The sequence below is a fragment of the Brevundimonas sp. NIBR11 genome (assembly GCF_027912535.1).
Lineage (GTDB): Bacteria > Pseudomonadota > Alphaproteobacteria > Caulobacterales > Caulobacteraceae > Brevundimonas.
Window position 1 is genome coordinate 2435033 of record NZ_CP115465.1, and the last position, 55977, is coordinate 2491009.

The 55977-nt window shown below is 67.3% G+C and carries 53 protein-coding genes (2 of these 53 only partly in view); 26 read left to right on the forward strand and 27 right to left on the reverse strand.

What is annotated here, in order from left to right:
• Positions 1-1547, reverse strand: partial view of a translation elongation factor 4 gene (gene lepA, locus O5O43_RS12345; RefSeq protein ID WP_271084189.1) — the 5' portion only. 262 nt of this gene lie to the left of the window's left edge; the window shows 1547 of its 1809 coding nt (coding positions 1-1547); the start codon lies at positions 1545-1547; its stop codon lies beyond the left edge, outside the window.
• A gap of 224 nt (positions 1548-1771) precedes the next feature.
• Here lepA and O5O43_RS12350 point away from each other — a divergent pair, with 224 nt between their 5' ends.
• Both O5O43_RS12350 and O5O43_RS12355 read left to right on the forward strand, forming a co-directional pair.
• The gene (locus tag O5O43_RS12350) at positions 1772-2929 is read left to right on the forward strand and encodes an efflux RND transporter periplasmic adaptor subunit (RefSeq protein ID WP_271084190.1); all 1158 of its coding nucleotides are present in this window, start codon (positions 1772-1774) and stop codon (positions 2927-2929) included.
• Positions 2930-2940: 11 nt separating this feature from the next.
• Positions 2941-6024: an efflux RND transporter permease subunit gene (locus tag O5O43_RS12355; RefSeq protein ID WP_271084191.1), complete on the forward strand. Its 3084-nt coding sequence runs from the start codon at positions 2941-2943 to the stop codon at positions 6022-6024.
• Positions 6025-6152: 128 nt separating this feature from the next.
• Here the strand turns inward: O5O43_RS12355 and O5O43_RS12360 are convergent, their stop codons facing one another.
• The 3 genes from O5O43_RS12360 to nhaA form a co-directional block, all read right to left on the reverse strand.
• Positions 6153-6554, reverse strand: coding sequence for a hypothetical protein (locus O5O43_RS12360; RefSeq protein ID WP_271084192.1), 402 nt, complete (start codon positions 6552-6554; stop codon positions 6153-6155).
• Between the two features lie 457 nt (positions 6555-7011).
• Positions 7012-9675, reverse strand: coding sequence for a TonB-dependent receptor (locus O5O43_RS12365; RefSeq protein ID WP_271084193.1), 2664 nt, complete (start codon positions 9673-9675; stop codon positions 7012-7014).
• A 258-nt stretch (positions 9676-9933) separates the two neighbouring features.
• Positions 9934-11121 (reverse strand): Na+/H+ antiporter NhaA, encoded by a 1188-nt coding sequence (nhaA, locus tag O5O43_RS12370; RefSeq protein WP_271084194.1) that lies wholly within the window; start codon positions 11119-11121, stop codon positions 9934-9936.
• A 314-nt stretch (positions 11122-11435) separates the two neighbouring features.
• Between nhaA and O5O43_RS12375 the strand changes: the two genes are divergently transcribed.
• The 4 genes from O5O43_RS12375 to O5O43_RS12390 all read left to right on the forward strand — a co-directional run bounded on the left by O5O43_RS12375 (position 11436) and on the right by O5O43_RS12390 (position 14475).
• Complete coding sequence (locus tag O5O43_RS12375) at positions 11436-12839, forward strand: protein adenylyltransferase SelO (RefSeq protein WP_271084195.1); 1404 nt, start codon at positions 11436-11438, stop codon at positions 12837-12839.
• Positions 12840-12948: 109 nt separating this feature from the next.
• Positions 12949-13467 (forward strand): DUF2975 domain-containing protein, encoded by a 519-nt coding sequence (locus tag O5O43_RS12380; protein ID WP_271084196.1) that lies wholly within the window; start codon positions 12949-12951, stop codon positions 13465-13467.
• Positions 13468-13475: 8 nt separating this feature from the next.
• Entirely contained in the window at positions 13476-13712 is a 237-nt protein-coding gene (locus tag O5O43_RS12385; RefSeq protein ID WP_271084197.1) for a helix-turn-helix transcriptional regulator, read from the forward strand.
• Between the two features lie 319 nt (positions 13713-14031).
• On the forward strand, positions 14032-14475 hold the full coding sequence (locus O5O43_RS12390) for a DoxX family protein (RefSeq protein ID WP_271084198.1): 444 nt from the start codon (positions 14032-14034) through the stop codon (positions 14473-14475).
• Here the strand turns inward: O5O43_RS12390 and O5O43_RS12395 are convergent.
• Positions 14444-14632 carry a DUF2256 domain-containing protein gene (locus tag O5O43_RS12395; protein ID WP_271084199.1) on the reverse strand — a complete coding sequence of 63 codons (189 nt, stop codon included), beginning with the start codon at positions 14630-14632 and terminating at the stop codon, positions 14444-14446. The two genes, O5O43_RS12390 and O5O43_RS12395, sit on opposite strands and share 32 nt — an antisense overlap.
• Before the next feature lie 54 nt (positions 14633-14686).
• Here O5O43_RS12395 and O5O43_RS12400 point away from each other — a divergent pair, with 54 nt between their 5' ends.
• The 6 genes from O5O43_RS12400 to O5O43_RS12425 all read left to right on the forward strand — a co-directional run bounded on the left by O5O43_RS12400 (position 14687) and on the right by O5O43_RS12425 (position 20113).
• Complete coding sequence (locus tag O5O43_RS12400; RefSeq protein WP_271084200.1) at positions 14687-15169, forward strand: MerR family DNA-binding transcriptional regulator; 483 nt, start codon at positions 14687-14689, stop codon at positions 15167-15169.
• A 3-nt stretch (positions 15170-15172) separates the two neighbouring features.
• A complete protein-coding gene (locus O5O43_RS12405; protein ID WP_271084201.1) occupies positions 15173-16957 on the forward strand; it encodes an acyl-CoA dehydrogenase C-terminal domain-containing protein in 1785 nt (594 codons plus the stop codon).
• Between the two features lie 176 nt (positions 16958-17133).
• Positions 17134-18297: an acyl-CoA dehydrogenase family protein gene (locus tag O5O43_RS12410; protein WP_271084202.1), complete on the forward strand. Its 1164-nt coding sequence runs from the start codon at positions 17134-17136 to the stop codon at positions 18295-18297.
• A 9-nt stretch (positions 18298-18306) separates the two neighbouring features.
• Complete coding sequence (locus O5O43_RS12415; protein ID WP_271084203.1) at positions 18307-18690, forward strand: hypothetical protein; 384 nt, start codon at positions 18307-18309, stop codon at positions 18688-18690.
• A gap of 81 nt (positions 18691-18771) precedes the next feature.
• The gene (locus O5O43_RS12420; protein ID WP_271084204.1) at positions 18772-19380 is read left to right on the forward strand and encodes a C39 family peptidase; all 609 of its coding nucleotides are present in this window, start codon (positions 18772-18774) and stop codon (positions 19378-19380) included.
• Positions 19381-19399: 19 nt separating this feature from the next.
• Positions 19400-20113 (forward strand): 16S rRNA (uracil(1498)-N(3))-methyltransferase, encoded by a 714-nt coding sequence (locus O5O43_RS12425; protein ID WP_271084205.1) that lies wholly within the window; start codon positions 19400-19402, stop codon positions 20111-20113.
• 367 nt (positions 20114-20480) lie between these two features.
• Here O5O43_RS12425 and O5O43_RS12430 read toward each other — a convergent pair whose 3' ends face one another.
• On the reverse strand, positions 20481-20687 hold the full coding sequence (locus O5O43_RS12430; RefSeq protein WP_271084206.1) for a hypothetical protein: 207 nt from the start codon (positions 20685-20687) through the stop codon (positions 20481-20483).
• A gap of 73 nt (positions 20688-20760) precedes the next feature.
• Between O5O43_RS12430 and O5O43_RS12435 the strand changes: the two genes are divergently transcribed.
• Positions 20761-22122, forward strand: a complete 1362-nt coding sequence (locus tag O5O43_RS12435; RefSeq protein ID WP_271084207.1) for a glutamate--cysteine ligase — start codon at positions 20761-20763, stop codon at positions 22120-22122.
• Between the two features lie 56 nt (positions 22123-22178).
• On the opposite strand, the gene O5O43_RS12440 is transcribed toward O5O43_RS12435, so the two are convergent.
• On the reverse strand, positions 22179-22316 hold the full coding sequence (locus O5O43_RS12440) for an entericidin A/B family lipoprotein (RefSeq protein WP_271084208.1): 138 nt from the start codon (positions 22314-22316) through the stop codon (positions 22179-22181).
• Between the two features lie 90 nt (positions 22317-22406).
• Here O5O43_RS12440 and O5O43_RS12445 point away from each other — a divergent pair, with 90 nt between their 5' ends.
• On the forward strand, positions 22407-24068 hold the full coding sequence (locus O5O43_RS12445) for a thiamine pyrophosphate-binding protein (RefSeq protein WP_271084209.1): 1662 nt from the start codon (positions 22407-22409) through the stop codon (positions 24066-24068).
• Position 24069: 1 nt separating this feature from the next.
• Here the strand turns inward: O5O43_RS12445 and O5O43_RS12450 are convergent, their stop codons facing one another.
• Positions 24070-25347: a folylpolyglutamate synthase/dihydrofolate synthase family protein gene (locus O5O43_RS12450; protein WP_271084210.1), complete on the reverse strand. Its 1278-nt coding sequence runs from the start codon at positions 25345-25347 to the stop codon at positions 24070-24072.
• Between the two features lie 51 nt (positions 25348-25398).
• Between O5O43_RS12450 and O5O43_RS12455 the strand changes: the two genes are divergently transcribed.
• Positions 25399-25794 carry a DoxX family protein gene (locus O5O43_RS12455; RefSeq protein ID WP_271084211.1) on the forward strand — a complete coding sequence of 132 codons (396 nt, stop codon included), beginning with the start codon at positions 25399-25401 and terminating at the stop codon, positions 25792-25794.
• Here O5O43_RS12455 and accD read toward each other — a convergent pair.
• The 8 genes from accD to O5O43_RS12495 are packed head-to-tail and all read right to left on the reverse strand — an operon-like array spanning position 25791 to position 32655.
• Entirely contained in the window at positions 25791-26690 is a 900-nt protein-coding gene (gene accD / locus O5O43_RS12460) for an acetyl-CoA carboxylase, carboxyltransferase subunit beta (protein WP_271084212.1), read from the reverse strand. The two genes, O5O43_RS12455 and accD, sit on opposite strands and share 4 nt — an antisense overlap.
• A 10-nt stretch (positions 26691-26700) precedes the next feature.
• Positions 26701-27531 carry a tryptophan synthase subunit alpha gene (gene trpA, locus O5O43_RS12465; protein WP_271084213.1) on the reverse strand — a complete coding sequence of 277 codons (831 nt, stop codon included), beginning with the start codon at positions 27529-27531 and terminating at the stop codon, positions 26701-26703.
• Complete coding sequence (locus O5O43_RS12470; protein WP_271084214.1) at positions 27528-27959, reverse strand: hypothetical protein; 432 nt, start codon at positions 27957-27959, stop codon at positions 27528-27530. The genes trpA and O5O43_RS12470 overlap by 4 nt, the downstream gene beginning before the upstream one ends.
• 2 nt (positions 27960-27961) lie before the next feature.
• Entirely contained in the window at positions 27962-29176 is a 1215-nt protein-coding gene (trpB, locus tag O5O43_RS12475; RefSeq protein ID WP_271084215.1) for a tryptophan synthase subunit beta, read from the reverse strand.
• 50 nt (positions 29177-29226) lie between these two features.
• Positions 29227-29859 carry a phosphoribosylanthranilate isomerase gene (locus O5O43_RS12480; protein WP_271084216.1) on the reverse strand — a complete coding sequence of 211 codons (633 nt, stop codon included), beginning with the start codon at positions 29857-29859 and terminating at the stop codon, positions 29227-29229.
• Complete coding sequence (locus O5O43_RS12485) at positions 29856-30545, reverse strand: pseudouridine synthase (RefSeq protein ID WP_271086434.1); 690 nt, start codon at positions 30543-30545, stop codon at positions 29856-29858. Before O5O43_RS12485 ends, O5O43_RS12480 begins: the two co-directional genes overlap by 4 nt.
• Before the next feature lie 38 nt (positions 30546-30583).
• The gene (locus O5O43_RS12490; protein WP_271084217.1) at positions 30584-31483 is read right to left on the reverse strand and encodes a class I SAM-dependent methyltransferase; all 900 of its coding nucleotides are present in this window, start codon (positions 31481-31483) and stop codon (positions 30584-30586) included.
• Positions 31480-32655 (reverse strand): acetyl-CoA C-acetyltransferase, encoded by a 1176-nt coding sequence (locus O5O43_RS12495; RefSeq protein ID WP_271084218.1) that lies wholly within the window; start codon positions 32653-32655, stop codon positions 31480-31482. Before O5O43_RS12495 ends, O5O43_RS12490 begins: the two co-directional genes overlap by 4 nt.
• 181 nt (positions 32656-32836) lie before the next feature.
• Between O5O43_RS12495 and O5O43_RS12500 the strand changes: the two genes are divergently transcribed.
• The 3 genes from O5O43_RS12500 (at position 32837) to O5O43_RS12510 (ending at position 34628) form a co-directional block, all read left to right on the forward strand.
• The gene (locus tag O5O43_RS12500) at positions 32837-33547 is read left to right on the forward strand and encodes a hemolysin III family protein (protein ID WP_271084219.1); all 711 of its coding nucleotides are present in this window, start codon (positions 32837-32839) and stop codon (positions 33545-33547) included.
• A 74-nt stretch (positions 33548-33621) separates the two neighbouring features.
• Positions 33622-34275 carry a polyhydroxyalkanoate synthesis repressor PhaR gene (gene phaR / locus O5O43_RS12505; protein WP_271084220.1) on the forward strand — a complete coding sequence of 218 codons (654 nt, stop codon included), beginning with the start codon at positions 33622-33624 and terminating at the stop codon, positions 34273-34275.
• A complete protein-coding gene (locus O5O43_RS12510) occupies positions 34272-34628 on the forward strand; it encodes a hypothetical protein (RefSeq protein WP_271084221.1) in 357 nt (118 codons plus the stop codon). The genes phaR and O5O43_RS12510 overlap by 4 nt, the downstream gene beginning before the upstream one ends.
• A 190-nt stretch (positions 34629-34818) precedes the next feature.
• On the opposite strand, the gene O5O43_RS12515 is transcribed toward O5O43_RS12510, so the two are convergent.
• Positions 34819-35244: a hypothetical protein gene (locus O5O43_RS12515; protein WP_271084222.1), complete on the reverse strand. Its 426-nt coding sequence runs from the start codon at positions 35242-35244 to the stop codon at positions 34819-34821.
• A 145-nt stretch (positions 35245-35389) separates the two neighbouring features.
• Positions 35390-36121 carry a glycosyltransferase family 2 protein gene (locus tag O5O43_RS12520; protein ID WP_271084223.1) on the reverse strand — a complete coding sequence of 244 codons (732 nt, stop codon included), beginning with the start codon at positions 36119-36121 and terminating at the stop codon, positions 35390-35392.
• 65 nt (positions 36122-36186) lie between these two features.
• On the opposite strand from O5O43_RS12520, the gene O5O43_RS12525 reads away from it, so the two are divergent.
• Positions 36187-37887 (forward strand): glycosyltransferase family 39 protein, encoded by a 1701-nt coding sequence (locus tag O5O43_RS12525; protein ID WP_271084224.1) that lies wholly within the window; start codon positions 36187-36189, stop codon positions 37885-37887.
• The gene (locus tag O5O43_RS12530; protein WP_271084225.1) at positions 37884-38801 is read left to right on the forward strand and encodes a hydroxymethylglutaryl-CoA lyase; all 918 of its coding nucleotides are present in this window, start codon (positions 37884-37886) and stop codon (positions 38799-38801) included. The genes O5O43_RS12525 and O5O43_RS12530 overlap by 4 nt, the downstream gene beginning before the upstream one ends.
• Positions 38802-38804: 3 nt before the next feature.
• On the opposite strand, the gene O5O43_RS12535 is transcribed toward O5O43_RS12530, so the two are convergent.
• Both O5O43_RS12535 and putA read right to left on the reverse strand, forming a co-directional pair.
• Positions 38805-39659: an FkbM family methyltransferase gene (locus tag O5O43_RS12535; protein WP_271084226.1), complete on the reverse strand. Its 855-nt coding sequence runs from the start codon at positions 39657-39659 to the stop codon at positions 38805-38807.
• Between the two features lie 50 nt (positions 39660-39709).
• Positions 39710-42838 (reverse strand): bifunctional proline dehydrogenase/L-glutamate gamma-semialdehyde dehydrogenase PutA, encoded by a 3129-nt coding sequence (gene putA, locus O5O43_RS12540; protein ID WP_271084227.1) that lies wholly within the window; start codon positions 42836-42838, stop codon positions 39710-39712.
• A gap of 116 nt (positions 42839-42954) precedes the next feature.
• On the opposite strand from putA, the gene O5O43_RS12545 reads away from it, so the two are divergent.
• Together O5O43_RS12545 and O5O43_RS12550 are read left to right on the forward strand one after the other, a co-directional pair.
• The gene (locus O5O43_RS12545) at positions 42955-44040 is read left to right on the forward strand and encodes a glycosyltransferase family 1 protein (RefSeq protein WP_271084228.1); all 1086 of its coding nucleotides are present in this window, start codon (positions 42955-42957) and stop codon (positions 44038-44040) included.
• Positions 44037-44720: a class I SAM-dependent methyltransferase gene (locus O5O43_RS12550; RefSeq protein WP_271084229.1), complete on the forward strand. Its 684-nt coding sequence runs from the start codon at positions 44037-44039 to the stop codon at positions 44718-44720. The genes O5O43_RS12545 and O5O43_RS12550 overlap by 4 nt, the downstream gene beginning before the upstream one ends.
• Before the next feature lie 269 nt (positions 44721-44989).
• Here the strand turns inward: O5O43_RS12550 and O5O43_RS12555 are convergent, their stop codons facing one another.
• The 4 genes from O5O43_RS12555 to phnC are packed head-to-tail and all read right to left on the reverse strand — an operon-like array spanning position 44990 to position 48715.
• The gene (locus tag O5O43_RS12555; RefSeq protein WP_271084230.1) at positions 44990-46051 is read right to left on the reverse strand and encodes a substrate-binding domain-containing protein; all 1062 of its coding nucleotides are present in this window, start codon (positions 46049-46051) and stop codon (positions 44990-44992) included.
• Positions 46052-46086: 35 nt separating this feature from the next.
• Positions 46087-46845, reverse strand: coding sequence for a phosphonate ABC transporter, permease protein PhnE (gene phnE / locus O5O43_RS12560; protein ID WP_271086435.1), 759 nt, complete (start codon positions 46843-46845; stop codon positions 46087-46089).
• Between the two features lie 50 nt (positions 46846-46895).
• Positions 46896-47900: a phosphate/phosphite/phosphonate ABC transporter substrate-binding protein gene (gene phnD / locus O5O43_RS12565; protein WP_271084231.1), complete on the reverse strand. Its 1005-nt coding sequence runs from the start codon at positions 47898-47900 to the stop codon at positions 46896-46898.
• Positions 47897-48715, reverse strand: coding sequence for a phosphonate ABC transporter ATP-binding protein (gene phnC, locus O5O43_RS12570; RefSeq protein ID WP_271084232.1), 819 nt, complete (start codon positions 48713-48715; stop codon positions 47897-47899). Before phnC ends, phnD begins: the two co-directional genes overlap by 4 nt.
• A 303-nt stretch (positions 48716-49018) precedes the next feature.
• Here phnC and O5O43_RS12575 point away from each other — a divergent pair, with 303 nt between their 5' ends.
• A complete protein-coding gene (locus O5O43_RS12575) occupies positions 49019-50284 on the forward strand; it encodes a type III PLP-dependent enzyme (RefSeq protein WP_271084233.1) in 1266 nt (421 codons plus the stop codon).
• Between the two features lie 41 nt (positions 50285-50325).
• On the opposite strand, the gene O5O43_RS12580 is transcribed toward O5O43_RS12575, so the two are convergent.
• From O5O43_RS12580 to O5O43_RS12590, 3 genes are all read right to left on the reverse strand, one after another.
• Positions 50326-52824, reverse strand: a complete 2499-nt coding sequence (locus O5O43_RS12580) for a hypothetical protein (RefSeq protein WP_271084234.1) — start codon at positions 52822-52824, stop codon at positions 50326-50328.
• Positions 52752-53657 carry a hypothetical protein gene (locus O5O43_RS12585; RefSeq protein WP_271084235.1) on the reverse strand — a complete coding sequence of 302 codons (906 nt, stop codon included), beginning with the start codon at positions 53655-53657 and terminating at the stop codon, positions 52752-52754. The genes O5O43_RS12580 and O5O43_RS12585 overlap by 73 nt, the downstream gene beginning before the upstream one ends.
• Positions 53658-53734: 77 nt before the next feature.
• Entirely contained in the window at positions 53735-54232 is a 498-nt protein-coding gene (locus tag O5O43_RS12590; RefSeq protein ID WP_271084236.1) for a PadR family transcriptional regulator, read from the reverse strand.
• A 253-nt stretch (positions 54233-54485) separates the two neighbouring features.
• On the opposite strand from O5O43_RS12590, the gene O5O43_RS12595 reads away from it, so the two are divergent.
• From O5O43_RS12595 to O5O43_RS12605, 3 genes are all read left to right on the forward strand, one after another.
• The gene (locus tag O5O43_RS12595; RefSeq protein WP_271084237.1) at positions 54486-54722 is read left to right on the forward strand and encodes a ribonuclease; all 237 of its coding nucleotides are present in this window, start codon (positions 54486-54488) and stop codon (positions 54720-54722) included.
• 84 nt (positions 54723-54806) lie between these two features.
• A complete protein-coding gene (locus O5O43_RS12600) occupies positions 54807-55304 on the forward strand; it encodes a hypothetical protein (protein WP_271084238.1) in 498 nt (165 codons plus the stop codon).
• On the forward strand, positions 55301-55977 hold the 5' portion of the coding sequence (locus tag O5O43_RS12605; RefSeq protein WP_271084239.1) for a phosphatase PAP2 family protein. The gene runs 100 nt beyond the window's last position; only the first 677 of its 777 coding nucleotides appear in the window; its start codon is at positions 55301-55303; its stop codon lies beyond the right edge, outside the window. The genes O5O43_RS12600 and O5O43_RS12605 overlap by 4 nt, the downstream gene beginning before the upstream one ends.

A 55977-nucleotide genomic window follows, 5' to 3' on the forward strand; every position in this document is an offset into this window, starting at 1 on the left:
ATGCCCCGGCCGCGCGTCTCGGCGCGGGCGCGGTGGACCAGCATGCTGAGGGCGTCGACCGGTTCGGCGTTGACCAGGATCGACATCTTCACCAGGTCGCCGACCTTGTAGCCGGTGATCTCGTAGTCGAACGAGGCGTAGCCCTTTGAGATCGATTTCAGGCGGTCGTAGAAGTCGAACACCACCTCGTTCAGCGGCAGCTCATAGACCACCAGGGCCCGGGTGCCGACGTAGGACAGTTCGATCTGCGAGCCGCGACGGTCCTGGCACAGCTTGATGACGGCGCCGAGGTATTCGTCGGGCGTCAGGATGGTGGCCTTGATCCACGGCTCGGAGATCGTCTCGATCTGCATCACGTCGGGCAGGTCCGCCGGGTTGTGCAGGTCGATCTCTTCGCCGTCGCGCTTCTGGATCTTGTAGACGACCGACGGGGCCGTCGCGATCAGGTCGAGGTTGAACTCGCGGCTCAGCCGCTCCTGGATGATCTCCAGATGCAGCAGGCCCAGGAAGCCGCAGCGGAAGCCGAAGCCCAGGGCGGCGCTGGATTCCATCTCATAGGTGAACGACGCATCGTTCAGCCGCAGCTTGGCGATGGCGGCGCGCAGGTCCTCGAAATCGGCGGCGTCGACCGGGAACAGGCCGCAGAAGACGACCGACTGGACGTCCTTGAACCCCTTCAGCGGTTCGGCGGTCGGCTTCTTTTCATCCGTGATGGTGTCGCCGACGGCGGCGTTGGCGACTTCCTTGATCTGGGCGGTGATGAAGCCGACCTCGCCCGGGCCGAGCTGGTCGACGGGGGTGTTCTTGGGCAGGAAGACGCCGACGCGGTCGACCAGATGGGTCGAGCCGGCCTGCATCATCTTGACCCGCATGCCGGCCTTCAGCACCCCGTCGAAGACGCGGACCAGCAGCACGACGCCCAGGTAGGGGTCGTACCAGGCGTCGACCAGCATGGCTTTCAGCGGCGCGTCGACGTCGCCCTTGGGCGCCGGCAGGCGGGTGACGATGGCCTCCAGCACATCCTCGATGCCGATGCCGGACTTGGCCGAGGCCATGACCGCATCCGACGCATCGATGCCGATCACATCCTCGATCTGCTCGCGCACCCGCTCGGGCTCCGCCGCCGGCAGGTCGATCTTATTCAGGACCGGTACAATTTCATGATTATTGTCAATGGCTTGATAAACGTTCGCCAGGGTCTGCGCTTCCACCCCTTGCGATGCATCCACCACCAGCAGACTGCCTTCGCACGCTGCGAGGCTGCGCGAGACTTCGTAGGCGAAGTCCACGTGCCCCGGCGTGTCCATCAGATTAAGAATATAATCCTTGCCATCCTTCGCCCGATAGTTCAGCCGCACGGTCTGCGCCTTGATCGTGATCCCCCGCTCCTTCTCGATCTCCATGTTGTCCAGCACCTGGGCGGACATCTCCCGCGCGGACAGGCCTCCGGTGAATTGAATCAACCGGTCCGACAGAGTCGATTTGCCGTGGTCGATGTGGGCAACCACACTGAAGTTTCTGATGCGTTCGATGGGGGGCGTCGTCATGGTGCGGCGCGGTTAGCATGGGTCGGGCGATAGCGCCAACGCGGCGGCTTCGAACCTCGATTTCGCAACCGCATTCGGCACGGATTACATCGCAGTAATGGCGACGCTTCACGTTTGAGGGCGGGCCTGGAACGCGGTATGAGGCCCCGCTCGCCGGACAAGTCATCGCCGGTTGACCTCCATGCCGGCTGCGTTGCGCCGGCCCAGACATACAGGATCGCTCCGTGGCCCCCACGCCCTCGACCCGTCTTCTACGCGCCTCGACTCTCGCGCTCTCCCTCGCCCTCGGCCTGAGCGTCGCCGCCTGCGGCGGCGGCGAGGAAAAGAAAGCGGCCGAGAAGTCCGATGCGCCGGGGGCCTCCGGTCCGACGGTCACCGTGGCCGCCGCCGCTATGACCAACCTGCCCCGCATCATTACGGCCTCCGGCAGCGTAACCGCTTGGGAAGAAGTGCCGGTCGGCGCCGAGACTGGCGGCCTGGTCGCCACGGCCGTCTATGTCGATGAAGGAACCTACGTGCGTCAGGGCCAGCCGCTGGTGCAGCTGAACGACGCCCTTCTCCGCGCCCAGCTTCGCCAGCAGCAGGCCGGCGTGCAGACCGCCGAGGCCAACCTCGCCCGCGACGATGCGGCCCTGGCGCGTGCGCAGGAGTTGAAGGAGCGAGGATTCCTCAGCCAGGCCTCGCTCGACACCGCCCTGGCCAACCAGCGCGCGGCGTCCGCCAACCTCGCCTCGGCCCGCGCCGCTCTGTCCGAGACCCAGACTCGCCTGTCGCAGGCCACCCTGCGCGCGCCCGTCTCCGGCCTGATCATCAGCCGCAGCGTCACGCGTGGCCAGATCGTCCAGGCCGGGGCCGAGATGTTCCGCATGGTCCGCGACGGCCGCCTCGAGCTCGACGCCCAGGTGCCCGAGACCGAGCTGGCCTTGATCCGAGCGGGCCAGTCGGCGACCGTCTCGTCCGACGAGGTCGGTCAGACGACCGGCCGCGTTCGCATCGTGACGCCGGAAGTGAACGCCGACACCCGGCTGGGCGTGGCCCGTATCGCGCTGGCCGGCAGTGGCGGTTTCCGTCCCGGCATGTTCGCCAAGGCCCAGATCGACGTCGGCGCCCAGCCGACCATCACCGTGCCGACCGCCTCGGTTCTGTACCGCGAAAACCGGGCGGGCGTGTACGTCCTGATGACCAACAACCATGTCCGCTTCCAGCCCGTGACCGTGCTGTCGCGCGCCGAGGACCGCACCTCGGTGGCGGGCGTCAACGCCGGGACCCAGGTCGTCGTCGAGGGCGCCGGCTTCCTCGGCGACGGCGATCGCGTCAACGTCGTCGCCGCCCGCCCCCCTGCCGCCGCAGCCGCCGCCTCGACCGCTCCGGCCGCCCGCTAGGAGCCGGTCAGATGAAGAACATCTCCTCCTGGTCGATCAAGAATCCGATCCCGATCATCCTGCTGTTCACGCTGCTGACCATTGCCGGTCTGCTCAGCTTCAACAGCATGCGGATCAACAATAATCCGGACATCGATTTCCCGCTGGTGTCCGTCGTCGCCGCGCGGCCGGGCGCCGCCCCCTCGGAGATGGAAGTCCAGGTCACCCGACTGATCGAGGACAGCCTCGCCGGCCTGTCGGGCGTGCGCCACATCAACTCCCAAGTCATGGACGGGGTCTCCCAGACGACCATCGAGTTCGAGCTGGGCACCGACACCGAACGCGCCACCAACGATGTCCGCAACGCCATGAGCGGCCTTCGCGCCGACCTGCCGCAGGACATGCAGGAGCCCAGTGTCCAGCGCATCGACATCACCGGCGACGCCCTGATCACCTGGGTCATCCGCTCCTCGACCATGACGCCCGAGGAGATCAGCTGGTTCGTCGACAACGACGTCAGCCGCACCCTGCTGGCCATCAAGGGCGTCGGCGAGGTCAATCGTTCGGGCGGCGTCGATCGCGAAATCGCGGTCGAACTGGACCCTGATCGCCTGGCCTCCTACGGCCTGACGGCGGCGGCGGTCAGCCAGGCCCTGACCGGCGTCAACTCCGATCAGCCGGGCGGACGGGTCACCATCTCGGGTTCGGAGCGGTCGATCCGCACCTTGGGGGCCGCCGGCTCCATCGAACAGCTGCGCGAGACCCTGATCCCGCTGGGCGGCGGCCGGACCGTGCGCCTCGGCGACCTCGGCACGGTGGAGGACCACTGGTCCGAGCCGCGCCGCCTCGCCCGCTACAACGGTCAGGAGGCCATCACCTTCAACTTCCTGCGCTCGCGCTCGGCCTCGGAGGTGAAGATCGCCGAGAAGGTCCGCGAGGCCGTCGCCAAGATTGATGAAGACCACCCAGAGCTGGAGATCCAACAGGTCACCGCCAGCGTCGAACAGATCGAAGAGAGCTATATCGCCTCCCTGGAGGCCCTGCTGCTGGGCGCGGTTCTGGCGGTCATCGTCGTCTTCATCTTCCTGCGGGACTGGCGCGCGACCCTCATCACGGCCGTGGCCATGCCGTTGTCGCTGATCCCGACCTTCGCGGTCCTGGAACCCCTGGGCCAGTCGCTGAACGTGGTCAGCCTGCTGGCCCTGTCCCTGACGATCGGCATCCTGGTCGACGACGCCATCGTGGAGATCGAGAACATCGTCCGCCACATGCGGGACGGTAAATCCCCTTACAGCGCCTCGATGGAGGCGGCGGACGAGATCGGTCTCGCCGTCGTGGCCACGACGGCGACCATCATCGCCGTCTTCGCGCCTGTCGGCTTCATGCCGGGCATTATAGGCCAGTTCTTCAAGGCCTTCGCCCTGGCGGCGTGCGTTTCCGTGGCCTTCTCGCTCGTCGTGGCGCGAACCCTGACGCCGCTGATGGCCGCCTATCTGCTGAAGCACCACAAGCATGAGGACCGCGATCCGTTCTGGATGTCGAGCTACCTCAAGTCGCTGAGCTGGAGCCTGAAGAACCGCTGGAAGGTCTTTGCCATCGGCACCGCCCTGTTCATCGGCTGCGGCTTCCTCGCGACCAAGGTGCCCTTCGAGTTCCAGCCGAGCGGCGACGTCGGCCGGGCCGGCTTCTCGGTCGAGCTGCCGCCCGGTGCGACACTGGCCCAGACGGACGCCATCGTTCAGCGCCTGACCCGCGATCTGCGCGCGCGGCCCGAGGTGACGTCGGTCTACGCCTCCGTCGGCGGTCAGGAGGTCAACCAGGCCAACGTCTATGCCGACCTGACCGACAAGGGCGATCGCAATCTGAGCCAGCAGGCGTTCGCTCGGGCCATGGTCGACAGCTGGAAAGACATTCCGGGCGCCCGCATCGGCGCCGGCATCGCCCAACAGGGCGGCGGACCGTCGGACGGAACCAGCTACACCTTCTCGATCCTGTCGGATTCGGGCGACGCCCTGATCGCCGCCGCGCGTCAGGTCGAGGCCGAGATGCGCACGGTTCCGGGGCTGGCCAATGTGGTCAACACCGCCGCCATCGCACGTCCCGAAATCCTCGTCACCCCGCGTCCCGACCAGGCCGCCCTGATGGGGGTCTCGACCAGCGCCATCTCCCAGGCGATCCGCGTCGCCACAATCGGCGACGTCGATCAGAACCTGCCGAAATACAATCTCGGCGACCGTCAGGTGCCGATCCGTCTTCGCCTGACTGCAGACGCCCGCGAGGATCTGTCGGTGATCGAGAACCTGCGGGTTCCGACCGCCACCGGCGGCGCCGTGCCGCTGAGCGCCGTGGCCGACATCTCCTTCGGCGCTGGTCCGTCTCAGGTTCTGCGTCAGGACCGTTCGCGGATCGCCTCGATCACCGCGGAGCTGGACGGCATCCGTTCGGGCGAGGCCGGCGCCCTGGTGCAGAAGCTTCCGTCGGTCCAGAACCTGCCCGAAGGCGTCCGTCAGGTTCCCGCCGGCGACCAGGAGTTCATCGCAGAGATGATCAACGGCTTCGCCATCGCCTTCATGACCGGCGTGCTTCTGATGTACGCGGTCCTGGTGCTGCTGTTCCGCAGCTTCGCCTATCCGATCACCATCATGGCCTCCCTGCCGCTCGCCATCGGCGGCGCCTTCGTGGCTCTGATGATCGGCGGGTCCAGCTTCTCCATCTCGTCGCTGATCGGGGTGCTGATGCTGATGGGGATCGCGGCCAAGAACTCCATCCTGCTCGTCGACTACATCGTCATCGCCGAACAGGAGGGCATGTCGCGTCTGGAGGCCATCATGGACGCGGCGCACAAGCGCGCCCGGCCGATCCTGATGACCACCTTCGCCATGGGAGCCGGCATGATCCCGGTCGCCGTGGGCTGGGGCGCGGACGTGGAGTTCCGTCAGCCGATGGCCATCGCGGTGGTGGGCGGCCTGATCTCCTCGACCTTCCTGTCGCTGCTGTTCATCCCGCCGATCTTCACCATCGTGGATGACGTGTCCGGCTTCATCCGTCGTCGCATGGGCGGCATGTTCGCCAGCCAGCACCAGACCCAGCCGGTCGAGCCCGCCCCCGCCGAATAAGGCGGACGGCGGGGCTTAGCCACGTTCCAGCAGTCCCTGGATCACGACGATCGCCTGCATCAGGGCGACGAAGATCACCGCCAGGCCGATCGCCGCGCCCACGACGGCGGCGACCAAGCCGATCGGGCTTAGGGCATCGGGATCGAATCTCCGGATCCCCAGCGGGGCTCGGGCGTGTCGATGTCCGTGGCGGCCCGGGACAGGGTAAACAGCCAGCGGATGGTCTGCTCCGGCGTTTCGTGGCGCGAGATCTGCGCTGCCTTTCGGATCTCGTAACAGGGCTCCTGCTGGTCCCAGGGCGCGCACAGGTCCAGGAACTGCCGTTCGATCTCCGCCCAGCTCACGATCAGCACGTCCGACCTGTCCAAGGGCAGGGGCGGGAACCGCTGTTCGAACGCCGCCCGCAACGCCTTGATCCGCTCCACCTCGGTCGGCGCCAGCGGCTCCACCTCGAAGGGGGCCACCGCCGCCCGCGGGCGTTCGGGATAGCTGTTTTCGGGCGCCCCGTCCGTCATCGTTCCCCTGCTCATGATGTCCCCCTCCAGGCGGGACAAGAGGCTGCCAGGCCGCGGTCGGCGCCATACCCAATGCTTGGGCCCCCCAATCCTTGGGGTCCAGGCCAGCCTCGAAGGCGATCAACATGCGCCCGGCCTCGACGCGGTCGGCCGCCCCAAGCCTGCGCTTCAGGACCTTCAGCCGGTCGTCGACCGTGTGGTGCGATCGCTGGACCAGCGGCCCGATCTGCTTGGAGCTCAGGCCGTTGCCGGCCCCTCTGAGGATGGCCCGGTCCAGCGGCGACAGGGCTTCGAAAACATCGGTGATGTCGAACGCGTCACTGGCCATGGCGCCAAGCGTAGGAAGATCGAACGACGTGCTCAACAGCTCTCGTTATACGTGCACGACAGTCCATAGCGTGCAGACATCGCAATAGAAAAAACCGGCCGGGGTCGCCCCCGGCCGGCTCGGTTGTTCAGGTTATCGCCCGGATCAGTACTTGAGGCGGAGCGTCGCGCCATAGGTGCGCGGGGCGCCCAGGAAGGCGCTGATGCCCTGGGTGTCCAGCGCGGGGTTGTAGTAGGTCCCATTCGGCTGGACCGTGGACTGGAAGGCGGTGCCCTGCAGCGGCGAGTTGTAGGCGACCTGGACGTACTCCTCGTCCGTCAGGTTCTGAGCCCAGGCTTCCAGCGTCCAGCGCTCGTCTTCCGAACCGATCGAGATCCGGCCGTTGACGACGGTGAAGTCCTCCTGAAGCTTGAAGGGGATCAGGTCGGAGCCCGTGTTGTACTCGGTCATGTATTTGGCCGAGACGGCGAAGCCGGCGCGCAGGCCGTTGCCGATGGAGCGGTCGAAGTTGATCGACGACGACAGCGACCATTCCGGAGCGAACGACGGGCGCGAACCTGGCAGCAGCGACAGCTGCGGGAAGCGCGCCGCGCTGGTCAGATCGGCGGCCGTAAACACGCCGTACTCGGCGTCCGTGTAGGTGACGCCGCCCGACAGGGTCAGGCCCTCGATGGGCGTGAACCACATCATGTCGGCGTCGACGCCCTTGGTGGTCAGTTCCGGGATCGACTCGACCACAAAGGCGGTGCCCAGGAAGGTGTTGAGCTGGAAGTCCTCGAACGCCTGGTAGAAGTAGGTCGCATTGAGCAGCAGGCTGCGGTCCAGCAGGGTGGCCTTGAAGCCAGCTTCGTAGCTGTCGACGGTCTCGGCGGGGAAGTAGAGCGAGGCGTCAGGCGTCACGCCGGTCTGCACGCGGTCCATGTTGTAGCCGAAGCCCTTGTAGCCGCGAGCGTAGGAGCCGTAGACCATCAGGCTGTCGTTGAAGCGGTAGGCGGCCTTGATGGTGCCGGACAGAACGCCGTCGTCGTGCTCTTCACGGATGCCGCGGTTGTCGTAGAGCACATTGTTCCAGGGCAGGCACTGCGGGCCGATCAGGCCGCTGGCGGCTGCGGCGCCGGCGGCGGCGCTGCCCAGGGCGGCGGTGAAGGCCTGGACGATCACGGCCTGGTTGCCCAGGACGGCGGCGCAGGAAGCGCCGTTGCCGTTCACGTTATCCTGCAGCCCCAGCAGCCGCTTGTTATCCAGCGTGTAGCGAAGGCCCAGCGTGAACTCGAGCTGTTCGGTCGCGCGCCAGGTGTTGTTGGTGAACAGGGCCAGTGATTCCGAGCGCTGGCTGTATTTATCGACGACGCCCTGACCCAGGATGTTCAGCGGTGCGCCCGGCAGGCTCGGAGCCGCCGGATTGCCCTGCAGGCAGCCGAGGAAGTAGGTGGCGCGGGCGGCGGCGGGCAGCAGGTTGTAGTTGCCCGAGAAGCAGCCGAGGCGGGCCGGGCTGGCGGCGATCGCGCCGCCCGTCTGGGCCGAGAGGCTGGACGTCAGCAGGAGCGAGAGGAAGGGGTTGTAGTCGGAGCCGAAATAGTAGGTGTCGTCACGGCCGATGTCTTCCAGGGTGGCGAAGCCGCCCACCAGCCAGTCGAACTTGTCGGACGTGCCGGCCAGGCGGAATTCCTGGGTCAGGTTCGACAGCTCGTAGCCGTAATCGCCGTTCGACGGACGGTACAGGATGTCGGCGCCGGTGTAGTCGATGTCCTGGCCGTTGACGGTCGACCAGTCGCGGAAGGACGTCACCGAGGTCAGGCGAGCGTTCCAGGACGGAATGTCGATGTTGGCCTCAACCGACAGACCCATATCTTCCATCTGCTGACCGGTCTCGCGGTTGGCGTAGGCCAGACGGTTGAAGGGTCGGACTCCGGGGGCCGGGGCCTGCGGGGCAGTGCCCGGGCCATTCGGCGCGGTCAGAGCGTTGATGATCGCGGCGGTGGGGCTGGAGCGCGTGACCACCCCGACGCAGCAGTATTCGTCGCGCTTGGAGTAGTCGGCGATGATGCGGACCGACGCGTTGTCCGAAGGCAGGATCAGCAACTGGCCGCGCAGGGTGTAGAAGTCCTGGTTGCCGTCGTCGGTCTGGGTGCGGGGCCCGTCGCCCAGGTTGACGTCGTAGAAGCCGTCACGCTGGCGGGTCGCGGCGTAGAGACGATAGGCGACGGTGTCGCTGATCGGGCCGGTGATCGAACCCGAGACGCCCCAGGCGCCGTAGTTCCCACCCGTGACCTCGGCCTGGTAGCCTTCGGTGAACGAGGGGGCCTCGGTGATGATGTTGATGACGCCGGCCGAGGTGTTCTTGCCGAACAAGGTCCCTTGGGGTCCCTTCAGCACTTCAATGCGGCTCAGTTCGCCCAGGTCGCCGAAGCCCACGCCGTTGCGCGAGCGATAGACGCCGTCGATCACGACGCCGACCGAGCTCTCCAGGCCGGGATTGTCCCCGACGGTGCCGACGCCGCGGATGCGGGCAGTGGTGGAGGCTTCCGACTGGGTCGAGGTGACCGTCATGCCCGGCGTGAGGATCGTCAGATCCTTGATGTCGCGGACGCCGGCATTGTCCAGCGCCTCTGCCGACAGCGAGGTGACCACGACGGGCACGTCCTGCAGGCTCTGCTCGCGCAGCTGGGCGGTGACGATGATGTCGTCGACCGAGGAGGCCGGCCCGTCTTGGCCGTCCTGGGCCGAGGCGGCCCCGGCGAAGCCGAAGGCCACGGAGCCGACGACGGCGGCGGAGGCGGTGCAGCGAAGAAGTTGAGTAAGACGCATGGATGGCTCCCGGCTCATGGCACGACACCCCTTGTTCGGAGCGCGTCGCGGCGTTTCCTGAATTCCCAACCCGCACCCTCTTCCGGAGCGTCGGATTCTCGAATGATTTGGGTAGTCCAAGCCGCACTGTGCGACAAGGCGGAGGCTGGGCTCACGCCATGTTTCGGTCGTGCGACAGGCCCCTGTGTGACGCGAAAGCGACAGAATGTGATGACCTTAGGTCAATATTCGCGGGGCCTTTTCAGTAATCGCCGACCGCTAAGCCTTGGGCGCCCCGTTACGATGGGTCGCAATCGACAAGACGACCGCTCCAGTAATCGCCGATAACAGAGAGCCCAGAAGCACGCCCAGCTTGACCTCGACCTGCTCGGGCGAGTCCACCGCTCCGGGGAAAGCGAGGGCGCCGATGAACAGGCTCATGGTGAAACCTACGCCGCACAGAAGGGAGACGCCGTAGACCTGAGGCCAGCTTGCGCCGCTGGGCTTCGCGCCGAGCTTCAGGGCCGACACCAACCAGGCTGCGCCGAACACGCCGACCTGCTTGCCGACGAACAGACCAGCCGCGATGCCGAAGACCAGAGGCGCCGCCATCTGTTCCACCGACAGGCCGGCGAAGGATACGCCGGCCTTGGCGAAGGCGAAGAGGGGCAGGACCAACCACGCGACATAGGGATGCAGGTCATGCATGGCCTCCTTCAGCGGGCTCTGCTGGTCGCCCGCACGCGGTGAAACCGGCACGATGGCGGCGAAGGCCACGGCGGCGAGCGACGTCGAGAGCCCCGCCGTGACGCTCATCCACCAGACCAGGGCGAACCCCAGAACCCAGAACGGCGCGGGAATGCGGCGCCGCGACCAGATCGAGCCGACGATCAGCAGCACGCCGGCCAGGCCGACCAGAATCCAGTCCACGCCTGTGCTGAACAGGGCGGCGATCAGGGCGATGGCTCCGAGGTCGTCGACGATGGCCAGGGTCAGCAGGAAGACCCGCAATGACGAGGGCAGGCCCTTCCCGACCAGGGCGAAGACGGCCAGCGCGAAGGCGATGTCCGTGGCCAGCGGGATCGGCCACCCCTGGTGCGGCCCGCCCAGCCCGCTCGCGACCAGCAGATACACCCCGGCCGGCGCCAGCATCCCGCCCAGGGCGGCCACCACTGGCGTCATCAGCTTGCGCGGATCGCTGAGTTCGCCGCGCCGGATCTCGTATTTGATCTCCAGGCCGACGACCAGGAAGAACACGGCCATTAGGCCTTCCTTGATCCACTCCGAGACCGTCAGGGTGAGGGACAGCGGTCCGGCCTGGAACGGCTGCTCGCTCTTCAGCCATTGGAAATAGGCGTCCGAAAGCGGCGAGTTGGCCACCATCAGGGCGGCGACGGCGGCCAGCCCCAGCACGGCGCCCGAGGCAGCCTCGGTCTTGAGAAAATCGAGCGTCAGCTTGCGCGCCACGGCGGCCTCCGAGGTGGAAGTTGTTCCGTGGCGCCCGGTTATCGACGGGCGCCGGACCGGGTTCGCCGCTTGAAGAGCGACGCCGGCCTGGCCGCGAGGGCCTGATCCCTGCCCCTAGAATACCGCCAAGCCGGAAGGGTTCAACAAGAAGCCGCCCGCCATGGAATCCGCAGTCACTGCGGTCCGCATTGAGCGCCATTGGATTCGGCAAAAAAGACGCCCGCCAAACTGCAAACTTTTCAGGCGTTGAACCGCCAACGCCGCCAAATCACTCCGCCATTGCAGCCGAGACGGCATAAGGCCATGTGCGGGTCATGCCCGTCAGCCCCGCCTATCGCCCCGAGCCTCGTTTCTTTGATCTTGGCGAGGAGTATGGCGACGCCGTCAGGCCCGCCGACTTTCCCGAGACGATCCTTCGCGTCCGCAACGATCGGGCCGCCGCGACGGTCGGGTTGGAGAGCCTGACCGACTCCGAGTGGATCGCCCATTTCGGTCGGTTCGAGCCCCTGCCCGGCCAGCCCGGGCCGGTCGCCATGCGCTACCACGGGCACCAGTTCCGGACCTACAACCCGGACCTCGGCGACGGGCGCGGCTTCCTCGCGGCGCAACTGCGCGACGACCGGGGTCGGCTTCTTGATCTCGGAACCAAGGGCTCGGGGACGACCCCATGGTCCCGCTCCGGCGACGGGCGGCTGACGCTGAAAGGCGGGGTGCGCGAGGTGCTGGCCGCCGCCATGCTGGAGGCGCAAGGCGTTCCGACCAGCCGCGCCCTCTCCCTGATCGAGACCGGCGAACAGCTGGAGCGCGGCGACGAGCCCTCGCCGACCCGCTCCGCCGTCCTGGTCCGCCTCCAGCACAGCCACGTCCGTTTCGGGACCTTCCAGCGCGCCGCCTTCTTCGGTCGCGCCGACCAGATCGAGGCCCTGGTCGAGCATGTCCGCGCCCTCTACCACCCGACCGTCGTCGAGGGGGATGCGCCCGGTCTGCTGGCCGCCATCGTCGCCGCCTCGGCCCGCCTGACCGCCCGCTGGATCGCCGCGGGCTTCGTCCACGGCGTCCTCAATACCGACAATCTGAACGTCACAGGCGAAAGCTTTGACTACGGCCCCTGGCGCTTCCTGCCGTCCTACGAGCCCGGGTTCACCGCCGCCTATTTCGATACCACCGGCCTCTACGCCTTCGCCCGCCAGCCGGAAGCCGTGTTCTGGAACCTGACGCAACTGGCCGGTTGCCTGAAGCTAGTCGCCGACGTCGAACCGTTGACCGAGGCCCTGAACGGTTTCGGCCCCGCCTACATCCGCGAACTGCGCGCCGCTTTCCTGGAGCGGCTGGGCGTGAAGTCCTTGGGCGAGGCCGCCGACCAGCGTCTGCTGGACACGACCCTGGCCCTCTTCCGCGAGAAGGGAGAGGCGATCCGCTGGGAGCCGCTGTTCCACGACTGGTTCGCCGGCTTCTCCTCGTCCGCCCGCGCCCTGGCCGGTCCGCGCGCGAGAGAATGGCAGGGCGAGGCTTTCGACGCCTTCCGCTTCGCCCTGTTCGAGCACGAGCCTGACCGACCGGAGCGACTGCAACACCCCGTCTTCGCCCGCCCCGAGCCGGAAGAGATGCTGATCGGCGAGGTCGAGACGCTTTGGTCCGCGATCGACACCGCCGACGACTGGTCGGCGCTGTACGAAAAGCTGGCCCGACTGGAAGGGACCCGCGCCGCCCGCGCCTGACCACATTACGAAAGCTTCATATCGTTTATCGACAATTCTCTTGATCGATAATCGGTAAAACCATATCGACTATCGACATGGCCGCATATCGCGGCGGGGAGGTGGTCCAATGCAGCTCATCGGTCGTCGCTCGGTCGCCAGCGTCCTTCGCTGGGTTCTGGGGTTCGTGAACGTGTTCGTGGCGGTCGCCGTCGTCGCGACGGGCCTGACTTTCCTGGCCTCCCTCATCTGGCCGGATCTGGGCCTCCAGATCGGCTTGCCGGAAAGCGACAGCCCCTCAGCGCGGCTCTTCTTCGCCAATCCGCGCTTCACCTTCCTGGCCGCCTTCATCGCCACCCTCAGCACCTGGTGGATCCTCAACCGCCTGCGCCGGATGTTCCTGGCCGTGAACCAGGGTGACGCTTTCGAGCATGCCAATGTCGGTCGGCTTCAGGGCGTCGGCGTCGGCCTGATCGGGGTGCAGATCAGCGCCTTCATCCTCACCCAGATCGTGCCGCGCGGCGTCATCGACGGCCTGAGCTACGACCTCGACCTCGGCTCCTGGCTGGGCATCCTGATCGTCTTCATGCTGGCCGAGGTCTTCCGTCAGGGCGCCGCAATGCGCGACGACCAGCAGATGACGGTCTGAGACGCGCCATGGCCATTCAAGTGCAACTGGAGGCCATGCTTCTCGAACGCCGCATGTCCCTGACCGAGCTCAGCGACCGGGTGGGCGTCACCATCGCCAATCTGTCCATCCTGAAGACAGGCAAGGCGCGCGCCATCCGCTTCTCCACACTCGACGCCCTGTGCCGCGAACTGGGCTGTCAGCCCGGCCAGCTCCTGGCCAATACGCGGGAACCGCAGCCGCTAAGCGAAGGCGGCGAGGACTAGGGCCGACCACCGGCAAACCCCGTCTGGGTGGGCATTTCGGCAACAGGAAACAATAAGTCATCACCTGATGTCATCGATTGATGTCTACGGCTGATGACATGGCGCCCCAGCGGCGCCATATTCAGTTTCGAGGCGGCGGTCCTTCCCGGATTACCGACTTGTATGGATATGGCCACGCTGCGGCCTCGTCTCTACGGCACAGCTTCTTTATCACCTTCGGTTACGGTGTGGCTTGCGACCTCTTGCGGAACCCGAAGTTCGATCTGATCTAGTTACTGTTACCAATTCAACCGTCCTCTCCGACGAAACGAACGCAACGATGTCCTCGACCTTCCCCGCCGCCTCCTCGCCCGTCACCCGCGCCCCCGTCTCGGCGGCACGCGCCCGCACCATCGCCGGTTATCGCAACCTGGCGCTCTGGACCCTGCAGGGCTGGGCCGCGATGTTCTTCTTCGCCGCCGGCTACGCCAAGCTGACCGAGTCGACGGACAATCTGATCGCCCTGATGAACTGGCCGGCTCTGGTCAGCGAGGATCTGGTGCGCGGCGTCGGCATTGTTGAGGTCGTGCTCGCGCTCGGCCTGCTGGCCCCGCTGATCTCGTGGAAGCTGGGTCGCTGGCCCCTGCTGGTCTCGGCCGCCGGCCTGGTCGCGCTGGAAGCGATCATGCTGACCGTCCACATGGTCGGCATGGACATCGGCCTGGCCCTGACCAACGCGGTCCTGCTGGCCATCACGATCCCGGTTCTACTGGGCCGTCGCTGACGCCGGCGCGCCGACACCGGTCGGAGCAGAACTTCACCCGATCCCAGTCGCGGGCCCACTTCGCCCGCCAAGAAAACGGTTTGCCGCAGGAGACGCACGTCTTCTCCGGCAGATCGCGCTTGGCCGTGCCCGCGTCGTTCACATGCTTCTTCGCCATAGGCCTTGAAAGCTTCCCTTTACGTCCGCGTCAAGTTTGGGCTATGTCGAGCTCATGGCGACCGCCGACGATCATCGCACCTATTCGATCCGCCAGCTCTGTCGGGAGTTCGGGGCGACCGCGCGCGCCCTTCGCTTCTATGAGGACAAGGGTCTTCTGACCCCGGCCCGCAAGGGCCAGACGCGCGTGTATGACGCCCGCGACCGCGCTCGGCTCAAGCTGATCCTGCGCGGCCGCCGCATCGGCTTCACCCTGACCGAGATCCAGGAGATGCTGGATCTGTACGACCGCAACGACGGCAACACCCATCAGATGGCCATCGCCCTGCGCCGCCACCGCGCGCAGATCGAGGCCCTCAAGCAGCAGCGCGAGGACCTCGACGCCGCCATCGAGATGGCCGAGGAGGCCTGCGCGGCGATGGAGTCGCGCCTGACTGAACAGCGCCCCGACCTTCTGCCCGGCGCCGAGGAGTATGCCTCGGTGCTGCGCGAACACCTCGACAACCACGCCCATCATCCGTTCAAGCTGAGAGCCTGACCCATGGCCTACAAGGCGCCCGTCCGCGACCTGACCTTCATCCTGAACGAAGTTCTGGAGATCGACCGCTATACGAACCAGCCGGGCTTCGAGGACATCTCCTCGGACCTGGTCGGTCAGATCCTGGAAGAAGGCGCCAAGTTCGCCGAAGAAGTCATCGCCCCGATCAACCACTCGGGCGACAAGGAAGGCTGCCACTGGGCCGAGGGCGGCGTCGTCACCGGTCCCAAGGGCTGGAAGGAAGCCTACAAGGCCATGGTCGAGGCCGGTTGGCCCGCGTTGTCGGCTGATCCGGCCTACGGCGGCCAGGGCATGCCCGCCGTCGTCGGCATGGCGTTCGGCCAGTTCACCGCCGGCGCCTCGGCCGCCTTCTCCATGTACCCGGGTCTGACGGCGGGCGCCTACGCCGGCATCCATGCCAACGCGTCGGACGAGCTGAAGACGAAGTACCTGCCCAAGATGGCCACCGGCGAATGGGGCGGGACCATGAACCTGACCGAACCCCAGTGCGGCACGGACCTCGGCATGGTTCGCACCAAGGCCGTGCCGCAGGGCGACGGGACCTACAAGATCACCGGCCAGAAGATCTGGATCTCGGCCGGCGAGCACGACTTCACCGACAACATCATCCACACCGTCCTGGCCCGCGTCGAAGGCGCCCCGGCCGGCATCAAGGGCCTCAGCCTGTTCCTGGTGCCCAAATTCCTGATCAACGAGGACGGGTCGCCTGGCGAGCGCAACGCGCTGCTGTGCACCGGCCTCGAGCACAAGATGGGCATCCACGGCAACGCCACCTGCGTCATGCAGTATGACGGCGCCACCGGCTGGCTGATCGGCGAGGAAGGCCGGGGCATGAACAATATGTTCGTGGTCATGAACGAGGCGCGCCTGGGGACGGGCCTGCAGGGCCTGGCCATCGGCGCCGCCGCCTATCAGGCCGCGCTGGAGTTCGCCCACGACCGCATCCAGGGCCGCAGCCTGACCGGACCGAAGAACCCGGACGGCCCCGCCGATTCCATCATGGTCCACCCCGACGTCCGCCGCATGCTGCTGGAGGCCAAGGCCTTCGTCGAAGGCGGCCAGGCCTTCATTCTGTGGACCGCGCTTCAGGCCGATCTGGAGAAGTCCGCCGACGAGGCCACGGCGCAGAAGGCCAAGGACTACATGGGCCTGATCACGCCGGTGCTGAAGGCCTACCTGACCGACAAGGGCTTCCACGTCGCGTCGCTGGGCATGCAGGTCCACGGCGGCTCGGGCTACACCGAGCATTTTCAGGCCTCGCAATATCTGCGCGACGCCCGGATCACCATGATCTACGAGGGCACCAACGGCATCCAGGCGCTTGATCTCGTGGGCCGCAAGCTGCCGTCGCAGGGCGGCCGCGCCATCATGAGCTGGTTCGCCGACATCGACGCCTTCGTGGCCGATAACGGCGCCGAGGGTCCGGTGAAGCCCTTCGTCGATGGTCTGGCCGACGCCAAGAAGAAGCTGCAGGAGGCCACCATGTGGCTGATGCAGAACGGCATGGCCAATCCGGACAACGCAGCCGCGGCCTCGACCGACTATCTGCACCTGTTCGGCCTGACGGCCCTGGCCTACCTCTGGGCCCAGATGGCCAAGGCCGCCCAGGCCAAGATCGACGCCGGTTCGACCGATCCCTTCTACGTCACCAAGATGCAGACCGGCCGCTACTTCGTCGAACGCATCCTGCCCGACGCCGAAGCCCATCTGAAAAAGCTGAAGACCGGCGCCGAGGTCCTGATGCAGATGCCGGCCGAGGCGTTCTGACACTGCACTGACCTCTCCCTCCCCCTCGGGGGAGGGTGGTCGAAGCGAAGCGGAGACCGGGTGGGGACGGCCAGGCAAGGCCCCACCGACCGTCGCCACGTCACCTTGCCGCCCCCACCCGGCCGCTGCGCGGCCACCCTCCCCCGCAGGGGGAGGGAGATGATCGAGCGAAGCCCATGAACGTCATCGACACCCCCTCCCCCGACTTCATGCTCGAGGAAGAGATCACCCTCTTCTCCGACAGCGTCGGCAAATGGATCGACGAGCACGCGCCGCCGGAAGCGGTCCAGAGCTGGATCGCCAACTCCACCGTTCCGCGCGAGCTGTGGAATCAGGCCGGCGAAGCCGGCCTGCTGGGCCTCTCCATGCCCGAGGAGGACGGCGGCATGGGCGGCGACTATCGCCACGAGGTCGTGCTGATGCGTCAGCTCGGCTGGAAGGGCGCGGACCATTTCGGCATCTCGCTGCACAACGCCATCGTCGCTCCCTATATCTGGCACTATGGCACCGAGGAGCAGAAGAAGCGCTGGCTGCCGCGTCTGGCCACCGGCGAACTGGTCGGCGCCATCGCCATGACCGAACCGGGCGCCGGCTCCGACCTGCAGGGAGTGAAGACCACCGCCGTCAAGTCCGGCAACGGCTATGTGGTGAACGGGTCCAAGACCTTCATCACCAACGGCCAGCTGGCCAACTTCATCATCGTCGTCGCCAAGACCGACCCGTCGCAGGGCTCGAAGGGCACGTCCCTGATCGTGGTCGAGACTGACGGCGCGGAAGGCTTCGAGCGCGGCCGCAACCTCCACAAGATCGGCATGGAGGGCAACGACACCTCCGAGCTCTTCTTCAACGATGTCCACGTCCCGGCCGACAACGTCATCGGCGGCGAGGAAGGCCGCGGCTTCATCCAACTGATGCAGCAGCTGCCCCAGGAGCGACTGAACATCGCCGTCCAGGGCATCGCCGCCGCCGAGCGTGGGCTCAAGGAAACCCTCGAATACGTCAAGGGCAGGAAGGCCTTCGGCAAGTCCATCCTGGAGTTCCAGAACACCCAGTTCAAACTGGCCGAGGTCAAGACCAAGCTGACCGTCGCCCGCGTCTTCGTCGACCACTGCATCGGCCTACACCTGAAGGGGCAGCTCGACGCCACAACCGCCTCCATGGCCAAATACTGGGTCACCGACATCCAGGGCGAGGTGCTGGACGAGATGCTCCAGCTGCATGGCGGCTACGGGTACATGAACGAGTACCCGATCGCCCAGCTGTACAAGGACGCCCGCGTCCAGCGCATCTATGGCGGCACCAACGAGATCATGAAGGTGCTGATCGCGCGCAGCCTGTAAGACGGCGGCATGCGCAAGACAGCCAACCAGAGACTGGCGGAACGCGAAGCCCGCGCCCGGCAGGAACTGCTCGACGGCCTGTTCGATCCCTGGATCGGACAGGCGGGCAAGACGGACAGGCCGAACCGCCTCGACCTGGTCGATCCAAGGGAGGCGGACGACGTCGCCCTCGCGCTCAAGGCCGAAATCGTCGGTCCCTTCGCCGAGATGACACGCGAGACCCAGAACCGCATCCGCGCCGCTCTGACCAGTCTCGCCGCCTCGGACGGGACCGAGTTTCGGGAATACTGGCTCGACCTGCGCGCCCCGTTCGGGACCACGGAACAGGACGCCGACGCCATCTTCCCCGTCGTCGCCCGGACCTTCGGCGTCAAACTGCCGGATCCCTCCTAGGTCGTCCCCCCCCTCAAACGACGGTTGGTCGTTCGTTAAGGCTGTCGGCGCACACTTGCCGTCTCTTCAAGAGAGGCGGCGATGCTTTCCAGACGTCTCATCCTCGGCGGCGGCGCGGCCTTGGCGGCCACGGGGTGCGACCGCGCGGTCGACGCCCAGACGCGCGCGACCCAGCGCGTCGAACTGGCCGTCGATCACATTGGCCAGGAGGCGATGATGGCCGTCCCCACGGCCGCCTCCATGATCCTGCACTACTACGGCGACCCCCGTCCGCCGCGCGAGCTGAAGTCCCTAGCCGCCGGCAAGACCTATGACGAGGCCCTGCCGTTCAACGACTTCACGGTCACCCTCTACGACGACCTGCTGCGCGGCATGGACCGGCTGGGCTATGGCTGGACCGAGCGCCGCTACCCCGCGACGGCTCAGGGGCTGGATCAGGGCCTGCGCGCCATCACCGAATCCCTCGCGGACGGCCGGCCTGTGCTCGCCGACGTCAGCGTGCCCGAGGGCCATGCCTTCGTCATCCGGGGCTTCGACGCCGGATCCCGGGAACTCCACATCGTCGACCCCAAGGCCCCGGCGCCCGGTCGCTTCACCCTGACCTACCCCGCCTTCGGCGAGGTCTGGAACGAGAGCGCCTACGGCCGCTCGGGTCGGTATCTGATCCTGACCCGTCCCCGAACGGCATAATCCGGTCTAAGGAGGCAAGATGATCCGCCTTCACGTCCCCCAGCCTCTGTCCGCCGGCGCGGCGATCGCGCCCACGCTCGACCAGTCCCGCTATCTCACCCAGGTCATGCGGTTGAAGGCCGGCGACCCTCTCCTCGTGTTCAACGGCGAGGACGGCGAGTGGCGCGTCACGGTCGCCGAGGTGCTCAAGAAGGGCGTCGTCCTGCGCGCCGAGGCACAGGTGCGGGCCCAGGCCCACGGTCCCGACCTCGAGCTGATCGTCGCCGTTGTGAAGAAGGCCCGCGTCGAGACCATCGTCGAGAAGGCCGCCGAACTCGGCGCGGCCCGCGTCCGCCTCGTCATCACCCAGCGCACCAACGCCGACCGCATCCGCCTCGATCGCCTCGACGCCATCGCCGAGGAGGCCGCCGAACAGACCGGCCGCATGGACGTGCCGCCCGTTGACGACCCAATCAAGCTCGACGCGATCCTGGACGTCTGGGACGCGTCCCGTCGCCTGATGTTCTGCGACGAGACCGGGGGCGCCCCGGTCGCCTCGGCCGTCACCGAATCCGGCTCCTGGGCCATCCTGATCGGTCCCGAAGGCGGCTTCTCACCGGAAGAACGCGAGCGGTTGCGGGCCCTGCCCTTCACCACTGCCGTGTCGCTGGGCCCCCGCATCCTGCGCGCCGACACCGCCGCCATCGCCGCCATGACGCTGTGGCAGGCCGCCGTCGGCGACTGGGAACGCTAGTGCCGTTGTAGCGCGTCGCCGAAAGGGTCTCGGACACACCGCAGGCCTTGATGTCGATCCAGCCCTCGGCTCGCATCGCCGCGCGCACGGCATTGTCGCCGAATGCCGCTCCCTTGCCCCTGCCATGGACGATCCAGACCGGCGATGGCGCGAGAGCCGCCACGGCCTCCATTGCGTCTGGCTCTGTGACGCAGGCAACGCCCTGCGCAGCTCCATCCGCCTCGACGCTGACGATTCCCGCCAGAGCGCCCTTCAACTCCAGCCCCTCCAGCATTCCGAACAGCCAGACCGCCTGATCCCGCGCCAACCCCATCTTCTCCGCCAGGGTCGGCCGGGGCTTCTCCAGGTTCGTCTTCCGCTTCAGCGCCTATCCGGCCCCGAGGCCCAGCCGGAACGGCCCCTGCTCCGCCTGTCCGACCAGGTCGCCGCCATCGACCGTCAGCCCCCGCATCGACCCGCGCGGGATCGTCAGACCCAGCGGCCGGCGCAGGATGATCCCCTCCGCCTCCAGCAGCGCCTTGGCCGTCCCAGACCGGCCTGCGTAACTCGCCTCGACGAACGCTCCGCGACGCATCGCTCACCCCCTTGAGACCTGCGTCAATGTCGCCCATCTAGCGGCCACGGGCCAGACGCCCGATGGGGCCCCCATGACTGATCAGACGCCGCTTTCCTTCGACGACCTGGTCGGCGTCATGTCCAAGGGCATCAAGCCGAAGTCCGATTGGCGCGTCGGGGCCGAGCACGAGAAATTCGGTTTCGACAAATCCACCCTGCGCCGCCCGACCTATGAGGGCCCCAACGGCATCCTGGCCATGCTGACGGGCCTGCAGCGCTTCGGCTGGTCGCCGGTCGAGGAGGCCGGCCACGTCATCGCCCTGGAGCGCAAGAACAGCGAGGGTTTCACCGCCTCCATCTCGCTCGAACCCGGCGGCCAGTTCGAACTCTCCGGCGCCCCGCTCCACACCATCCACGACATCTGCTCCGAGACCGGCCAGCACCTGATGGAGGTGAAGATGGTGGCCGATGAGCTCAACCTCGGCTTCCTCGGCGCCGGCTTCGATCCGAAATGGCGGCGCGAAGACATCCCCGTCATGCCCAAGGGCCGCTACGACATTATGCGGTCCTATATGCCCAAGAGGGGCGGGCTCGGCCTCGACATGATGCTGCGCACCTGCACCATCCAGGCCAATCTGGACTTCGATTCCGAAGCCGACATGGTGTCGAAGTTCCGCACCAGTCTCGCGCTTCAGCCCATCGGCACCGCGCTATTCGCCTGTAGTCCGTTCACGGAAGGCAGGCCCAACGGCTTCCTGTCCGCCCGCGCCAATGTCTGGACCGACACCGATCCCGACCGCACCGGCATGCTGAACTTCGTTTTCCAGGACGGCTTCGGCTTCGAGACCTACGCCAACTATGCGCTCGACGTTCCGATGTATTTCGCCAAGCGAGGCGAGCGGTACATCGACGCCTCGGGCCAGTCGTTCCGCGATTTCCTGGACGGCCGGCTGCCCGCCCTGCCCGGCGAGCGGCCGACGCTGAAGGACTGGGGCGATCACCTGACCACCCTGTTCCCCGAGGTCCGTCTGAAACAGTACCTCGAGATGCGCGGCTCGGACGGCGGCCCCTGGAGCCGCATCTGCGCCCTGCCCGCCCTGTGGACCGGCATCTTCTACGACGCACCCTCGCTGGCCGCCGCCTGGGACCTCTGCAAGGACTGGGACATCGAGGACCACGAGCGGCTGCGTCGCGACGTGACCAGGCTGGGCCTCCGCGCGGAGGTCGCCGGCCGATCCGTCCGCGACATCGCCGTCGACATGGTCGCCATCGCCAAACAGGGGCTGAAGAACCGCGCCCGCTTCTCGGGCGGCATGGTGGACGAGCGCGGCTATTTGGCCGAACTGGAAGACATCGCTGACAGCGGGATCACTCCGGCCGAGCGAATGCTCGACCTCTACCACGGCGAGTGGAAGGGCGACGTCGACCGCATCTATCGCGACTTCGCCTACTGACAGCAAAAAGCCCGCCGGAATCCGGCGGGCCTTCAATGTCTCGCGTCGAGTTCGGCCTAGTTCTTGGCCTGCTCCGCGCCCGAGGTCACGGCGTTGCCGGCGGCCGAGACGTCGCGGCCGACGCCCGACACGGTGTTGCAGGCCGAAACGGCCAGAGCGGCGGCGACCAAGGATAGGGTGATGATCTTTTTCATGGTGAAGCTCCAACGGTGAAGCTCCGAAAACGCCAAGCGTCACTGCAGGTTCCATGGTCAAGCGCGCCGGCGATCTGCTAGGTCGTCGGCATGACCCAGCCCGCCGGAACCGCCGCCCGCCGCCTCGTCGAAACCCTCGCGATCAACGGCGTGACCCGCGTCTTCTGCGTGCCGGGCGAGAGCTATCTGGCCGTGCTGGACGCCCTGGTCGACCATCCGGAAATAAAGGTCATCACCTGCCGCCACGAGGCCGGCGCCGCCAACATGGCCGAGGCCTACGGCAAGATGACCGGCAGGCCCGGCGTCTGCATGGTCACGCGCGGACCGGGCGCGACCCATGCTTCCATCGGGGTGCACACGGCGCGTCAGGACTCCACGCCGATGATCCTGTTCGTCGGCCAGATCGCCCTGACCGACCGGGGCCGCGGCGCCTTCCAGGAGGTGGACTACCGCGAGGTCTTCGGCGGCCTCGCCAAATGGGCCACCGAACTTGAGAGCCCCGACCGCACCGTCGAGATCGTCGAACGCGCCTTCGCCACGGCCCAACAGGGTCGCATGGGTCCGGTCGTCATCGCCCTGCCCGAAGACATCCTGCATGAACCCGGCGGCCCCGCACCGCAGCCCACCCCAATAATTCCTGCTCGCGCGGGTCTGGACCCGGCGTTTCTCGAGGAGCTGCAGGATTGGCTTGCGAAGGCTGAACGCCCCCTGCTGGTGCTTGGCGGCTCCGGCTGGACCGAGGAGGCCGCCGCCGCCATCGGCGACTGGTCCGAGCGTCTGGGCCTGCCCGTCGCCCTGTCGTTCCGCCGAAAGGACATCCTGTCCAATGACCGCTCGAACTATGCGGGCGACCTCGGCCTCGGCTGCAATCCCGAGCTGATGAAGCGGGCCAAAGACGCCGACCTCCTGATCGCTCTCGGCGCCCGGCTCGGCGAGAACCCGACCCAGGGCTACACCCTGTTCACCCGCGACGAGACGGCCCACAAGCTGGTCCACATCCACCCCGGCCCGGAGGAGTTGGGTCGGGTCTGGAGGCCGCTGATCAGCGCCGTCGCCGACAACAGCCTCGCCGCCCTCGCCTTGTCGACGCTGGAGCCCGGCCGCACCTGGCATGACGCCGCCAAGGCCGCCCACGACCACTATCAGGCCTTCTCGACCCCCGTTTCGGTCACGGGCGCGGTCAACATGTCGGAGTGTATGGCCCACCTCGGCGAGGTGCTGCCGCCGACCGCCATCGTCACCAACGGTGCCGGCAACTTCGCCGCCTGGCTGCACCGCTTTTATCGTCACCGCGCCTGCCGCACCCAGCTGGCTCCGACTTCAGGCGCCATGGGCTACGGATACCCGGCCGCCATCGCCGCCAAGTCCCTACAGCCCGGGCGCGAGGTGATCTGCGTCGCCGGCGACGGCGACTTCATGATGACCGGTCAGGAACTGGCCACCGCCGTCCAGCACGGCATCAACACCATCGTCATCCTGGTCGACAACGGGACCTACGGCACCATTCGCATGCACCAGGAGGGTCATTATCCCCGCCGCGTCATCGCCACCGACCTGAAGAACCCGGACTTCGTCAAATACGCCGAAGCCTTCGGCGCCTTCGCCATCCGCTGCGAGACCACCGCCGACTTCCCAGCCGCGCTGCAGGCCGCCCGCGACGCCGCCAAGGATCGGCCCGCTCTGGTGCATCTGATCACCTCGGCCGAGGACATCGCGCCGAACCGCACGATCACGGGGCTGCGGAACAAATGACCTAGCGGGGCCAGGTCTCCTCGCTGGCCCCCAGCACCTCGCCCGCCAGGTACAGCGAACCGCAGATCACTACCCGACCGGCGCCCAGCCTGAGCGCGCGCTCCAGCGCCGCCTCGACGCTCTCGGCCGCCTGCGCCCCCAGCCCATGGCCGCGCGCCACCGCCGCCAGCGCCTCCGGCTCCGCCGCAGCACCTTCGAAGCCGACGGTGAAGACATGGGCGTCGCTGTCTCTCAGCGCCTCGAAGAACCCGCCGTGATCCTTGTTGGCCAGCATGCCGACGATCAGGGCCAGCGGCCTCGGCGCCTTCCTCTGACGCTCCGCCAAGGCCTCCGCCAGCGCTCGCCCGGCATGCGGATTGTGCCCACCGTCCAGCCACAGCTCGGCCTCCGCCGCGCGCGCCATCTCGCCATACTGACCGGTCGACAGCCGCTGCATCCGCGCCGGCCAGTTCGCCGCGGCCACCCCGCGCGCGATGGCCTCGACCGACAGACCCAGTTCCAGGGCCACGGCCGTCGCCAAGCCGGCGTTGGCCACCTGATGCTGCCCCGTCAGCGCCGGTGCCGGCAGGTCGAAGGCCTGTTCCTGATCCTGGAAGACCATGCCGCCACGCTCGTCCCAGGCGTCGAAATCCACCCCCATAACGGTCAGAGGAACGCCCGCCGCCGAAGCCCTGGCCGCGATCACCGCCATCGCCTCCTCCGATTGTCGCGCGATCAGCCCGCGCGCCCCGGCCTTGAGAATACCCGCCTTCTCGCCCGCGATCCCGGCCAGCTCGGTCCCCAGGAACTCGGCGTGGTCATGGTCCACCGGCGCGATGACGCTGAGCAGCGGCCGCTCGATGACGTTTGTCGCGTCCAGGGTCCCGCCCAGGCCCACCTCGATGATGGCGAGGTCCGCCGGCGTCTCGGCCATGGCCACGAAAGCGGCGGCCGTGGTGCTTTCGAACACCGTGGTCTCTACGCCCTTCACCGCCTCGATGCGGTCGAGGATGGCCGACAGCTTTTCATCGGAGATCAACTCCCCCGCCAGCCGGATCCGCTCGTTGAACCGCACCAGATGCGGCGAGGTGTAGACATGGACTTTCAGCCCCGCCGCCTCCGCCATCGCGCGGATGAAGGCGATGGTCGAGCCCTTGCCGTTGGTTCCGGCGACGTGAATCACCGGCGGCAGTCGGTCCTGCGGATTGCCCAGCACGGCGCACAGCGTCCGCATCCGGTCCAGCGACAGGTCGATCTTCTGCGGGTGGCGCAGACGCAGGCGTTCGGAGACGGGATCCATCGTCACTCCTTACCGACTTCCCGCGTCGATGTGATGGCTTACGGTTCGCCGGTGACCGCTCGATCCGTTCTTCGCACGCTGCTCGCCATCGCTTTCGCGACGGCCGGGGGGCTTCATCTGCTGTTTCCCGAACCCTTCGTCGACATCACACCCGACTGGGTTCCCATGGCGTTCGAAGTCGTGCGACTGACCGGCGTCGCAGAGATCGCCGGCGCCCTTGGACTGATGAGTCCCCGCACACGGCGTTGGGCCGCGATCGCGCTGGCGCTCTATTGCGTCTGCGTCTTCCCTGCCAACATCAACCATGCCGTCATCGACCTGGACAGGGTCCGCCCCCTGCTCGGCTGGGCCTATCACGGTCCGCGTCTGCTGCTTCAGCCGGTGATCGTCTGGGCCTGTCTCTGGGCCGGCAACGTCATCGCTTGGCCCTTTCGGCGGAGCGCCTAGGCCGCCAGACGCTTCCCGCCCATCAGCATCGACAGCAGCTTGCCCAGGGTCTCTGGCAGGTCGGCGCGAGCGACGACGCGGTCGACCATGCCCTTCTCCTGCAGGTACTCCGACCGCTGGAAGCCCGGCGGCAGCTTCTCGCGGATGGTGGTCTCGATCACGCGCGGTCCGGCGAAGCCGATCAGGGCGCCCGGCTCGGCCAGATGGATGTCGCCCAGCATGGCGTAGCTGGCCGTCACCCCGCCGGTCGTGGGATCGGTCAGGACCACCACGTAGGGCAGTTGCGCGTCTTTCAGCTCCTGCACCGCCAGGGTCGACCGCGCCATCTGCATCAGGCTTAGCGCGCCCTCCTGCATCCGGGCGCCGCCGGCGGCGGTGAAGCAGACCAGGGGCACGCCGCGCTCGATGGCGGCGCGGGCGGCGGCGATGAAGCCTTCACCGGCGGCCATGCCCAGCGACCCGCCCATGAAGGCGAAGTCCTGCACCACGACCACGGCCTCCGTCCCGGCGATCCGGCCGAAACCGATAGACATGGCGTCCTTCGATCCGGTCGCCTTGCGCGCCGCCGACAGGCGATCGCGATAGGACTTGCCGTCCGAGAATTTCAGCGGGTCCTCGACCACGTCGGGCGAAGCGATCGGCTCATATTGCCCGTTGTCGAAGGTGTATTTCAGCCGCTGGGTCGCATTGATGCGCATGTGCCGGCCGGACGGCGTCACCCACTGGGCGGCCTCCAGGTCGGACCGGTACAGCATCTCGCCCGAATCCGGGTCCTTGACCCACAGATTGTCCGGCGTGTCGCGCCTGCTGACGATCTTGCGGACGCCGGGCGCGAACCGGCTCAGCCAGCCGCCGCGCTTTTCCTGAGGGGCCTTGGGGGGATTCTTGTCAGCCATCGGCGTGCCTCTAGACGCTTTCCTTCACGCGCGCACCCCGCACCGCGTCGGCGAGCGCCTTGACCTTGGACAGAACGCGGGGGGCGGCCGGTTCGTTCGCGTCCAGAGCCGCCGCGACCTCGTCGACCAGAACAGAGCCGGCCACGACGGCGTCTGCGACGCGCGCGATCTCGGCGGCCCGCTCCGGCGTCTTGACCCCAAACCCGACCGCGACCGGCAGATTGGACGCCCTGCGCACCCGCTCGACGGCCGGAGCGACCGAGGCGGATTGCGCCTCCTTCACACCGGTCACGCCGGCGACCGAGACATAGTAGACGAAGCCTGATGTCCGCTGCGCAATCACTTCCAGACGGGCGTCGTCCGACGTTGGCGTCGCCAGCCGGATCAGCGACACCTGGGCCGCATCCAGCGCATCCGTCAGCGGATCGGCCTCCTCCGGCGGGCAATCCACGACGATGCAGCCGTCCACCCCCGCAGCCGCCGCATCGCGCGCGAAGGCTTCATAGCCATAGCTCTCGATCGGATTGAGATAGCCCATCAGGATCAGGGGGGTGTCCGCGTCGCTCGCCCGGAAGGCGGCGGCCAGATCGAGCGTGCCCTTCAGCGTCAGTCCGGCCTTCAGTCCGCGTAAAGCCGCCCGCTGGATCGGCGGCCCCTCGGCCATCGGGTCCGAGAAGGGGAAGCCCAGTTCGATGATGTCGGTCCCCGCGCCCGGCAGACCGCGCAGGATCTCCAGCGCGTCCTCACGTGAGGGGTCTCCGGCCATGACATAGGCCACGAACCCGGCCCGGCCCTCGGCCTTGAGTGCGGCGAAACGGGCGTCGATGCGGGCCGTGGTCACTGCGGCGCCGCCGGCGTGGTCGTGGGGGCGGCCTGAGCCGCGCAGACGTTGCCCGGAATGGCGGCCATGGCGAGATAGGCCGGGGCCGCGGGGGCGCTGATGTTGTCGTTTCCAGCGAAGGCCATGACCTGGAAGCCGTCGCAGCCGCCCTCGGCCCGACGCCGCACATAGATGACCCGGTTGTCCCCGCCGTCGGCGGCGATCCAGCCCTGGCGCGCGAAATCGGCGGTCAGGACATCGACCGTCGATTCGATCCCGGCCTGGGTGGTGGCAAGACAGGTCGCCCGGCTCGCCAGGGGCGGCCGCCCGCCGCACGTCGGATCCGCGGTCACGCCCTCGATCGTCGGCACCTCGACCTGCAGCGGCAGGGGCGCCGGGGTCACCGTCTGGATCAGGGCCGCGCCGATCAGGCTCGCAAACATCGTCATTCCTAAAGCTCCACGCCCAGATGCTTCGCCACGGCGAAGATGTCCTTGTCGCCCCGCCCGCACATATTGAGCACCACGTCGCCGCCCTTGCCGACCTCGTGAGCGATCTCGCCGATGCGCGCCAGGGCGTGGCTGGGCTCCAGGGCCGGGATGATCCCCTCCAGCTTCGAGCACAGCTGGAAGGCTTCGAGCGCCTCCGCATCCGTAGCCGTGCGATACTCAGCCCGACCGATGTCCTTCAGCCAGGCGTGCTCCGGCCCGATGCCCGGATAGTCGAGGCCGGCCGAGATCGAATGGCCTTCCACGATCTGCCCGTCGGCGTCCTGCAGCAGATAGGTGCGGTTGCCGTGCAGCACGCCCGGCCGACCGCCCTGGATCGAGGCCGCATGGTCCGGGCCGTCCAGCCCGCGTCCCGCCGCCTCGATCCCGATCATCCGAACGCCCGCATCGTCGATGAAGGGGTGGAACAGGCCGATGGCGTTCGATCCGCCGCCGATGGCCGCGACCACCGCGTCCGGCAGCTTTTCCTTGCGGGCGAGCATCTGGATGCGCGTCTCCTTGCCGATCACCGACTGGAAGTCGCGCACCATGGCCGGATAGGGGTGCGGCCCCGCCGCCGTGCCGATCAGATAGTAGGTGTCCTCGACGTTGGTGACCCAGTCACGCATCGCCTCGTTCATCGCGTCCTTCAGCGTGCCGCGGCCCGAGGTCACCGGCACCACTTCGGCGCCGAGCAGCTTCATGCGGAAGACGTTCGGCGACTGCCGCTCGACGTCCGTCGCGCCCATGTACACGACGCATTGCAGGCCGAAGCGGGCGCAGACGGTCGCCGTCGCCACCCCGTGCTGGCCAGCGCCTGTTTCGGCGATAATGCGCTTCTTGCCCATCCGCATGGCGACCAGGATCTGGCCCATGCAGTTGTTGATCTTGTGCGCGCCCGTGTGGTTCAGCTCGTCGCGCTTGAACCAGATGTCCGCCCCGCCGTGGTGCGCCGACAGCCGTTCGGCGTGATACAGCGGGCTCGGCCGCCCGACGTAGTGGGTCAGATAGTCGTCCAACTCGGCCTGGAAGCTCGGATCGGCCTTGGCCGCCTCGTAAGCGTCGTTCAGCTCCAGAACGAGCGGCATCAGGGTCTCGGCCACGAACCGCCCGCCGTAGGGACCGAAACGGCCCTCCGCGTCCGGCATGGAATAGGTATTGGGAAGGATGGCGTTCACAGGTCAGCTTTCACGCAGGCGTACGCCCGAAATACGGCCGGGCGGGTCGTTCAGACGACGGCCTTCAGAAAGGCCGCGATCCGGGCCGCGTCCTTAACACCCGGCGCGCTTTCGACGCCAGAGGACACGTCCAGCAGGGGCGCCCCCGAAATCCGCGCCGCCTCGGCCGCATTGTCCGGCGTCAGGCCGCCCGCCAGGAACCACGGCTTCCGGAATGTCCGCCCGGCCAGCATCGACCAGTCGAAGGACGCCCCCACCCCGCCGGGCAGGACCGATCCTTCCGGCGGTTTCGCGTCGAACATCAGATGCTCGACATGATCCTCCCAGTCCGCGACCGCCTCGAGATCCTCGGCTGTCCGCACCGACAGCACCTTGAAGATCCCCGCCCCGGTCAGGGTCCGCACTTGGTGCGCACGCGCCACCGTCTCGCGCCCATGCAACTGCACGAAGTCCGGTCTTAGATGCGCCCCGATCCGGCTCAGCAGATCGTCGTCCGCATCCACCGTCACCGCCACGATGCCCGCCCGTCCCCGCGCCCGCTCGAACATGGGCCGCGCGTCCTCAGGCGAGATGTTCCGGGGACTTTTGGCGAAGAAGACAGCGCCGACGAACGCCGCGCCGTGGTCCAGCGTCACGTCCAGCGTCTCGGGTGTCGTCAGGCCGCAGATCTTGGCGCGGGTCACTGGAAGATCGCCTCGATCTCCGCCGCCGTCGCCAGCCGCCAGTCCCCCGGCGCCAGGTCGTCCGGCAGAGCCAGTCCCCCCACCCGTTCGCGGTGCAGGGCCTCGACGTGGTTGCCCACGGCGGCGAACATCCGCCGCACCATGTGATAGCGGCCCTCGGTGACCGTCAGCCGAGCCTCGGTCGGCGACAGCGTCTCCAGCGACGCCGGCGCCAACGGCTTGTCCTCGCCCTCCAGCACCAGCCCGCCCGCCTCGAACAGCGGGCCCTCGGTCCCGACCAGCGGCCTTGCGAGCGTGGCCCGATAGACCTTGGCCACATGGCGCTTGGGCGAGATCACCCGGTGGAGCAGGTCGCCATCGTCGGTGAGCAGCAGCAGCCCCGACGTTTCCTTGTCCAGCCGCCCGATGGTCGAGATGGCCGGATCGCGCCGACGCCACCGTTCGGGCAAAACGTCATAGACCAGCGCCCCGTCCTCCTTGTGCGAACAGGTCATGCCCAGCGGCTTGTTCAGCATCAGCACCAGCCCCGCCGGCGGATCCAGCGGACGCCCGTCGATCCGCATCCGCTCGGTCAAGTCCGCCGTCACCCCGATCCGCTTGGACACATCGGTCAGATCGACGCCGTCCAGCACGATCCCTCCGACCTTGCCCAGCCGCGCGATCTCGCTCCGCGAGCCATAACCCATCGACCCCAGCAGCTTGTCGACCCGAGCCGTCGATGTCTTCACTTCACCGCCTCGAACAGCTTGTATCCGCCGCCGTCGCCCATCGGCGTGACCCGTTTGAAAGCGGTGTTCAGCTCGGCCTCATAGGGCAGGTGCCGGTTGGCCACGAGCCACAACGTCCCGCCCTTCTTCAGCATCTCGGCGGCCTTCCTGATGAAGGCTTGCCCCAGGCGCCGGTCCTCGGCGCCGCCGTCATGGAAGGGCGGGTTCGAGACGATGAAGTCGAGATCGCCCGCCGCTTCGATGGTTCGCACGTCGGCCCACTCGAACGACACACGCGCCTCCTCGACATTCTTGCGCGCCGCCTCGATCGCCCGGCGATCCAGATCGATCAGCCGCAGCGAGGTCACGGCTTCCGACTTCAGGACCACCGTCGCCAGCGCCCCGTAGCCGCACCCCAGATCGGCCCCCACGCCCTTCAGCATCGGCATATGCTCCGCCAGTTGCGCCGACCCGGCGTCGATCCGGTCCCAGGCGAACACGCCCGGCTGCGACCAGGCTTCCAGCCCCGGCACGACCTGCATCGCGCCGGCCGCGGTGGCGGCCTCCAGCCCCGTTTCGTTCCCGGTCTTGATCACCACGCAGCGGCGATGGTGCGCCTTGGCCGTCTCGCCGACCTCCAGTCCGAACGCCGTCAGCTCCTTTTTCAGCCGCGACCCGCCCCTGTCCTTGGGCGCCATGACGTCCAGCCGCCCGCCGACCTTCAGCGCCCGCAGCGCCTGCGCCAGCGTATAGCGCCGCTCCAGCACGCCAGGCGGCGCATAGACCATGGCGGCCTCGACCGACCCATCGGCCAGGCTTTCCAGCGCTGTCGAGCCGGGGATTTGCGGAGAGGTCTGGATCGCCGCGCCCGGCGGATCGAAGACCAGCGGCGGGCGGCCGTAAAGGATGGAGGTCAAGCGCGTTCCACGCACATCGCCACGCCCATGCCGCCGCCGATGCACAGGGTCGCCAGACCTTTCGTCAGACCCTCGCGCTTCAGCTCGTGCAGCAGGGTCGTCAGAATGCGCGCGCCCGAAGCTCCGATGGGGTGGCCGATGGCGATGGCGCCGCCGTTGACGTTCACCTTGGCGGGGTCCAGCCCCAGTTCCTTGAGCACGCACAGGCTCTGGGCGGCGAAAGCCTCGTTGGACTCGATGCGGTCCAGATCGGCGACGGTCCAGCCCGCCTTCTCCAGCGCCTTCTTCGAGGCCGGGATCGGCCCCGTGCCCATCACCGCCGGATCGACGCCCGCCGTGGCCCAGGACCGGATGGTCGCCAGCGGCTCCAGCCCGCGCGCCTTAGCCTCATCGGCCGACATCAGGACCAGCGCCGCCGCCCCGTCGTTGAGGCCCGAGGCATTGGCCGCCGTCACCGACCCGTCCTTGGTGAAGGCCGGACGCAGCTTCTCCATCGAGTCCAGGGTCGCGCCGTGGCGGATGTATTCGTCCTTGTCGACGGTCACGTCGCCCTTCTTGCCGGCGATCACCACCGGCACGATCTCTTCGTCGAACTTGCCGGCCTTCTGCGCCGCCTCGGCCTTGTGCTGGCTGGCCAGGGCGAAGGCGTCCTGCGCGGCGCGGCTGATCTCGAACCGGGTCGCGATGTTCTCGGCCGTCTGACCCATGTGATAGCCGTTGAAGGCATCCCACAAGCCGTCCTTGATCATGGTGTCGGTCAGGGAGATGTCGCCCATCTTCTGGCCGCCACGCAGGTACTGGGCGTGGGGCGCCAGGCTCATCGACTCCTGACCGCCGGCGACGATCACCTTGGCGTCGCCCAGAGCGATCTGCTGATAGCCGAGCGCCACGGCGCGCAGGCCCGAGCCGCAAATCTGGTTCAGACTCCAGGCCGGGGTCTCCTTGGGAATGCCTGCCCCCATCGAAGCCTGACGCGCCGGCCCCTGTCCGGCCGCCGCCTGCAGCACATGGCCCAGGATGACCTCGTCGACATCGGCCGGAGCCACGCCCGCCCGCTCCAGCGCCGCCTTGATGGCGATCTCACCCAGCTTCGAGGCAGGCAGGCTGCTGAGGCCGCCCAGGAAGGACCCAACGGGGGTGCGGGCGGCGGAGACGATGACGACATCAGTCATGAGGCGATCCTTGCTCGGGTCTCAACGGCGGGGAGCACCGTTAGGCCGCTGGAAACTTTGCGTGGCGTTTCTGCCGCATCCGAGCGCCTTCGTCACGTCCGCAGGTCCTGTTCAGCGGAAAGTCATCCCCGGTCGCCAGTATCGAGGGAACGACAGGCAGAAGAGCCGAGTTTGTGGGACCATGCTGAACACCCTGAAGCGCCACGCCCAACGAATTTGCACCCCGGATCAGATCGATCTGGAGGAGCACTATCAGTCGCCGGCGGAACACACGGCCGATCTGGTCGTCCACGTGGTGGGCCTGACCCTGGCCGCCGTCGGCGGTGTCGTCCTGGCCGTCCTCTCGGCCTTCTATGCCGGGTTCGGAGCCATCTTCGCCACGGCGATCTACGCGCTCTGCCTGATCGCCATGCTGACCTGTTCGACCATCTACAACCTGACCCGGCCCTGCGCGGCCCGTCCGGTGCTGCGTCGACTGGACGAGGCCGCCATCTTCCTGATGATCGCAGGCTCCTACACCCCCTTCACGACCCAGAGGTTCGAGGGTGGGTGGTCGATCGGTTTCACCCTGGTGGTCTGGTCCATCGCCTTCGCGGGCGTGGCGGCGAAACTGGTGGCGCCGCGCATCTCCGACGCCTTCTGGAGCGGAGTCTATGTCCTGTTCGGCTGGCTGGCGGTGCTGGCGCTCAAGCCCATGATCGACACCGTCCATCCGATCGCGCTCGGCCTTCTGGTTCTGGGCGGCCTAATCTACACCGCCGGCGTCTTCTTCTTCATCTCACCGAAGCTGAAGTACCGCCGCGCCATCTGGCATGGCTTCGTGGTGGCGGGCGCGGGGGTCCACTGGGCCGCCGTTCTCGTCGGGGTCGTGCTCGCTCCGAACATGGCCTGACACGAAAGCGTAACACCACTGGCGCCCGGCTTCGCAGTGCGGGATAACAACCGCATAGCAACAAGGACACTCCAGTGGCCGACACCCATACCCAGGGCGGAAAGACCAGGTCCGGCGAGCCGGTGGTCATCAAGAAATACGCGAACCGCAGGCTCTACAACACCTCAACCTCGACCTACGTCACCCTCGAGGACCTGGCCAAGATGGTGCGGGAGAACGTCGACTTCGTCGTCTTCGACGCCAAGACCAACGAGGAGCTGACCCGTCAGATCCTGACCCAGATCATCTTCGAGGAAGAGAGCCGCGGCCAGGCCCTTCTGCCCGTCCAGTTCCTGCGTCAGCTGATCGGCTTTTACGGCGGCCATATGGAAGGCGTCCTGCCGTCCTATCTGGAGATGTCGCTGGAAAACTTCTCACGCCAGCAGGAGCAGTTCCGCGACCAGATGACCAAGGTCATGGGCGCCAATCCGGCCGCCGGCATGATGGGAACGAGCTTCCTGGAGGCCGCCACCAAGCAGAACATGGCCATGTTCCAGAACGCCATGAAGATGTTCCCGGCCTTCGCCTACGGCCGCACCGACGGGGAAACCTCGGCGCACCCCGCCTCCCCGGCCCAGCCTGCGGCCGCCGCCGACCCGGCCCTGGACGAGATGCGTCGTCAGATGGACGAGATGCGCGCCCAGATCGATCGCCTCGCGGGCGCGCCCCCCGCCGCCGACAAGCCGTGACCAACGGCGTCCGCCCTGTCGGATCGGTCAGCGACCGACGCTCGGCCCAGCGCCGCGAGGCCGAACGCCGCGCCGGCTCCTCCAGCCGCGAACTGGTCCCGATCGGCAAGGTCGTCGATGAGGCCCCCGACCCGGCAAGCCCTGCCGCCTTGCCCCCTCCTGCCGATATCAACCCTGCCGATCCGGCGGCGGCCTTTGCGGCCCAGATGTATGGCCAGACGGGCCAGCGCAAAGGCCTGAAGGGCGGCCCGCCTGTCATGGATGCCGCCCGCGCCAGCTACCTCGGGGCCGAATATTCGGGCGAAAAGGACCGCCGTCCGCCCGCCGGACTGATCAAGAAGACGGAACTCTAGCGACAGGAGAATTCTGGCCCGGCCCTTGCAGCCGTTCAGGCGACTTTCCGTTTTTCGGACGCCGCCATGACCCTCGCCTTCGCCGCCAAAGCCTTTGACGTGATCGTCGTGTCCTTGATCTTCGCAGCCCTGATCTAGGGCCTGACCCGGAAAAGTGTGAGCGGTTTCCGCCAAGGTCAGGCCTCAGGAATCAGCTACCGCCGCCGAAGTCCAGGTCCTTGCGGGCCGAGATGATGGTCACGATGAACCCGGCCAGCACGTCCAGCATGACCATCGTCACGATCAGGAAGAAGGTCGAGGTCGCGAAGCCGCGGATCAGCAGGAACTCGACCAGGCAGACCACGAACAGGATCATCGACAGGGCGTGATTGACGATCGCGACCTTCTGGCTTGACGTCGATTTCAGCAGTTCGAAGAACAACAGGATCAGCGACAGGAACAGGATCAGGTCGCCGACCCCCACGTTCCAGCTGGCCCCCGACGTCATCGGGATCGAGAACATCGCCTGACGCAGGCTCTCGTCCGCCGCCGCCAGTCCGCCGCCGCCCAGACCGGACAGGACGACGATGTTGTACAAGACCACCGGAATGACCAGCAGGGGTATGGCGATCAGCATCGTCTGTCTCTCGCGTTGCAACGGCGCAGCTTGTCAACGACGGATACTCCCGTTCGCTCCATACGGCTACGGCTGTCGCTTTTTTGGGGCGCTACCGCTCGCCGCGCGGCGGCTCACTGCTTGAGCGCGGCTTATCAGCAGGACGCTAGAACTCGCTGATCGCCCCCGGCCGCCGAGACCGGGTCTTCAGCCACATCACGCCCAGAAGGTCCGAGAACGAATTCTTCAGCCGCCCCCAGTTGGTATACTTGGACTGCCCCGTCTCCCGATGCCGATGGCCGATGGGAAGATAGCGGTTCTCGTACCCCTCGCGGATCACCAGCGCCGGCAGATAGCGGTGCACATGATCGAAATAGGGTAGCCGCAGGAAGATGTCGCGGCGGAAGGCCTTCAGCCCGCACCCCGTATCGTCGGCGTCGTCGCCCAGCAGCCGCTTGCGGATGCGGTTGGCCCAGCGCGAAGCCCACAGCTTGGCCTGCGAATCCTGGCGCTTCTGGCGCACCCCGCCGACGAGGGCGACCTGAGGCGGCGCGGCGATCAGCATGTCAGCCAGCTTTGGCGCATCCTCCGGCGGGTTCTGCCCATCCCCGTCCAGGGTCACCACGATCGCGCCGCGCGCCGCCAGCACGCCCGTGCGCACCGCCCGGCTCTGGCCGGCGTTGGTCGTGTGCGCCAGCACCCGTAGCGTCGGCAGTTCGGCCATCACGGCCTTCAGCTCGACCAGGGTCGTGTCCTTCGACGCGTCGTCGACGAAGATCATCTCATAGGCTCGCCCGCCGAAGGCCGCCGCGATCTCGCGCGCCAGGGGCACGGCTGCGCCGGACTCATTGTGCACCGGCACGACGATGGAGATGTCTGGGGCTTCGACGCTCTGCATCCTCGCTCTCTAGCTCATATTTCGACCGGCTCGCAGCCCCGTTCATGTTCGTGTAGCTAGGACGGATGACGCGCCCGAACCTGGATCGCCACATCGCCGGCTGGCGCGGCCCTCTGCTGGCGGCGCTCGTCGCCCTCATCGCCGGCCTGCCCGGCCTTCTTCTCCTGCCGCCGCTGGACCGCGACGAAAGCCGCTACGCTCAGGCCACGTCTCAGATGCTGGAGAGCGGCGACTACGTCGACATCCGATTCCAGGACGACCCGCGCTGGAAGAAGCCCGTCGGCATCTACTGGATGCAGGCCGCGGCCGTGGGCCTGACGTCCAAAGTCGAGAACCGCGACATCGCCCCCTACCGCATTCCGTCCCTGATCGGCGCCATGCTGGCCGCATGGGCCTGCGCCTGGGCCGGAGCGGCCCTGTTCGGCGCGCGGGCGGGCTTCCTCGGCGGGGCCATGCTGGGCGCGACCTTCCTGCTCTCGTCCGAGGCCGGGATCGCCAAGACCGACGCCATGCTGTGCGGTTCGGTCACCCTGGCCATGGCCGGTCTGGCGCGGCTCTACATGGCGTCCCGCGTCGCCCCCCTGATCAAAGGCGACCCAACCCAGCGGCCTTGGAAGCTGATGTTCTGGATCGGTCTGGGTCTCTCCATCCTGATCAAGGGGCCCATCGGCCTCCTTGTCGTCGTTCCCGCCCTGATCATGCTCTGCCTCTGGGATCGCCAGTGGGCCTGGCTGAAGCGGCTGGGATGGGGCTGGGGTCTGCCCCTGCTGATCCTGATCGTCGGTCCCTGGGCCATCGCCGTCACCATCGCCACCGACGGCGGCTTCTGGCGCGAGGCCCTCGGCAACGACCTTGGGAACAAGGTCACCGGCGCGGACGAAAGCCACGGCGGCTTCATCGGCATGTACGCCGTGATCTCCCCCCTCCTCCTCTTCCCCGCCACCCTGATGCTGCCCGCCGCCCTCTCGACGGGCTGGAGCCGACGCGCCGAGCCCGCGATCCGCTTCCTCGTCTGCTGGTTGGTCCCCTGCTGGCTGATCTTCGAGCTCGCCCCGACCAAGCTGGCCCACTACACCCTTCCCACCTTCGGGGCGATCGCCCTTCTGATGGCCGCCGCACTGACCCAGCCGATCGGCAGGATCTCGCGCTGGGCCGGCGCGGGCCTGGCCGTCTTCGCCGCCGTCCTGATCAGCGGCATCACCGTCTACGGCCTGACCGCCTTCGGCACCTCGACGGCCCAGACCTGGGCCACGATCACCGTCGTCTGCGCCGCCATGGCCGCCCTGATCGGCGGGTTCCTGCTGCTCAATCGCGCGGCCGTCACCGGCGTCCTGATCGCGCTCGGCTTCGGCATCGTCGCCCACGCGGCCCTGGCCGGAACCATCCGCCAACTGCGCCCCCTCTCCATCGCCCCGCGTCTGGAGAAGATGCTGGAGAAGAACGGCCTGTCGCCTCGTCAGGGCCTGACCCCGGGCCCGGTCGCCATCACCACCTTCCATGAACCCAGCTTCGTCTTCGTCACCGGCCGCGACACCCAGCTGACCGACGCCGCCGGAGCCGCCCAGGCCCTCGTCGAAGGCCGTCCCGCCATCGTCGAGGCCGGAGACGACGAGGCCTTCCGTCAGGCCACGGCCGCGACGGGCGTTCCCGGCCGCGCCGTCGGCGTCGTCACCGGCCACAACTACTCCAGCGGCGACGACGTCCGCCTGACCGTCTACGCCCCGCCGGACGCCTCCACGCCGCCCGAGACGGAGCCACGCCGTTGAGCCCGCGCCCGATCCAGATCGTCGAAGTCGGCCCCCGCGACGGCCTGCAGAACGAGAAGGCGATCCTCGACCCCGCCACCCGCGCCGACCTGACCCTGCGCCTCGAACACGCCGGCGCCCGCCGCATCGAGGCCGTCAGCTTCGTCCATCCGAAACTGGTCCCCCAGATGGCCGGCGCCGAAGAGGTCATGGCCGCCCTGCCCCCGGCCGAGGGCCGCAGCCGCATCGGCCTCGTCCTCAACGCCAAGGGCTATGAGCGCGCCATCGCCACCCAGGTGAACGAGGTCAACGTCTCCGTCGCCGCCACCGACGGCTTTGGCCTGAAGAATCAGGGCCTCGACGTCGCGGGCCAGCAGGCCATGCTCCAGGAGATCGTCGGCCGCCGTCACAATGCCGCGCCCGGCGACGCCGCGCCCTCCCTCTCGGTCACCATCTCCTGCGTCTGGGGCTGCCCCTTCGACGGCGAGGTCTCCGTCGATCAAGTCGCCGACATCGTCGGTCGGATCGCCACTCTCGGCGTGCAGGAGATCGCTCTGGCCGACACCATCGGCGTCGGCGATCCCTGGAGCGTGACCAAAAAGGTCGAGGCCGCCCGGAAGGCCGCGCCGAACGCTGCCCTTCGCCTGCATTTCCACGACACCCGCAACTCCGGCGTCGCCAACGCCTATGCGGGCGTCGAGGCGGGGGTCGATATTCTCGACGCCTCCGTCGGCGGTATCGGCGGCTGCCCCTTCGCCCCCGGCGCCACTGGCAACGTCGCGACCGAGGATCTGGTCTACATGCTGGAGCGCGCCGGCTATTCCACCGGCTACGACCTCGACGCCCTGATCGAGACCGCCCGCTGGATCGGCGAAAAGATCGGCCGCCCTGCCCCCAGTGCTCTCAGCCGCGCCGGCGGCTGGCCGAAGATCTAGGGCTCAGCTCCAGCGCTTCGGCGGCTTGCGCGCGGCGACCACGTCGCAGATTTCCAGCGTGGTCATGCCTTCCGCCGAGACAGGCGTCATGACCCCGTCGTAGCCCAGACGCCAGAACTGGAAGTCCATGGCGGCCAGCCATTCGACGAACTCGGGCACGGAGGTGCGCGACGCCATCTGGATCACGCTCCACTCCATGACGACGACGATGTCGGGGTGGGCCTTCAGGATGGCCTCCGCCCCGCGCAGGATGAAGGGCTCGGTCCCCTCGGCGTCGATGCGGATCATGTCGACGCGGCCGCAGTCCAGGTCGTCCAGCCGCACCGCCTCGACCGTGATGGTCTGGCCATCGTCATAGGGCACGTGCGACCAGATGCTGACGAAGCCGCCGCCCGAGTTCCGGCGCGAGGTGACGAAGGTGACCTCTCCCGGCGCATCCATCGCCGCCTTGCCGATCAGGCGGATGCGCTCCTGCACGCTGTTGATGCGCGCCGACCGCTCGATCAGCCCCACCATCCGGGGATTGGCCTCCAGCGCGGTGACCAGGCCGCCGGCCCCGACCCGCAGGGCCATGTTGATCGTGTAGTAGCCGATGTTGGCCCCCACCTCGACGACCCTGGCGCCCGGAGCCAGCAACGACAGCACCGCCTCGTGCAGCCCCCGCTCCCAATTGCCGTGAGCGATGACGTTGGCGCTGACATGCTCGTCCAGCGGATCCACATACAGCAGGGCCCCGGCGTTCAACCGCACGAGGGCCAGTTCCTGGCCGAGATAGAAATACCGCTGCATCGGCTCCGGCGTCGCCGCGATGGGGGACAGGCCCCACGCCTGACGCAGCGCGCGCGTCGACCGCGCCATCCGCTTCATCCAACTCATCGGCCAGCCAACACTCTCACGCTCGCCGACCGCTACAGGTTCAAGAGCGCCGGGTCGCCGCCTTGCGCCGAAATATTGTTCGAAATCGCCCTTTCCGACGCATAGCGGATCAGGCTGTTCGGCCCGCCCGCCTTGGGACCTGTGCCCGACAGACCCTCGCCGCCGAACGGCTGCACGCCCACCACCGCGCCCGTGACGCCCCGATTGATGTAGACGTTGCCGGCCGGGACCAGTTCGATCACCTCCTCGGCGAAGGCCTCGATGCGCGAGTGGACGCCCAGCGTCAGGCCGTAGCCCCGCGCCGCCAGCTTGCCCGCCACCGTCTTCAGGTCCTTGGGGTCGTAGCGATAGACGTGCAGGATCGGGCCGAAGACCTCCCGTTCCAGATAGTCCGGCGTCGGGATCTCGGCGATGGTCGGGGCGAACAGGTCGCCGCGTTCCGAGCCGTCGGGCATCATGGCCCGGGCCACGATCTTCGCGTCCTTCTGCAGGCGCAGGACGTGGGCCTCCAGGTTCTGGCGGCTCTCCGGGTCGATCACCGGCCCAATGTCCGACGCCGGGTCTGACGGGTCGCCCAGCACCTGAGCCGCCAGGGCGCCCTTCAACCCCTCGATCAGGCTGTCGGCCGAATCCTTGGGCGCATACAGCACCCGCAGGGCCGAGCATCGCTGACCGGCCGAGCCGAAGGCTGAGAGGATCACGTCGTCGATGACCTGCTCCCGCAGGGCCGTCGTATCCACGAACATCCCGTTCAGCCCACCCGTCTCGGCGATGAAGGGGATGATGGCGCCCGGACGCGCGGCGATGGAGCGGTTGATCGCCGCCGCCGTATCCGTCCCGCCGGTGAAGGCCACGCCGTCCACACCCGGATGCGACACCAGGGCCGCGCCCACCGTCTCGCCGCGCCCGGGGACCAGAGCCAGCAGGTCGGGGTTCAGTCCCGCCTTGTGATAGAGGCGCACGGCCTCCGCCGCGATCAGCGGCGTCTGCTCCGCCGGCTTGGCCAGCACCGCATTGCCGGCCGCCAGCGCCGCCGCGACCTGACCCGTGAAGATGGCCAGGGGGAAGTTCCACGGGCTGATGCAGGCGAACACGCCGCGCCCGTGCAGCACCAACCGGTTCGTCTCGCCCACCGGCCCGTTCAGTGTCTGCGGCCCGCCGAAATCCTTCTCGGCCAGCATGGCGTAGTAGCGGCAGAAGTCGGCGGCCTCCCGCACCTCGGCCACGCCGTCGTTCAGCGTCTTGCCGGCTTCTCGCGACAGCAGCGCCACCAACCGGTCCATGTCGGCTTCCAGCGCATCGGCCATAGCCCGAAGCACCGGCGCCCGGCGCGACCCACCCGCCCGGTCCCAGGCGATCTGGGCCCTGGCCGCCGCATCGGCCGCATTGTCGATGTCCTGGGTCGAGGCCTCGGACACATGGCCCAGCACCTGGGTCCGGTCATAGGGGTTGGTGACGTCCTGGGCGTTCGTCCCGGCCATCAGCTTGCCGCCGACGATGGGGCCGGCGGTCAGCTTTTCCGCATCGACCTTCTGCAGGGCCGCAGCGTGCCGTTCGCGGTCGACCTTCTGCGAATAGTCGCGGCCGAGCGAGTTCTGGCGGTCCATGTACATGTCCTTGGGCGTGGGAATCTTGGCGTGACGGTCGGGGTGAGCCTCGACCGAGGCGATGGGGTCGGCGGCGACGGCGGAGGCGGGCACCCGCTCATCCAGCAGGGCGTGGACGAACGACGAGTTGGCTCCGTTCTCCAGCAGGCGGCGCACCAGATAGGGCAGCAGGTCCTCATGCCCGCCGACGGGCGCATAGGCGCGCACCGTCATGGCGCCGAAGGTCTCTGCCGCCGCCTCGTAGAGGGCCTCGCCCATGCCGTGCAGGCGCTGGAACTCGATCTTGACCCCGGCGTCCTTGGCCATCCGATGCACGGCGGCCAGGGAGTGGGCGTTGTGGGTGGCGAACTGGGCGTACAGATGCGGCGCCGCATCGATCATGGCCCGCGCGCAGACCAGGTAGTTCAGGTCGGTCGACGCCTTGGTCGTGAACACCGGATAGTCGGTCCGGCCCATGACCTGGGCGCGCTTGATCTCGGTGTCCCAGTAGGCGCCCTTGACCAGACGGACCATAAGCCGCCGGTTCGCGCTCTTGGCCAACTGGGCGATCCGCGCGATCGCCTCGGGCGCCCGCTTCTGATAGGCCTGAACCGCCAGACCCAGCCCCTGCCAGTTCCCCAGCTCCGGCTCGCGCGCCAGCCGGTCCAGCAGCTTCAGCGACAGGGCCAGACGGTCCGCCTCTTCGGCGTCCATGGTGAAGTTGATGTCGGCGCGGGCCGCGATCAGGGCCAGCCGCTTGATGCGCGGATAGAGCTCGTCCCAGACCCGGCCTTCGTGGGTCGCCTCATAGCGGGGCGACAGGGCCGACAGCTTGACCGAGACGCCGTGGCCGACCTCGGGCCCCTGCCCCTTGGCCGTCTTGCCCACGGCCGTGATGGCGTCGGCGTAGATCCGCTCATAGCGTTCGGCGTCGGCGGCGGTGCGCGCGCCCTCGCCCAGCATGTCGAAGCTGCACAGCCAGTCCTCGCGGTTGGCGCGCTTCAGAGCCGATTCGATCGTCCGCCCGACCACGAACTGCTCGCCCATGATGCGCACGGCGGCGGCCACGGCCTGGCGGATCACCGGCTCGCCCAGACGCCCCGCGACGCGGGTCAGGAAGCCCGGCAGGTCGGTCTTGGCCTGTTCGTCGGCGTCCACCAGCTTGCCCGTCAGCATCAGCCCCCAGGTCGAGGCATTGACGAACAGGCTGTCGGATTGCCCCAGATGGCTGGCCCAGTCCGCCGAGCCGATCTTTTCGGCGATCAGCCGGTCGCGCGTATCCTCGTCCGGCGTCCTCAGCAGGGCCTCGGCCAGACACATCAGGGCCAGACCCTCGCGGGTGCCGAGCGAAAATTCCTGCAGGAAGCTTTCGACCACCCCCTGTTTCTTCTGGCTCTTCCTGGCGTGTTCGACCAGGCGGACGGCCTCGTCCACCACGGCCTGACGGGCGGCGGCGTCCAGCGGAGAGGCGGCCAGCAAGGCCCGGACGGTCGAGGGTTCGTCGGCGAACTTGCCCTGATCCAGCGTGTCCCAATCCTGAGAGAGGGCGACCGGCGGCGTGACGTGTGCGTTCATGGCGCGCACATAGACCCTTCCGCGACGGAACGGGAGGGGTCCGCGACATCTCGCATTCCTCGAAACAAGGCGCTAATGCTCATCGCCCCGCCACGGTGAGAGCCCGCCGCCCACACATGCGCATCGTTCTGGCCACTGACGCCTGGGAGCCCCAGGTCAACGGCGTCGTCCGCACCCTGACCCGGACCGTCGCGGAATGCCGCGCCATGGGTCACGAGGTCGAGGTCATCGAACCCAGCCAATTCCGCACCATTCCGGCGCCGACCTATCCCGAGATCAAGCTGGCCTTGGGGGCGGAAGAAGAGATTCGCGAAAAGCTGCGCGCGCTGGAGCCCGAGGCGGTCCACATCGCAACCGAAGGCCCGATCGGCATCGCCACCCGCCGCATCTGCGTGGAGTGGAAACTGCCCTTCACGACCAGCTATCACACGAAATTCCCGGAATACATCTCGGCCCGGTTCCCGGTCCCGGTCCAGGTTGGCTACGCCTATATGAAGTGGTTCCACAAGCCGTCCGGACGGCTGATGGTCGCCACCCCCACGCTCAAGAAGGAGCTGGAGGAACACGGCTTCAAGAACATCTCGCCCTGGACGCGCGGCGTCGACACCGACCAGTTCCGGCCCGACCTCGAACGCATCTTCGACGATCTGGGCGGTAAGGACTGGCCGCGTCCCTACTGGCTGAACGTCGGTCGGGTGGCGGTGGAGAAGAACATCGAGGCCTTCCTCGAGACCGATCTGCCGGGCACCAAGATCATCGTCGGCGACGGCCCGGCCCGCGCCGAGCTTCAGGCCAAATATCCGAACGCCAAATTCCTCGGCGCCAAGTTCGGCGAAGAGCTGGCGCGCTGCTTCCGCGACGCCGACGTCTTTGTCTTCCCCTCATGGACGGACACCTTCGGCCTGGTGATCCTGGAGGCCATGGCCGCAGGCACCCCGGTCGCCGCCTACCCCGCCCACGGTCCCATCGACCTGGTCCCCGGCTCCAACGCCGGCGCCATCGACGAGGACCTGAAGACCGCCTGTCTCGAGGCGCTGAAATGCGACCGCGCCGCCACGCGCGCCTATGCCGAGAAATTCAGCTGGCGCGCCTCGGCCGAACAATTCGTGGCCAACCTCGAACCCTATCCCGAGCCGGATCGTGGCCGGTTCTGGCGTCGCCTGCGCCGCATCGCCCGCGTCCGCCGCCGGGCCGCCGCTTGATCGATCGCCTGTGGCGGTCGCTCCGCCGCCGGCTCGTGCCCGCGTACGGGCTGCGAAATCCGACCAATCGCCAGCGGTTCGAGACCGTCTTTCGCACGCGTCGCTGGGCGCTCGGCGAATCCGTCTCTGGTCCCGGATCGGATCGCAGTTCCGGCCAGGTCGCCCATGCGATCAGTGCTCTTACGCGAGCCTGTGACGAACTCGACGTTCGCTCCATCGCCGACATCCCTTGCGGCGACTTCCATTGGATCGACCAGTTCCTGAAGGACCGGCCCGGCGTCGACTACGTCGGCTACGACATCGTCGAACCCCTGATCGCCCGCAACCGCATCGCCCATCCCGACAGGCGGTTCGAGGTTCTGGACATCGTCGCCGAGATCCCCGCGCCCGCCGACCTGATCTTCTGCAAGGACCTGATCAACCACCTGTATGAGGCGGACGTCCGCTCAGCGCTCCGCAACATGGCGGCGTCAGGCTCGCGATGGCTTCTGATCACCTCGAACGCCGGGGCGATGAACGAAGAGCTCTACATGTTCCGACCCGGCGCCTCGCGCGAACTGGACCTGCGGGCGGCGCCCTACAGCCTGCCGGAGCCCCTCTGGTCGGACCACTACCTCTCGCTCTGGGCGCTCGACGCGGTCGCGAAACGCATTGCGGAGTGGGACCGTCAGGCCGGCTGACCCAACACTCGCCAGCCTGCCATGCGATTGTTCGGCAAAGCAATTTCAGAGTGTTGGGGCTCTATATCCGTCATGCCCTGCGGACGGCCCTATAATACCGGCCGCTCTTTGACATCGTCCGCATGGGACGCCGCTCCGCATCGCGCGGCCCGACCCAATCCGACTTAACGGACTATCCTGACTCCAACTCGCAGAAGTCTGACGGGTCCGGTCCAAACCCGACTTAACGGACTATCCCGACTCCAATTTCCGGAGTCTGGTGAGTTCGACTAGTCCGGCCGCGCCATCGGCGTCAGGGCCGTCGCGATCTGGCGCTGCTGCACCAGTTCCGCCTCCGGCAGGGGCACCAGGCCCCGGTCCTGCAGATAGCCGCCCCGGCCCACCGCCGCCTCGGAGGTGAACTCGATCAGGAACTCCTGCAGGCCCGGCGTCACGCCGATGTGGGCCTTCTTCACATAGATGTAGAGGCTGCGCGCCAGCGGATAGGTCCCGTTGGCGATGGTCTCCGGGCTCGGATAGACGCCGTCGATGGTCTCGGCCTTCACCGTGTCCATGTTCTGCTCCAGGAACGAATAGCCGAACACGCCCAGCGACCCCGGCGTCCGGGTCAGGGTCTGCAGGATGGCGTTGTCGTTCTCGCCCGAGTCGATCCACTGACCGTCCTCGCGCACCGTATGGGCCAGGGCCTCGAACCGGTCCTTGTCGTCCTCCAGCGCCGCCACCGCAGGGATCATCTTGGCCCCGGCCGTCATGCCCAGTTCGACGAAGGCGTCGCGCGTGCCCGAGGTCGGTGGCGGGCCATAGACCTGGATCCGCTGGTTCGGCAGGGCCGGATTGACGTCCGCCCAAGTCCGCGCCGGATTGGGCACGAAGGTCCCGTTCGGACCCGGCGCCTCCTTGGCCAGACCTTCGTACAGGTCCTTCAGTTCGAAGTTGAAGCTCGCCCCCGTCCGCGAGGTCGCTACCACGATGCCGTCATAGCCGATCTTGATCTCGACGATCTCGGTGACGCCGTTCTCGGCGCATTTGTCGAACTCGGACTGTTTCATCGGCCGAGACGCATTGGCGATGTCGGGCGTGGACGGGCCGATGCCGTTGCAGAAGGCCTGGATGCCGCCGCCGGTGCCCAGGGCCTCGACGCGCGGCGGGGCGCCTTCCGGGTTGTTGCGTCCGAAATTCTCGGCCACCCGCGTCGCGAACGGGAAGACGGTCGAGGAGCCAGCCGCCCAGATACCGTTCCGCTGGCCCCCGCCCTGCCCGCAGGCGACGAGGCTGAGGGCCATGACGGCGGTTCCGGCGACGAGGAGCCGGCGCGACAGTTTGAACGGCATCAGGCGGTCTCTCAGGCGACGCGAAGTTGCGACGCTTAAAGCAGACGTTTGCGCATGGCTTGTGACAGCATGTCGATCAGCGTCACGGCGATGACCACGACCACCACGATGGCGGAGACGTCGCGGAAGTCGAACGCGTTCATCCGATCGAACAGCACCTGACCAATACCGCCTGCACCGATCAGGCCGAGCACCGTGGCCGAGCGGCTGTTGGATTCGAACCGATAGAGCGCAAACGAGGTCCACAGAGGCGCGACCTGCGGGATCACGCCCCACACGATCTCATGGAGCTTGGTCGCGCCCGTGGCGCGCACGCCCTCGACCGGTCCCTTGTCGATCGACTCGACGGCTTCCGAGAACAGTTTGGCCAGCACGCCGGCGGTGTTCAGCGCGATGGCCAGAACGCCAGGCAGCGGGCCCAGACCCACGGCGACAACAAACAGCAGGCCGATGACCAGATCGGGGATCGACCGCAGCAGGTTCATCAACCAACGAACCGGCGTCACCAGCCAGATCGGGGAGACGTTTCGCGCCGCCGCCAGCCCCATGGGAACGGCGGCGAACACGGCCAGGAAGGTGCCCCACAGAGCGATCTGGACCGTCTCCCACATCTTCTCGACGAAGACGCGCCAGTCGGTGAAGTCGGGGTTGAGCAGCTCCTTGGCGAACAGCTGGGTGCTGGTCGCATTGGAGAACAGCTTGGACACATTGGCCAGATCGACGTCGCCGACACTGTAGATCAGCAGGGCCAGCACCCCGCCCCAGATCAGGACGTCAAGCGCCCAGGCGCCCATCGACTTCGACGGGGCCTTGGGAATGGCGCCGGTCGGAACTGCGGCGTCGGTCAAGGCTGGACCTCACGCAGCGCACGCAGGCGCTGCAGCTCGGCCTCGGCGGCTGTGACCCCGGCGGTGTCGTTCTTGGCCCTGGCTTCCTGAAGCTGCTGGTCGGCGATCATCTCGCGGATCGGGTTCAGGTAGCTGTCATCCGCGGCGCGGAACTGGGAATACTCCAGCCCGGCCAGCACGCGGCGCTGACGGTCGGCCTCGGCGCCCGTGCCCTGGCCGTAAGTCAGGAAGAAGCTGCGGATCTTTTCCTTCAGCGCCGGGTCGAGGTCGTCGCGAACCAGGATGCCCGATTCCGGGATCGGCGGGCTCTGCCAGATCTCGGTGATCTGGGCCGCGATGGCCGGGTTCTGACGGGTCAGGAAAACGGTGTTGACCGTGTTGGAGGTCGCCACGTCGACCACGCCCGTGGCCACAGCGAAGGCGTTGGCCTGGTGGTTGGCCGAACGCACGGTGGCGAAGCACTGGGCCGGGACGATGTTCCTCGGGTTGAACAGGAAGGCCATCGGGGCCAGCGTCCCCGAGGTCGATTGGGCGTCGCCGATGCCGAAATCGAACCGCTTGCCACAGGCCAGGACCTGATCCAGCGTGATGCCCGAGCCGGTCTTCACGACCAGGGTCGAGCGATAGCTGTCCTGACCTTCCTTGTTGACCGTCCGCGCGATCACCTCGGCGTCGGCGCGGTCGATGGCTTCCACCGCCGGTTTGGCGGAGAACCAGGCGACCTGGGTCTGGTTGCCGCGCATGGCCTCGACCAGCACGGTGTAGTTCGAACCGAAGAAGGGCTCGACCTCGACGCCGATCGACTTGGACATGTCGTCCAGCAGCGGCTGCCACAGAGGACCGGCAGAGGCCTGGCCTTCGGCGGACAGGATTGAGAAGGTGATCTTGGACGGGGCGGCGCTCGACTTGGCGTCATCGCCGCCGCCGCACGCGGACAGACCGAACAGGGCCACGGCGGCGCCGACCAGACCGGCCCGGCGGGTGAAGGAGGCGAAGGTCATGCCTTGGTTTCCCAGAACGCGTCCTCGAACTCGGGACCGTAGATGTCGATGAGGATCTTGGTGTCGAGACCGGTCGCCGGACCGTCGTAGACGACCTTTCCCGACTTCAGAGCGATCACCCGATCGCAGTAGCGAATGGCGTAGTCGACCTGGTGCAGGGTGACGATGACGCCCATCCCGTCGCGCTTGTTCAACTCGACCAGCAACTCCATCACCTTGCGGGCGGAGACGGGATCGAGGGAGGCGACGGGTTCGTCGGCGAGAATACCCCTTGCGCCCTGAACGAGGGCCCTGGCGATGGCGCCGCGTTGCTGCTGACCGCCCGAAAGGGTGTTGGCGCGCTGGGCGGCGTAGTCGGAGACGCCGACGCGGTGCAGGGCGGCCATCGCCTTGTCCTTGTCGGCCGAGGGCCAGACACCAAACAGACCCTGCCAGCCCGGGAGGCGGCCGAGTGCTCCGAGCATGACGTTGGAAAAGAGGCTGAGGCGGCCGACCAGATTGAACTGCTGGAAGATCATGCCCAGCTTCTGGCGCGCGGGGCGGACGGCGCCGGTGACGCGGCCGTTCTTCTGCACGGTCTCGCCGAAGACGCTGATCGTTCCCGACCCCGCGTCGATCGACTGCAGGCCCGTGATCGAACGCAACAGGGTGGACTTGCCCGAGCCGGACGGACCGATCAGGGCGACCATCTCGCCGACGGCGACGGAGACGGACACCCCATCCAGCGCCTTACGCGCGCCGAAGGTCTTGGACACGTCACGGGCTGAGACCATCCCGCTAGGGCCGGTCGCGGAGCTGGCGGCGGATAAAGTCATGAACTCGCTGACGGCGGCTGCGGGACAGGCGCCGAATGCCGCGTCGCACGCGGTCCGGCAAGTCTTAATGCCACGCGGGCGGACACGGCGTCCAGCGCGACCGCTGAACGCGGCTCGCGACGCCGAAACCAAACATCGTCCGAACCCTGATCAGCGGGGGTTCTGGTCAGTCCCCGTCACGAAAAAACCTCTTTACATGACAGTCCCGTGACCCTACATGCGCTGCTTCCGGCGGACCCCGTAGGTCTAACGTTGCGCTGCTAACGCCGGTCTGGGTTTAACAATTACAGGGGTTTACGTGAATTGCGCACGTATCCATTTCCCCTGGACCTGGTCCGCGAGCGGTCCCCTGAGCGTCCTGTCGCCCTCGTGCGACCGCGCTCGGTTTCCGTAGCGGCGCGCTGGTTCCAGGACAATCTAAAGGCTGACGTCTTCTACGCCGTGAAGGCGAACCCTTCGCGCTGGGTCATTCAGGCCCTCAAGGACGCCGGCGTCAAAGGCTATGATGCGGCTTCGATCGCCGAGATCGAGCTCGTGCGCTCCGTCGATCCCGACGCGCGCATCGCCTTCATGCACCCGGTGAAGAGCCGTTCGGCCATCACCAAGGCCTATTTCGACCACGGCGTCCGCACCTTCTCGCTCGACTGCGAGGACGAGCTGCAGAAGATCCTCGACGCCACGGGCGGCGCGACGGACCTGAACCTTCTGGTGCGCATGGCCGTCTCGGCCGACGGCGCGGCCTATTCCCTGTCGGGCAAGTTCGGCGTCTCGCCGGACCAGGCCCCGGCGCTGCTGCTGTCGGTTCGCCAAGCGGTCAAGGACGGCCTGATGGGCGTCTGCTTCCACGTGGGGTCGCAGTGCATGCGTCCGACCGCCTACCAGGCCGCCATGGCCCAGGTCGGTCGCGCCATCTCGCGCGCCGGCGTCATCGTGGACATCGTCGACATCGGCGGCGGTTTCCCCTCGGTCTATCCGGGCATGGTCCCGCCGGACATGAGCGAATACGCCGACGCCATCCATCGCGGCTTCAACGAGATGCCTGTGTCGGAAACGACCGAGCTGTGGTGCGAGCCCGGCCGAGCCCTGGTCGCCGAGTCCTCGTCGGTCCTTTGCCGCGTGGACCTGCGCAAGGGCGATGCCCTGTACCTCAACGACGGGTCATACGGCGCCCTGTTCGACGCGACCCACTCGCGCTGGCCCTTTCCGACCAAGCTGGTCCGGGACGGCGACAGCTCGGACGAGCTGAAGGCGTTCCAGTTCTACGGGCCGACCTGCGATTCGATCGACCATATGCCGGGTCCGTTCTGGCTGCCGGCCGATATCAAGGAAGGCGACTTCATCGAGATCGGCATGCTCGGCGCCTATGGCGTCGCCATGTCGACGGGCTTCAACGGCTATGGCGATCATGAGATCGCGATGGTCGATGACGCCCCCATGGCATCGCTCTACGGCCTGGCCCCCCGCTCCATCCCGACCGTGCGCACCACGGCCGAGGAAGCAGCCCGCAAGGTGGTCCGTCTGAGCCGCCCCAAGGGCAAGGCCGGTCAACGCAAGAAGGCGCGGCGCTAGAGCGATCAGCTCCCCGACGAAGACGTCGGGGGGTCGTTCGTTTACGAGCTCCGGCTTGTCGGAGCCTTCCAAGGCTTGAATAGCCGGTCGCGCAGCCATCTGACTTGGGTCTTGCAGAACACCCAGACCAAGGTCGCAACGAACAACCCCAACGACAGGGTCATCATCACTTCGGTCAACGTCAGTATGAAATTGGCCCAGGTCAGTTCCGTCGCCCATGTGACTGGATCGACAAGGCGTCTCGGTTCCTGGCTCAGGGTCTCGCCCAAGGTCTTCTCGCCGATCCAGTAGAACATCTGACCCGCCCCGAAGACGCCTGTCATACCCAGAAGAACACTCAGTTCCTGGCCACGAGTAGCCTCTGCGGCGTCAAGCCGTCGCTGTTGTCGACGCGCGAGATCGCGGGCGTGGTCCTCCAGACTTGCGATCGCCAGGACCAGGGCCTCGTTTTTTCGACTGACCCCGCGCAGTTCTTCCAGCTTCCCGAAGACGACACGTTCGGTGTCGTAGCGGAAGGGATTCGCCTGGCGGTGCAGGTCGTAGCGGCTGAACTTGGCCAGCTTGGCCTGATTGATCGCTATCTCCGCCCGCCGAAGCCGCTCCTCTTCCGGCAGATTCCTCCATTTGTCCTGGTTGATCGGGGTATCGACCGGAACCCGTCCATCTCCCTCGCCCAAGGGTTCCTGGCTCTCCAGCGCCCTCATCGCAGCGGTGTCGTCTGGGACCTTGCCGGCGATCAAAGCCTGGATCCGCTCTATCCGAGTCATGGTCTTCTGTTCATGGTCCCGAGCCAGGAACTCGTTGTGCAACGCCGTGGCGTGGATCAGAAACGCATAAGGGCAGGCGCCGATGTAGTCGTTTCCCGTCTCCAGGCTACGACTCCTGCGCACATAGGTGATCATCGCCCGGTGGTTGGCGTAGCGGACGAAGAATCGTTCTTCGGTCTGGTCTGAACTGTCGGGATAGAGCGGATCGGTGCTGTCCAGGATTTCCGACGTGTCCTGGTTCATGAAATCGATGATGTTCTGGTTGAACCCGGCCAGGAACAGATAATCCAGACAGTCCGCTCGGTTCGCCTCGAAGGCCGGGATATGCGGCCGCACCGGGGCCGGAAGCTTCCGATCGGATTTGGATCGAGAGTTCAGCCGATCGTCGAGGGCGTGCGTTTGTACGCAGAGGCCCGCTCGCATCGCGGATACCAGCGCCGCCGTCGCCTCGGCGATCTTTTCCGCGTCCCAAGGCGCCGGATCACCTGAAGACCCGACGCCGCCTTTTTCGTCGTCGGATCCTTCGGGCAGCCGGAGTTCGTCGTCCTTCAGACTCTCCAGGTAATCGGGCCGCTCACAGACCCACTGCCAGTAGGTTTCGTCCAGGCTGACCACAGGACGGCCCGCGTCTTCCGCATTTTTCACCAGGTCCCGTATCCGAGCCTCATAAGGGGCGTAGCATTCGTCCCTGACCATGGCCTTTCTCGACAGGGGCTCCCGGCTGTCGTGATCGAACGGCATCAACCGGCCGAAGAACTGCTCGTCGTGCAGCATGAACATGAAGCGCGACTTGGGCGCCGTCAGTCCGGGCACCTCGATGAACGGCGCCAGATCGATCAGAGATTCGGTGAAGCTGCGCCCCTTCGCCACCTCGACCGGCAGTTTTCCGTTGGCGGTGAGCTCTTGGCTCAGCCGGGCGAACAGCACCGCAGCGTCCTCCTCGAAGACCGTCTTCACGAAGGGCCAGAATCTGGATCCCTTCTCCGACCGAAACGCGACCTTGATGTTGTCCAGCGGATCGATGCCGAGGTCGTCGTCGAAAACCGTGCGGCCCGTCTTCAGATCGCCCGGCCGGAGCGCGTACTCCTTCGGGGCCGCCAGCTTCTGCAAGAGGGACAGGAAATAGTAGGTCGACGGATCGTGGCCCGGGACATCCTTCGTCTCTCCCTTGTCGTAGCTCCCGTAATAGTGGCTGAAGCTCATATGATAGCTGAGCGCACCGTTGTTGTGGGCCAGCCAGAAGCGGCGCAGCCGCACCTCGCGGTCGTCCGCCAGATTTGGAGGCGAGGCCTCGAACTGAACGCCTTCGGTCGTCCAGGTCATGGAGGCGGGCATCCTGAAGGCGATGATTTCATGCTTGCGCGCAGCCGCCCTGCCCTCCCGCAGGTTCGACGTCGGCTCATTCGTTGCGGCCAGGAGGAACTCCTTGACCACGCCCTGGCTTTCGCGGTCCGCGATATCGTTCATCAGGGGATCAATGGCGCTCGCCAAGGCCAGAGAAGGCCAGTGATTCTGCTGCATTCGGCGAAATATCTCGGGGTCGATGCGCTCGCCGAGCGGGCTCCCGTCCGTGCGCTGCAAGGCCCCGACAACCTTGTCCGCCTCGATGTAGAGGGACAAGGTCCAGTAAATCGTGCCCGGGCGGGCCTCCTCGAAGCCCCCCGCAGCAGGTTGTCTCTCTCCCCGCCTGACCGTTTCGCTCATCCCGCCGTCTCCCTCGCCAGATCGCGGAAACTGTCGAAGTCCTTGGCGTCGCGGCCCGACCTCAACCACCCCAGGGCCGGCTCCATCCGCAATAACGGCACTGGCGCCGTCCGGCCGGCAAGGGCCGAGATCTGGCGCGCGGCGTCGCCTCCAACCGGCCCGGCCGCTCCCTTCAACACCGAGATGCCGAAGAAGCTCTGCAAGTGGTCATGCAGCAGGGCCGCCGGCACCGCGTCGCCCGGATAGTCCACGGCGGCGTAGATCAGGCCGTCGTCCGCCTCCTGGTCGGCCGAAAGGGCGGGCTGGACATAGGGGAAGTCGACAACCCGCGCCCCGACCCTGGCCCAGATGGCCAGCCGGTCGAGCTGGTCCAGACCGGAATGTTCCGTATCCGCCGCATACTCCTCGGCAGTCAGGCACAACGGGTCGTTCTGCTCGATGAAGATCGCAGGCGCGGGCGCATCGGGGGCCAGACCCAGCACCGCGGGCGCCAGGGTCCGCACCGCCGTCAGACACTGACGCAGCAGACCGCGTCCACGCGCGTCCGCTTCGACATAGACATAGTTGAGCGCCACGCACGCTTGAGCCGACCGGCCATTGCCCACGGCGGTGGCAAGGAAGTTGATCCCGCCCACACGCTGTCCCGTCTCATCCTCCAGCACGACCACCTGCTCGGACTGGATTCGACCGAAGGCGTGGCGGTGGGTCCGATTCAGGTCGAGACAGGCCTCGAAGCCGTCCAACTCTTCCCGCTCGTTCGGAAGGACGAAGGCACGATCATAGCCTTCGAAGAAGCGGCCCAGAAGGGGGGACGCGCGATCGTCCGTGGATCGCACCGTCACCCCGCCGGGCAGGGCGAAAAACGTCCCTGTCTCATCCGTCCGAATGTCGATCGCCCCCATGCCCAAGGTCTGGCATGAGGGCGATATGCTCGCAAGTTATGCGCCGTCGGTCTTCGAAGACCATCCGTCCGCGAGGACTACTGCCCGCTGATCTCGCGAACGGCCTTCATCAGGGCGTCGACGACCTTCGCCGTCTCCGGCTCCGACCAGTCGCCAGGCTTCATGATCACCGCCTGACGCAGGGTGTGCAGCGCCTCCTTGACCACCTCCGGCGTCTGTTCACCGGAGATCAGCCGCGCCGCCAGGGCCATGCGCTGCATCACCCCGTCGACGGCCGTGCGGTTCTCGTCCAGCCAGACCTTGCCCTCGTCGGTCAGGGAAAAGACCCGCTTGCCGGTCGTGTCTTCCACGCCCGCGATGAGGCCCTCGTCGGCCAGCATCGACAGGGTCGGATAGACCACGCCGGGGGACGGCGCGTAGGCCCCGCCGAACATCGCCTCGATCGCCTTGATCAGATCGTAGCCGTGACGCGGCTCCTGCTTGATCAGCGCCAGGGCGACGATGCGCAGGTCGCCCGGGCCGAACATGCGCCGGCCGGGGCCGCCGCGTCCGCCGAACAGTCCGTGACCGCCCAACCGGCCTCGCCCGTGGGTACCACCTTCGCGGCCGCGACCTTGACCCGGCCCGCAATGATGATCGCCCTCGCCGAGTTTGCCGTGCCAGCCTGTCTTGTTGTGTCGTCCAAACATGAAATGTCCTTCTTCATTTTTCATGTCGTGAAGATATATCTTAGACCAAGCTGCGCAAGTGGACGATATATCTTTGTTGCTCTCTTAGGAACCGGCCGCGGCGATGCGGCTTTCGTTTTGGCTGAAACAAGGAGCCGCCATGACCGACCCCAAGCCCGAGACGCCCGAGGCCGTTGAAGCCGAGGACGTGGGCGAACGGCCTGACCTTGGCCGGACGCCGGATGCGCTGATCGACGCCCTGACCGGCAGCGGCGTGGGCTCCGACACTCGCGCGGGCTCGCTTCAGGGCGGCGCGGCGACCGGCTCGGACGAGGACCCGGATCAGGCCGCCGTGGATCGCGACATTGCTCAGCGCGGCCGAGCGGATAAGTCCTAGACGCCGCAGACGGCGCATTGCCTTGCTGCGGCCCCATCGATGGGCCACGGTAGGCGAACGAACAGGTCTCGAGGACGACACGGAATGAAGCGTATTCTGGCGGCCATTGCACTGGCGTGCGCGGCCGTACTGCCGGCGGCCTGCAACCCCGAGGGTGAAACCCCCGCCGCGGCGGAGACCCCGCCCCCCGCCGAGGCGGCCGAGCGCGCACCGGCCGCATCGACGACAGCCTCCGCCGTACCCGGGTCTTCTTCCGGCGAACCCGCCGCGCCCGGCGCGCCCTCCTTCGCCGCCCTCTACCCCGGCGCCGTGCTGGATGCTCCAGCTGTCACCGCCAGCAGCGCCTCAGGCCCCGGCGGTCTGGCGACCTATACGACCGACGCCGACCCGGACGCCGTCATCGCCTTCCACCGCGCCCGCGCCGAGGCCGCCGGTCTGTCCTCCTCCATGGCCATGAACCAGGGCGACGCCCGCGCCTATGGCGCCACCAGCGCCGACGGCGACGCCAATCTTCAGGTCGTGGCCTCCGCGACCGAGGCCGGGCCGACCTCGGTGCAGATCAGCTGGAGCGCCGGCAGATGATGCGGGCCCACCTGGTCGCGGCCGCCATCTGCACCGTCGCCGGTCCGGTCGCCGCCCAGGACGCCCCGGCTTCCTATCTGGACCCCGCCGTCATTCAGGCTCTCGCCGACGCCGTCCCGCCAGCCCCCGCCGCCGGCTCGACCCAGGATCTGGCGGACATCGCCGCCTCAGACCGGCTGCGCGCGCTGGAGAATACCGATCGCTGGATGCTGGCCACCCGCCACGCCGAACTGCGTCCGGCCCTGGCCCTCGCTCACTTCGACTGCGCCCTGGGCTTCCGCGTGAGCGCAGAGTATGCGCCACGCCTGGTCTCGATCCTCGAGCGCGTCCTGCACGACGCCAACGAGGCGGCCGAGCTGGCCAAGGCCCGCGCCTTCCGCCCGCGCCCCGTCGGCGCCGACCTCGAACGGCCCGCCTGCCAGGTCGTGTCCGCGGCCGGTCGCGCCAGCCCCTCCTACCCATCGGGCAGCGCCACGGTCGGCGCGGCCTATGGCGAGGTGATCGCCGCTCTGGCCCCCGAACACGCCGCAGACGCGACCCGCATCGGCCACGAGATCGGGGTCAGCCGCCTGGTCTGCGCCATGCACTACGCCTCCGACGTCGCCGAGGGCGAGGCGCTGGGCAAGGCGGCTTTCCAGCGGATCGCCGCGACGCCGGCCTTCCAGGCCGACGC

What these genes read in the sequence shown, in the direction of transcription:
- O5O43_RS12500 (WP_271084219.1), top strand. Translation starts at nt 32,837, where the DNA reads ATGCTGAACACCCTGAAGCGCCACGCCCAACGAATTTGCACCCCGGAT.
- O5O43_RS12375 (WP_271084195.1), top strand. Translation starts at nt 11,436, where the DNA reads ATGCCCGTCAGCCCCGCCTATCGCCCCGAGCCTCGTTTCTTTGATCTT.
- O5O43_RS12440 (WP_271084208.1), bottom strand. Translation starts at nt 22,316, where the DNA reads ATGAAAAAGATCATCACCCTATCCTTGGTCGCCGCCGCTCTGGCCGTT.
- O5O43_RS12495 (WP_271084218.1), bottom strand. Translation starts at nt 32,655, where the DNA reads ATGACTGATGTCGTCATCGTCTCCGCCGCCCGCACCCCCGTTGGGTCC.
- phnC (WP_271084232.1), bottom strand. Translation starts at nt 48,715, where the DNA reads ATGACTTTATCCGCCGCCAGCTCCGCGACCGGCCCTAGCGGGATGGTC.
- O5O43_RS12600 (WP_271084238.1), top strand. Translation starts at nt 54,807, where the DNA reads ATGAAGCGTATTCTGGCGGCCATTGCACTGGCGTGCGCGGCCGTACTG.
- O5O43_RS12470 (WP_271084214.1), bottom strand. Translation starts at nt 27,959, where the DNA reads ATGACGATGTTTGCGAGCCTGATCGGCGCGGCCCTGATCCAGACGGTG.
- O5O43_RS12410 (WP_271084202.1), top strand. Translation starts at nt 17,134, where the DNA reads ATGAACGTCATCGACACCCCCTCCCCCGACTTCATGCTCGAGGAAGAG.
- O5O43_RS12435 (WP_271084207.1), top strand. Translation starts at nt 20,761, where the DNA reads ATGACTGATCAGACGCCGCTTTCCTTCGACGACCTGGTCGGCGTCATG.
- O5O43_RS12390 (WP_271084198.1), top strand. Translation starts at nt 14,032, where the DNA reads ATGTCCTCGACCTTCCCCGCCGCCTCCTCGCCCGTCACCCGCGCCCCC.
- O5O43_RS12515 (WP_271084222.1), bottom strand. Translation starts at nt 35,244, where the DNA reads ATGCTGATCGCCATACCCCTGCTGGTCATTCCGGTGGTCTTGTACAAC.
- phnD (WP_271084231.1), bottom strand. Translation starts at nt 47,900, where the DNA reads ATGACCTTCGCCTCCTTCACCCGCCGGGCCGGTCTGGTCGGCGCCGCC.
- O5O43_RS12405 (WP_271084201.1), top strand. Translation starts at nt 15,173, where the DNA reads ATGGCCTACAAGGCGCCCGTCCGCGACCTGACCTTCATCCTGAACGAA.
- O5O43_RS12545 (WP_271084228.1), top strand. Translation starts at nt 42,955, where the DNA reads ATGCGCATCGTTCTGGCCACTGACGCCTGGGAGCCCCAGGTCAACGGC.
- O5O43_RS12430 (WP_271084206.1), bottom strand. Translation starts at nt 20,687, where the DNA reads ATGCGTCGCGGAGCGTTCGTCGAGGCGAGTTACGCAGGCCGGTCTGGG.
- O5O43_RS12395 (WP_271084199.1), bottom strand. Translation starts at nt 14,632, where the DNA reads ATGGCGAAGAAGCATGTGAACGACGCGGGCACGGCCAAGCGCGATCTG.
- O5O43_RS12400 (WP_271084200.1), top strand. Translation starts at nt 14,687, where the DNA reads ATGGCGACCGCCGACGATCATCGCACCTATTCGATCCGCCAGCTCTGT.
- O5O43_RS12380 (WP_271084196.1), top strand. Translation starts at nt 12,949, where the DNA reads ATGCAGCTCATCGGTCGTCGCTCGGTCGCCAGCGTCCTTCGCTGGGTT.
- O5O43_RS12445 (WP_271084209.1), top strand. Translation starts at nt 22,407, where the DNA reads ATGACCCAGCCCGCCGGAACCGCCGCCCGCCGCCTCGTCGAAACCCTC.
- O5O43_RS12425 (WP_271084205.1), top strand. Translation starts at nt 19,400, where the DNA reads ATGATCCGCCTTCACGTCCCCCAGCCTCTGTCCGCCGGCGCGGCGATC.
- O5O43_RS12450 (WP_271084210.1), bottom strand. Translation starts at nt 25,347, where the DNA reads ATGGATCCCGTCTCCGAACGCCTGCGTCTGCGCCACCCGCAGAAGATC.
- O5O43_RS12585 (WP_271084235.1), bottom strand. Translation starts at nt 53,657, where the DNA reads ATGGGGGCGATCGACATTCGGACGGATGAGACAGGGACGTTTTTCGCC.
- O5O43_RS12520 (WP_271084223.1), bottom strand. Translation starts at nt 36,121, where the DNA reads ATGCAGAGCGTCGAAGCCCCAGACATCTCCATCGTCGTGCCGGTGCAC.
- putA (WP_271084227.1), bottom strand. Translation starts at nt 42,838, where the DNA reads ATGAACGCACACGTCACGCCGCCGGTCGCCCTCTCTCAGGATTGGGAC.
- phnE (WP_271086435.1), bottom strand. Translation starts at nt 46,845, where the DNA reads ATGGGCGCCTGGGCGCTTGACGTCCTGATCTGGGGCGGGGTGCTGGCC.
- O5O43_RS12525 (WP_271084224.1), top strand. Translation starts at nt 36,187, where the DNA reads ATGACGCGCCCGAACCTGGATCGCCACATCGCCGGCTGGCGCGGCCCT.
- O5O43_RS12355 (WP_271084191.1), top strand. Translation starts at nt 2,941, where the DNA reads ATGAAGAACATCTCCTCCTGGTCGATCAAGAATCCGATCCCGATCATC.
- O5O43_RS12535 (WP_271084226.1), bottom strand. Translation starts at nt 39,659, where the DNA reads ATGGCGCGGTCGACGCGCGCGCTGCGTCAGGCGTGGGGCCTGTCCCCC.
- O5O43_RS12420 (WP_271084204.1), top strand. Translation starts at nt 18,772, where the DNA reads ATGCTTTCCAGACGTCTCATCCTCGGCGGCGGCGCGGCCTTGGCGGCC.
- O5O43_RS12555 (WP_271084230.1), bottom strand. Translation starts at nt 46,051, where the DNA reads ATGCCGTTCAAACTGTCGCGCCGGCTCCTCGTCGCCGGAACCGCCGTC.
- O5O43_RS12365 (WP_271084193.1), bottom strand. Translation starts at nt 9,675, where the DNA reads ATGCGTCTTACTCAACTTCTTCGCTGCACCGCCTCCGCCGCCGTCGTC.
- O5O43_RS12485 (WP_271086434.1), bottom strand. Translation starts at nt 30,545, where the DNA reads ATGGGTTATGGCTCGCGGAGCGAGATCGCGCGGCTGGGCAAGGTCGGA.
- accD (WP_271084212.1), bottom strand. Translation starts at nt 26,690, where the DNA reads ATGGCTGACAAGAATCCCCCCAAGGCCCCTCAGGAAAAGCGCGGCGGC.
- O5O43_RS12385 (WP_271084197.1), top strand. Translation starts at nt 13,476, where the DNA reads ATGGCCATTCAAGTGCAACTGGAGGCCATGCTTCTCGAACGCCGCATG.
- O5O43_RS12595 (WP_271084237.1), top strand. Translation starts at nt 54,486, where the DNA reads ATGACCGACCCCAAGCCCGAGACGCCCGAGGCCGTTGAAGCCGAGGAC.
- O5O43_RS12415 (WP_271084203.1), top strand. Translation starts at nt 18,307, where the DNA reads ATGCGCAAGACAGCCAACCAGAGACTGGCGGAACGCGAAGCCCGCGCC.
- O5O43_RS12360 (WP_271084192.1), bottom strand. Translation starts at nt 6,554, where the DNA reads ATGAGCAGGGGAACGATGACGGACGGGGCGCCCGAAAACAGCTATCCC.